Source organism: Micromonospora sp. NPDC126480, from assembly GCF_040302465.1.
Taxonomy (GTDB): domain Bacteria; phylum Actinomycetota; class Actinomycetes; order Mycobacteriales; family Micromonosporaceae; genus Micromonospora.
Genome location: NZ_JBEORU010000030.1, coordinates 1 through 55,564, shown reverse-complemented (window position 1 = coordinate 55,564; position 55,564 = coordinate 1). Strand labels below are relative to the sequence as shown.

At 73.6% G+C, this 55,564-nt stretch carries 58 protein-coding genes (1 of these 58 cut by a window edge); 28 read left to right on the top strand and 30 right to left on the bottom strand.

From position 1 onward, the window contains the following. Nucleotides 1–2,920: the 5' portion of a DNA polymerase III subunit alpha gene (gene dnaE, locus ABTW87_RS24180; protein ID WP_350653241.1), read on the bottom strand. It extends 614 nt beyond the left edge of the window; only the first 2,920 of its 3,534 coding nucleotides appear in the window; the start codon lies at nt 2,918–2,920; its stop codon lies off the left edge, out of view. 225 nt (nt 2,921–3,145) lie between these two features. Between dnaE and ABTW87_RS24175 the strand changes: the two genes are divergently transcribed. Together ABTW87_RS24175 and ABTW87_RS24170 are read left to right on the top strand one after the other, a co-directional pair. Then, nucleotides 3,146–3,685, top strand: coding sequence for an RNA polymerase sigma factor (locus ABTW87_RS24175; RefSeq protein WP_350653240.1), 540 nt, complete (start codon nt 3,146–3,148; stop codon nt 3,683–3,685). After that, on the top strand, nt 3,678–4,292 hold the full coding sequence (locus ABTW87_RS24170) for a hypothetical protein (RefSeq protein ID WP_350653239.1): 615 nt from the start codon (nt 3,678–3,680) through the stop codon (nt 4,290–4,292). The genes ABTW87_RS24175 and ABTW87_RS24170 overlap by 8 nt, the downstream gene beginning before the upstream one ends. On the opposite strand, the gene ABTW87_RS24165 is transcribed toward ABTW87_RS24170, so the two are convergent. Then, the gene (locus tag ABTW87_RS24165; protein ID WP_350653238.1) at nt 4,289–5,710 is read right to left on the bottom strand and encodes a serine/threonine-protein kinase; all 1,422 of its coding nucleotides are present in this window, start codon (nt 5,708–5,710) and stop codon (nt 4,289–4,291) included. The two genes, ABTW87_RS24170 and ABTW87_RS24165, sit on opposite strands and share 4 nt — an antisense overlap. A gap of 153 nt (nt 5,711–5,863) precedes the next feature. Between ABTW87_RS24165 and ABTW87_RS24160 the strand changes: the two genes are divergently transcribed. The 9 genes from ABTW87_RS24160 to ABTW87_RS24120 all read left to right on the top strand — a co-directional run bounded on the left by ABTW87_RS24160 (nt 5,864) and on the right by ABTW87_RS24120 (nt 14,598). After that, nucleotides 5,864–6,454 (top strand): hypothetical protein, encoded by a 591-nt coding sequence (locus ABTW87_RS24160; protein WP_350653237.1) that lies wholly within the window; start codon nt 5,864–5,866, stop codon nt 6,452–6,454. A 125-nt stretch (nt 6,455–6,579) separates the two neighbouring features. Further along, entirely contained in the window at nt 6,580–6,921 is a 342-nt protein-coding gene (locus tag ABTW87_RS24155) for a PadR family transcriptional regulator (protein WP_350653236.1), read from the top strand. Beyond that, complete coding sequence (locus tag ABTW87_RS24150; protein WP_350653235.1) at nt 6,918–7,868, top strand: permease prefix domain 1-containing protein; 951 nt, start codon at nt 6,918–6,920, stop codon at nt 7,866–7,868. The genes ABTW87_RS24155 and ABTW87_RS24150 overlap by 4 nt, the downstream gene beginning before the upstream one ends. A gap of 138 nt (nt 7,869–8,006) precedes the next feature. Continuing rightward, nucleotides 8,007–8,603 (top strand): LemA family protein, encoded by a 597-nt coding sequence (locus ABTW87_RS24145; RefSeq protein WP_350653234.1) that lies wholly within the window; start codon nt 8,007–8,009, stop codon nt 8,601–8,603. Nucleotides 8,604–8,605: 2 nt separating this feature from the next. Next, complete coding sequence (locus ABTW87_RS24140; RefSeq protein WP_350653233.1) at nt 8,606–10,594, top strand: M48 family metallopeptidase; 1,989 nt, start codon at nt 8,606–8,608, stop codon at nt 10,592–10,594. Beyond that, complete coding sequence (locus ABTW87_RS24135) at nt 10,591–11,877, top strand: sensor histidine kinase (protein WP_350653232.1); 1,287 nt, start codon at nt 10,591–10,593, stop codon at nt 11,875–11,877. Before ABTW87_RS24140 ends, ABTW87_RS24135 begins: the two co-directional genes overlap by 4 nt. Then, nucleotides 11,874–12,566 (top strand): response regulator, encoded by a 693-nt coding sequence (locus ABTW87_RS24130; RefSeq protein ID WP_350653231.1) that lies wholly within the window; start codon nt 11,874–11,876, stop codon nt 12,564–12,566. The genes ABTW87_RS24135 and ABTW87_RS24130 overlap by 4 nt, the downstream gene beginning before the upstream one ends. A gap of 80 nt (nt 12,567–12,646) precedes the next feature. Next, nucleotides 12,647–13,540, top strand: coding sequence for an ABC transporter ATP-binding protein (locus ABTW87_RS24125; RefSeq protein WP_350653230.1), 894 nt, complete (start codon nt 12,647–12,649; stop codon nt 13,538–13,540). Further along, a complete protein-coding gene (locus ABTW87_RS24120) occupies nt 13,537–14,598 on the top strand; it encodes an ABC transporter permease (RefSeq protein ID WP_350653229.1) in 1,062 nt (353 codons plus the stop codon). The genes ABTW87_RS24125 and ABTW87_RS24120 overlap by 4 nt, the downstream gene beginning before the upstream one ends. A gap of 97 nt (nt 14,599–14,695) precedes the next feature. Here ABTW87_RS24120 and ABTW87_RS24115 read toward each other — a convergent pair whose 3' ends face one another. Then, entirely contained in the window at nt 14,696–14,911 is a 216-nt protein-coding gene (locus ABTW87_RS24115; protein WP_350653228.1) for a hypothetical protein, read from the bottom strand. An 87-nt stretch (nt 14,912–14,998) separates the two neighbouring features. Between ABTW87_RS24115 and ABTW87_RS24110 the strand changes: the two genes are divergently transcribed. Then, on the top strand, nt 14,999–15,553 hold the full coding sequence (locus ABTW87_RS24110) for a hypothetical protein (protein WP_350653227.1): 555 nt from the start codon (nt 14,999–15,001) through the stop codon (nt 15,551–15,553). Nucleotides 15,554–15,607: 54 nt separating this feature from the next. Here the strand turns inward: ABTW87_RS24110 and ABTW87_RS24105 are convergent, their stop codons facing one another. The 3 genes from ABTW87_RS24105 to ABTW87_RS24095 all read right to left on the bottom strand — a co-directional run bounded on the left by ABTW87_RS24105 (nt 15,608) and on the right by ABTW87_RS24095 (nt 17,543). Next, nucleotides 15,608–16,357, bottom strand: a complete 750-nt coding sequence (locus ABTW87_RS24105; RefSeq protein WP_350653226.1) for a YebC/PmpR family DNA-binding transcriptional regulator — start codon at nt 16,355–16,357, stop codon at nt 15,608–15,610. 228 nt (nt 16,358–16,585) lie between these two features. Next, nucleotides 16,586–16,882 (bottom strand): hypothetical protein, encoded by a 297-nt coding sequence (locus ABTW87_RS24100; RefSeq protein WP_350653225.1) that lies wholly within the window; start codon nt 16,880–16,882, stop codon nt 16,586–16,588. 4 nt (nt 16,883–16,886) lie between these two features. Next, a complete protein-coding gene (locus ABTW87_RS24095; RefSeq protein WP_350653224.1) occupies nt 16,887–17,543 on the bottom strand; it encodes an NADPH-dependent FMN reductase in 657 nt (218 codons plus the stop codon). A gap of 103 nt (nt 17,544–17,646) precedes the next feature. On the opposite strand from ABTW87_RS24095, the gene ABTW87_RS24090 reads away from it, so the two are divergent. Next, nucleotides 17,647–18,498, top strand: a complete 852-nt coding sequence (locus tag ABTW87_RS24090; RefSeq protein ID WP_350653275.1) for a helix-turn-helix transcriptional regulator — start codon at nt 17,647–17,649, stop codon at nt 18,496–18,498. A gap of 123 nt (nt 18,499–18,621) precedes the next feature. Here the strand turns inward: ABTW87_RS24090 and pdxT are convergent, their stop codons facing one another. The 6 genes from pdxT to pgsA all read right to left on the bottom strand — a co-directional run bounded on the left by pdxT (nt 18,622) and on the right by pgsA (nt 23,695). Further along, nucleotides 18,622–19,227: a pyridoxal 5'-phosphate synthase glutaminase subunit PdxT gene (gene pdxT / locus ABTW87_RS24085; RefSeq protein ID WP_350653223.1), complete on the bottom strand. Its 606-nt coding sequence runs from the start codon at nt 19,225–19,227 to the stop codon at nt 18,622–18,624. Between the two features lie 75 nt (nt 19,228–19,302). Next, entirely contained in the window at nt 19,303–20,220 is a 918-nt protein-coding gene (pdxS, locus tag ABTW87_RS24080; RefSeq protein WP_350653222.1) for a pyridoxal 5'-phosphate synthase lyase subunit PdxS, read from the bottom strand. Between the two features lie 126 nt (nt 20,221–20,346). Next, nucleotides 20,347–20,841 (bottom strand): hypothetical protein, encoded by a 495-nt coding sequence (locus ABTW87_RS24075; protein WP_350653221.1) that lies wholly within the window; start codon nt 20,839–20,841, stop codon nt 20,347–20,349. Nucleotides 20,842–20,927: 86 nt separating this feature from the next. Then, complete coding sequence (locus ABTW87_RS24070) at nt 20,928–22,088, bottom strand: glycosyltransferase family 4 protein (protein ID WP_350653220.1); 1,161 nt, start codon at nt 22,086–22,088, stop codon at nt 20,928–20,930. Nucleotides 22,089–22,104: 16 nt separating this feature from the next. Next, nucleotides 22,105–23,037 (bottom strand): phosphatidylinositol mannoside acyltransferase, encoded by a 933-nt coding sequence (locus ABTW87_RS24065; protein WP_350653219.1) that lies wholly within the window; start codon nt 23,035–23,037, stop codon nt 22,105–22,107. 22 nt (nt 23,038–23,059) lie between these two features. Continuing rightward, entirely contained in the window at nt 23,060–23,695 is a 636-nt protein-coding gene (pgsA, locus tag ABTW87_RS24060; protein ID WP_350653218.1) for a phosphatidylinositol phosphate synthase, read from the bottom strand. Between the two features lie 251 nt (nt 23,696–23,946). Between pgsA and ABTW87_RS24055 the strand changes: the two genes are divergently transcribed. Further along, nucleotides 23,947–26,100, top strand: coding sequence for an elongation factor G-like protein EF-G2 (locus tag ABTW87_RS24055; protein WP_350653217.1), 2,154 nt, complete (start codon nt 23,947–23,949; stop codon nt 26,098–26,100). A gap of 47 nt (nt 26,101–26,147) precedes the next feature. Here ABTW87_RS24055 and ABTW87_RS24050 read toward each other — a convergent pair whose 3' ends face one another. The 3 genes from ABTW87_RS24050 to thrS all read right to left on the bottom strand — a co-directional run bounded on the left by ABTW87_RS24050 (nt 26,148) and on the right by thrS (nt 30,033). Then, on the bottom strand, nt 26,148–27,206 hold the full coding sequence (locus ABTW87_RS24050; protein WP_350653216.1) for an aldo/keto reductase: 1,059 nt from the start codon (nt 27,204–27,206) through the stop codon (nt 26,148–26,150). 127 nt (nt 27,207–27,333) lie between these two features. After that, nucleotides 27,334–27,846: an HIT family protein gene (locus ABTW87_RS24045; RefSeq protein WP_350653274.1), complete on the bottom strand. Its 513-nt coding sequence runs from the start codon at nt 27,844–27,846 to the stop codon at nt 27,334–27,336. Nucleotides 27,847–28,017: 171 nt separating this feature from the next. Then, complete coding sequence (thrS, locus tag ABTW87_RS24040) at nt 28,018–30,033, bottom strand: threonine--tRNA ligase (RefSeq protein WP_350653215.1); 2,016 nt, start codon at nt 30,031–30,033, stop codon at nt 28,018–28,020. Nucleotides 30,034–30,224: 191 nt separating this feature from the next. On the opposite strand from thrS, the gene ABTW87_RS24035 reads away from it, so the two are divergent. Then, nucleotides 30,225–31,040, top strand: coding sequence for a DUF1775 domain-containing protein (locus ABTW87_RS24035; protein ID WP_350653214.1), 816 nt, complete (start codon nt 30,225–30,227; stop codon nt 31,038–31,040). 103 nt (nt 31,041–31,143) lie between these two features. On the opposite strand, the gene ABTW87_RS24030 is transcribed toward ABTW87_RS24035, so the two are convergent. Then, nucleotides 31,144–32,064, bottom strand: a complete 921-nt coding sequence (locus ABTW87_RS24030) for an ADP-ribosylglycohydrolase family protein (protein WP_350653213.1) — start codon at nt 32,062–32,064, stop codon at nt 31,144–31,146. Nucleotides 32,065–32,137: 73 nt separating this feature from the next. Here ABTW87_RS24030 and ABTW87_RS24025 point away from each other — a divergent pair, with 73 nt between their 5' ends. Further along, nucleotides 32,138–32,827, top strand: coding sequence for a response regulator transcription factor (locus ABTW87_RS24025; protein ID WP_302921056.1), 690 nt, complete (start codon nt 32,138–32,140; stop codon nt 32,825–32,827). A 29-nt stretch (nt 32,828–32,856) separates the two neighbouring features. Continuing rightward, a complete protein-coding gene (locus ABTW87_RS24020; RefSeq protein WP_350653212.1) occupies nt 32,857–34,260 on the top strand; it encodes a HAMP domain-containing sensor histidine kinase in 1,404 nt (467 codons plus the stop codon). 203 nt (nt 34,261–34,463) lie between these two features. On the opposite strand, the gene ABTW87_RS24015 is transcribed toward ABTW87_RS24020, so the two are convergent. Continuing rightward, complete coding sequence (locus ABTW87_RS24015) at nt 34,464–35,489, bottom strand: adenosine deaminase (RefSeq protein ID WP_350653211.1); 1,026 nt, start codon at nt 35,487–35,489, stop codon at nt 34,464–34,466. Then, nucleotides 35,486–36,280 carry a trans-aconitate 2-methyltransferase gene (locus ABTW87_RS24010; RefSeq protein ID WP_350653210.1) on the bottom strand — a complete coding sequence of 265 codons (795 nt, stop codon included), beginning with the start codon at nt 36,278–36,280 and terminating at the stop codon, nt 35,486–35,488. Before ABTW87_RS24010 ends, ABTW87_RS24015 begins: the two co-directional genes overlap by 4 nt. A gap of 84 nt (nt 36,281–36,364) precedes the next feature. Between ABTW87_RS24010 and ABTW87_RS24005 the strand changes: the two genes are divergently transcribed. Both ABTW87_RS24005 and ABTW87_RS24000 read left to right on the top strand, forming a co-directional pair. Next, a complete protein-coding gene (locus ABTW87_RS24005) occupies nt 36,365–37,348 on the top strand; it encodes an aldo/keto reductase (RefSeq protein ID WP_350653209.1) in 984 nt (327 codons plus the stop codon). Further along, entirely contained in the window at nt 37,342–37,611 is a 270-nt protein-coding gene (locus ABTW87_RS24000) for a hypothetical protein (protein ID WP_350653208.1), read from the top strand. The genes ABTW87_RS24005 and ABTW87_RS24000 overlap by 7 nt, the downstream gene beginning before the upstream one ends. A 132-nt stretch (nt 37,612–37,743) precedes the next feature. Here ABTW87_RS24000 and ABTW87_RS23995 read toward each other — a convergent pair whose 3' ends face one another. From ABTW87_RS23995 to ABTW87_RS23965, 7 genes are all read right to left on the bottom strand, one after another. Further along, nucleotides 37,744–37,947 carry a cold-shock protein gene (locus ABTW87_RS23995; protein WP_011905669.1) on the bottom strand — a complete coding sequence of 68 codons (204 nt, stop codon included), beginning with the start codon at nt 37,945–37,947 and terminating at the stop codon, nt 37,744–37,746. A gap of 290 nt (nt 37,948–38,237) precedes the next feature. Further along, nucleotides 38,238–38,510, bottom strand: a complete 273-nt coding sequence (locus tag ABTW87_RS23990) for a DUF4235 domain-containing protein (protein WP_350653207.1) — start codon at nt 38,508–38,510, stop codon at nt 38,238–38,240. After that, complete coding sequence (locus tag ABTW87_RS23985; protein WP_350653206.1) at nt 38,507–38,821, bottom strand: DUF3618 domain-containing protein; 315 nt, start codon at nt 38,819–38,821, stop codon at nt 38,507–38,509. Before ABTW87_RS23985 ends, ABTW87_RS23990 begins: the two co-directional genes overlap by 4 nt. Then, nucleotides 38,818–39,273 (bottom strand): phage holin family protein, encoded by a 456-nt coding sequence (locus ABTW87_RS23980; RefSeq protein WP_350653205.1) that lies wholly within the window; start codon nt 39,271–39,273, stop codon nt 38,818–38,820. The genes ABTW87_RS23985 and ABTW87_RS23980 overlap by 4 nt, the downstream gene beginning before the upstream one ends. A 209-nt stretch (nt 39,274–39,482) precedes the next feature. Then, nucleotides 39,483–40,691 carry a mechanosensitive ion channel family protein gene (locus ABTW87_RS23975; RefSeq protein WP_350653204.1) on the bottom strand — a complete coding sequence of 403 codons (1,209 nt, stop codon included), beginning with the start codon at nt 40,689–40,691 and terminating at the stop codon, nt 39,483–39,485. A 74-nt stretch (nt 40,692–40,765) separates the two neighbouring features. Further along, nucleotides 40,766–41,584, bottom strand: coding sequence for a DUF1206 domain-containing protein (locus ABTW87_RS23970; RefSeq protein WP_350653203.1), 819 nt, complete (start codon nt 41,582–41,584; stop codon nt 40,766–40,768). A 58-nt stretch (nt 41,585–41,642) separates the two neighbouring features. Beyond that, nucleotides 41,643–42,008, bottom strand: a complete 366-nt coding sequence (locus ABTW87_RS23965) for a hypothetical protein (RefSeq protein ID WP_350653202.1) — start codon at nt 42,006–42,008, stop codon at nt 41,643–41,645. A 74-nt stretch (nt 42,009–42,082) separates the two neighbouring features. Between ABTW87_RS23965 and ABTW87_RS23960 the strand changes: the two genes are divergently transcribed. Together ABTW87_RS23960 and ABTW87_RS23955 are read left to right on the top strand one after the other, a co-directional pair. Then, complete coding sequence (locus ABTW87_RS23960; RefSeq protein ID WP_350653201.1) at nt 42,083–43,309, top strand: cysteine desulfurase-like protein; 1,227 nt, start codon at nt 42,083–42,085, stop codon at nt 43,307–43,309. Beyond that, complete coding sequence (locus ABTW87_RS23955) at nt 43,306–43,593, top strand: GNAT family N-acetyltransferase (protein WP_350653200.1); 288 nt, start codon at nt 43,306–43,308, stop codon at nt 43,591–43,593. The genes ABTW87_RS23960 and ABTW87_RS23955 overlap by 4 nt, the downstream gene beginning before the upstream one ends. Nucleotides 43,594–43,621: 28 nt before the next feature. Here the strand turns inward: ABTW87_RS23955 and ABTW87_RS23950 are convergent, their stop codons facing one another. Then, the gene (locus ABTW87_RS23950; RefSeq protein ID WP_350653199.1) at nt 43,622–45,121 is read right to left on the bottom strand and encodes a glycoside hydrolase family 3 protein; all 1,500 of its coding nucleotides are present in this window, start codon (nt 45,119–45,121) and stop codon (nt 43,622–43,624) included. A gap of 175 nt (nt 45,122–45,296) precedes the next feature. Between ABTW87_RS23950 and ABTW87_RS23945 the strand changes: the two genes are divergently transcribed. The 4 genes from ABTW87_RS23945 (at nt 45,297) to ABTW87_RS23930 (ending at nt 48,680) form a co-directional block, all read left to right on the top strand. After that, nucleotides 45,297–45,419, top strand: coding sequence for a hypothetical protein (locus ABTW87_RS23945; RefSeq protein WP_350653198.1), 123 nt, complete (start codon nt 45,297–45,299; stop codon nt 45,417–45,419). Between the two features lie 77 nt (nt 45,420–45,496). After that, entirely contained in the window at nt 45,497–46,447 is a 951-nt protein-coding gene (locus ABTW87_RS23940; RefSeq protein ID WP_350653197.1) for a TIGR03557 family F420-dependent LLM class oxidoreductase, read from the top strand. Between the two features lie 62 nt (nt 46,448–46,509). Continuing rightward, nucleotides 46,510–48,141 carry a RecQ family ATP-dependent DNA helicase gene (locus ABTW87_RS23935; RefSeq protein ID WP_350653196.1) on the top strand — a complete coding sequence of 544 codons (1,632 nt, stop codon included), beginning with the start codon at nt 46,510–46,512 and terminating at the stop codon, nt 48,139–48,141. A gap of 35 nt (nt 48,142–48,176) precedes the next feature. After that, nucleotides 48,177–48,680, top strand: coding sequence for a hypothetical protein (locus tag ABTW87_RS23930; protein WP_350653195.1), 504 nt, complete (start codon nt 48,177–48,179; stop codon nt 48,678–48,680). Nucleotides 48,681–48,737: 57 nt separating this feature from the next. On the opposite strand, the gene ABTW87_RS23925 is transcribed toward ABTW87_RS23930, so the two are convergent. Together ABTW87_RS23925 and ABTW87_RS23920 are read right to left on the bottom strand one after the other, a co-directional pair. After that, complete coding sequence (locus tag ABTW87_RS23925; protein WP_350653194.1) at nt 48,738–49,502, bottom strand: ABC transporter permease; 765 nt, start codon at nt 49,500–49,502, stop codon at nt 48,738–48,740. Continuing rightward, nucleotides 49,495–50,466 (bottom strand): ATP-binding cassette domain-containing protein, encoded by a 972-nt coding sequence (locus ABTW87_RS23920; protein ID WP_350653193.1) that lies wholly within the window; start codon nt 50,464–50,466, stop codon nt 49,495–49,497. Before ABTW87_RS23920 ends, ABTW87_RS23925 begins: the two co-directional genes overlap by 8 nt. Before the next feature lie 101 nt (nt 50,467–50,567). Between ABTW87_RS23920 and ABTW87_RS23915 the strand changes: the two genes are divergently transcribed. The 3 genes from ABTW87_RS23915 to ABTW87_RS23905 all read left to right on the top strand — a co-directional run bounded on the left by ABTW87_RS23915 (nt 50,568) and on the right by ABTW87_RS23905 (nt 53,708). Next, nucleotides 50,568–51,317: a TetR/AcrR family transcriptional regulator gene (locus ABTW87_RS23915; protein ID WP_350653192.1), complete on the top strand. Its 750-nt coding sequence runs from the start codon at nt 50,568–50,570 to the stop codon at nt 51,315–51,317. After that, on the top strand, nt 51,314–52,333 hold the full coding sequence (locus ABTW87_RS23910; protein ID WP_350653191.1) for an AraC-like ligand-binding domain-containing protein: 1,020 nt from the start codon (nt 51,314–51,316) through the stop codon (nt 52,331–52,333). Before ABTW87_RS23915 ends, ABTW87_RS23910 begins: the two co-directional genes overlap by 4 nt. 400 nt (nt 52,334–52,733) lie before the next feature. Next, a complete protein-coding gene (locus ABTW87_RS23905) occupies nt 52,734–53,708 on the top strand; it encodes an AraC-like ligand-binding domain-containing protein (protein ID WP_350653190.1) in 975 nt (324 codons plus the stop codon). A gap of 232 nt (nt 53,709–53,940) precedes the next feature. Here the strand turns inward: ABTW87_RS23905 and ABTW87_RS23900 are convergent, their stop codons facing one another. Both ABTW87_RS23900 and ABTW87_RS23895 read right to left on the bottom strand, forming a co-directional pair. After that, nucleotides 53,941–54,924, bottom strand: a complete 984-nt coding sequence (locus ABTW87_RS23900) for a DNA topoisomerase IB (RefSeq protein ID WP_350653189.1) — start codon at nt 54,922–54,924, stop codon at nt 53,941–53,943. Continuing rightward, nucleotides 54,908–55,564: glycosyltransferase family 9 protein (locus tag ABTW87_RS23895; protein WP_350653188.1), on the bottom strand; the 657-nt coding region annotated here is incomplete at its 5' end. The genes ABTW87_RS23900 and ABTW87_RS23895, both read right to left, overlap by 17 nt.

The following is a 55,564-nucleotide window of genomic DNA, read 5'->3' as shown; positions in this document are numbered from 1 at the left end:
CGAGCTTGTCGCGCTTGTCCCACTCCCCCTCGGCGATCACCGGCATCACGGTGGTGCTCGCCCCCGTGTCGGTGTCACCGAACCCGGCGCCGAACAGGTCGTACTGCCCGACGGCCTCCTTGCGCTTGACGTCGGCGAACGCGTCGATCGCGTCGGCGTGCACCGCGAGCAGGCCCTTGCGCGGGTGGCCGAGCGAGTCGAACGCGCCCGCCTTGATCAGCGATTCGATCGTCTTCTTGTTGCAGACCACCGCGTCCACCTTGGACAGGAAGTCGTAGAAGTCGTGGTACGCGCCCTTCTCCTCGCGGCACCGCATGATCGAGCTGACCACGTTCGCCCCGACGTTGCGGATCGCGGCGAGACCGAAACGGATGTCCCTGCCGACCGGGGTGAACGGACCGGCCGAGGTGTTCACGTCCGGCGGCAGCACCTGGATGCCCATCCGGCGGCACTCCGAGAGGTAGAGCGCCATCTTGTCCTTGTCGTCGCCCACCGACGTGAGCAGCGCGGCCATGTACTCGGCCGGGTAGTTCGCCTTGAGGTAGCCGGTCCAGTACGACACCAGGCCGTACCCGGCGGTGTGCGCCTTGTTGAACGCGTAGTCGGCGAACGGGACCAGGATGTCCCACAGCGTCTTGATGGCCTCGTCGGAGTAGCCGTTGGCGCGCATGCCGTCGCGGAACGGCACGAACTCCTTGTCGAGGACCTCCTTCTTCTTCTTGCCCATCGCCCGGCGCAGCAGGTCGGCCTGACCGAGCGAGTACCCGGCCAGCTTCTGCGCGGCGCGCTGCACCTGCTCCTGGTAGACGATCAGGCCGTAGGTGGGGCCGAGGATCTCCTCGAGCGGCTCGGCCAGCTCCGGGTGGATCGGTGTGATCTCCTGGAGCCCGTTCTTGCGCAGCGCGTAGTTGGTGTGCGAGTTGGCGCCCATCGGGCCCGGCCGGTAGAGCGCCAGGACCGCGGAGATGTCCTCGAAGTTGTCCGGCTTCATCAGCCGCAGCAGCGAGCGCATCGGCCCGCCGTCCAGCTGGAACACGCCGAGAGTGTCGCCACGGGCCAGCAGCTCGTACGTCGGCTTGTCGTCCAGCGGCAGCTTGAGCAGGTCGACCATGCGCCCGTGGTTGCTCTCGATGTTCTTCAGGGCGTCGTCGATGATGGTCAGGTTGCGCAGGCCGAGGAAGTCCATCTTCAGCAGCCCGAGCGACTCGCAGGTCGGGTAGTCGAACTGCGTGATGATCGCCCCGTCGGCGTCCCGGCGCATCAGTGGGATGTGCTCGATGATCGGCTCGGCGGACATGATGACGCCCGCCGCGTGCACGCCGGTCTGCCGGATCAGCCCCTCGATGCCGCGCGCGGTGTCGATCACCTTCTTGACGTCCGGGTCCGACTCGTAGAGGCCCCGGATCTCGCCCGCCTCCGCGTAGCGGGGGTGCTTCGGGTCGAAGATTCCGGTCAGCGGGATGTCCTTGCCCATCACCGCCGGCGGCATCGCCTTGGTGATGCGGTCGCCGACCGCGTACGGATAGCCGAGCACCCGGGCCGAGTCCTTGATCGCGGCCTTCGCCTTGATCGTGCCGAAGGTCGCGATCTGCGCGACCTTGTCCTCGCCCCACTTCTCGGTGACGTACTTGATGACCTCACCGCGCCGCCGCTCGTCGAAGTCGATGTCGACGTCCGGCATGGACACCCGCTCCGGGTTGAGGAACCGCTCGAAGATCAGACCGTGCGGCAACGGGTCCAGGTCGGTGATGCCCAGGGCGTACGCGACCAACGAGCCGGCCGCCGAGCCACGGCCCGGACCGACCGCGATGCCCTGGCTCTTCGCCCACTGGATGAAGTCGGCGACCACGAGGAAGTACGACGGGAAACCCATCTGGATGATGACGCCGAGCTCGTACTCGGCCTGCGTGACGTGGGTGTCCGGGATCCCGTCCGGGAAGCGGCGGGCCAGCCCCTTGAACGTCTCCTTGCGGAACCAGGACTCCTCGGTCTCCCCCTCCGGCACCGGGAAACGCGGCATCAGGTTGTGGAACTCGAACATGCCGGTCGGGTCGACCTTCTCGGCGACCAGCAGCGTGTTGCGGCAGCCCTCCAACCACAGGTCGGAGGAGTCGACGCCGCGCATCTCCTCGGCGGACTTGATGTAGTAGCCGCTGCCATCGAATTTGAACCGGTTGGGGTCGGCGACGTTCGCCGCGGTCTGCACGCAGAGCAGCACGTCGTGCGCCTCGGACTGCGCCTCGTGCGTGTAGTGCGAGTCGTTGGTGACCACCGGCGGGATGTCCAGCTTGCGGGAGATCTCCATCAACTCCTGGCGGACCCGGCGCTCGATGCTGATGCCGTGGTCCATGATCTCCAGGAAGTAGTTCTCCTTGCCGAAGATGTCCTGGTACTTGGCGGCGGCCTTCAGCGCCTCGTCGTACTGGCCCAGCCGCAGCCGGGTCTGCACCTCGCCGGACGGGCAGCCGGTGGTCGCCATCAACCCCTCGGCGTGCTCGGCGAGCAGTTCCGCGTCCATCCGGGGCCACTTGACGAAGAACCCCTCGGTGTACGACCGGCTGGTGAGCTTGAACAGGTTGTGCAGGCCGACCTTGTCGCGCGCCCAGATGGTCATGTGGGTGTAGCCGCCGCTGCCGGAGACGTCGTCGCTCTTCTGCTCCGGCCGGCCCCACCGCACCCGCTGCTTGTGGAACCGCGACTCCGGGGCCACGTACGCCTCGATGCCCAGGATGGGCTTCACGCCGGCCGCCGTCGCCTGCTTGTAGAAGTCGTTCGCGCCGTGCATGTTGCCGTGGTCGGTCATCGCCACCGCCGGCATCCCCTGGCGGTCGACCTCGGCGAAGAGGTCCTTGAGCCGGGCCGCCCCGTCGAGCATCGAGTACTCCGTGTGCACGTGCAGATGCGCGAACGAATCGCCCATGCGTGGGCCCCCCGGGTCGGCTACGTCGTGGCGAGAAGGTCGGACGGCTCACCCTATCCCCGCCCGACGACGGTCCTCCAGCGAGCCGCGCGGACGGATCACGGCCGGGTGGCGCGGATCTCCCTGGCGGTTGCGGGAGTCGGCTGGCGGACTGGACCGGCGCGCCGGCCGGTCGCGCACGTAGCCTGGACGGCACGGCACACCGGCGGGAACGGGGACGGCGTCATGCCCCTCGCGGACGGTATCGAGGACCTGGCCACAGCGGCCGCGCGCGGCGACCCGGGCGCGGTCGACGCGCTGCTGGCGGCCGTCCGCCCGGAGGTGCTGCGGCTCTGCGGCCGCCTGCTGCCGAACCGGGAGGACGCCGAGGAGGCGTGCCAGGACACGCTGCTCGCGGTGGCCGGCGGGATCGGCCGGTTCGAGGGCCGGTCGTCGTTCCACACCTGGCTGTACCGGCTCGCCGCCAACCGCTCCCGCTCGACGTACCGGGTGCTGCGCCGCCGGTGGCTGGTGGAGGCGGCCGGCGCGCCGCTACCGGAACCGCCCGATCCCCGACGGACCAGCGTGGTGGCCGGCACCCGGCTGGATCTGCTCGACGCGCTCGACTCGGTACGCCCCGACCTCGCCGAGGCGATCACGCTGCGTGACGTCCTCGGCCTGAGCTACCGCGAGATCGCCGCGGCGCTCGGTCTGCCCGAGGGCACCGTCAAGTCCCGCCTGCACGAGGCCCGCCAGCAGGTGCGGCAGCGGTTGTCCGATGGCTGACGGTCCGCTCCCGCCGGGACGGCCGGCCGGAACCGCCGGCCGCGCGGGGCGCCGCATCACCGCCGGCCGCGCCCTGCCGGGTCGCCGTCTGCTGGCTCTGGTGCTCGCACCGGCCCTGGTCGCCCCGCTCACGGCGTGCGGCGACGGCGGCCCGGTCGCCCCGCTGCCGGTCCGGGCACCGGTCCCGACCACCCCGGCCGTGCCGGCCCCGGTCACCACCCCGCCACCGTCGACCGCGACCACCCCGGCGACGGTCGCGCCGACGGTGCGCGTGCCGGCGGCGGCGCCGACCTCGCCGCGACCGACCCGCGGCACTCCGTCGCCGTCGCCGAGCCGGCCGCCGGACGCATGCCTCGGCCCGGTGCGGTACGACGTGGTGCTCGCCGAGACCGAGCTGGCGCTGCTGCGGTCGCTCTGCTTCGCCACCGGCGGGGTGCTGCGCCTCATCGGCATCGGGCCCGGCGAGGTCAGCGTGGACCGGGAGGACCTCGTGTCGGGCAGCTACGAGGCCGGAGTGGTGGACATCCGGTTCGTCCGGGCCGGCACGGTGGTGGTGACGATCCCGCAGAACGGCACGGACCACCGGGTCACCGTTGTGGTGGTCTAGGCGGGCGGGCCCGTCCGCACCCCGGCGAGCAGGGCGTCCACGAACGCGGCGTGGCCCCCGGCGGGCGGCACGACCTGCGCGTAGAGCAGCCCGACCGGGGCGAGCCCGGCCGCCTCGACGATCACCGGTCGTCCGGCCGGGCAGGCGTACGCCGCCACGATCCAGTCCACACCGCCCTGACGGGTACGCCGGACGGGCTCGGCGGCACAGTCGGCGTGCGGACGCTCGGCGAGGAAACCCGCCGGGCCGGTCCGCCGGGCGGTGCTGGCGGAGAGGCCGACGAACGCGCCCGGCACGGTGGGATCGACGGCCCACCGGTCGGGGTCCGGCGAGACGACAAGCGCCGGTTCGAGGTCACCGTCTGCGTCGTACTGTCCCGCCCAGCCGGTACCCGTGGCCCCCCAGCCGGGCGGCAACGCGACGGTGAGCGGCCCGCTGCCGCCGCGGCGCTCGCGTGGCGTACCGGCGTCACCGGCGGTCACCGCCAGCGGGGCGAACGCGAGCAGGCCGGCCAGCGCCAACCGCAGCCGGCGGGCGGTCCGCGCCCCGGCGGCCGTCGACCGGGGCGCGCTGGCCGGGGAGGCCGTGGCGGCGCGCCGGAGGGCGGCACCGAAGGCGGCCGCGTCCGGATAGCGGTCGTCCGGCCGGCGGGCGGTGGCCCGGCGCAGCACCGCCGGCACCCCCGCCGGAACGCCCACCCGCAACCGCGGGCCGCCCCCGGCCCGGCCGGAGCCCCCGGTGGCCGGTCCGGGCAGCTCCGGGCCTCGCGTCGGGCGCCCGGCCGTCGCCTCGCCGGGGTCGGCCAGCAGGCGTACGCCGAGCCGGCCCAGGCCGTACACGTCCGCGCGGGTGTCCACGACGCCCACCGGGTCGTCCTGCTCGGGGGCCATGTAGCCGGGCGTCCCCGCCCGAGCGGTGAGCCCGGACGCGGCGGCGAGGGCCTTGGCCAGTCCCAGGTCGGCGATGAGCACGCGTTCGCCGTCCGGACCGGAGGTGAACAGGACGTTGCCGGGCGTCAGGTCCCGGTGCACCACGCCGTGCCGGTGCAGGACCGCCACACCGTCGGCGATCTCCGCGAGCAGCGTCACGGCGGCGGGGACCGGCAGCGGGCCCCGGGCCAGCCGGTCCCGGAGGCTCCCGCCGTCCGCCCAGGCCAGCACGGCGTACGGCCGACCGTCGGGCAACTCCCCCACGCCGTGCACCCGCACCAGCCGCGGGTGGTCGAGCCGCCGCAGCAGCCGGGCCTCGTCCAGGAATCGTTCCCGGACCCGCAGGTCGTGGCTCCAGTTCTCGGCCAGCACCTTGATCGCGACCCGGGAGTCCAGGACGGCGTCGTGACCGAGCCAGACGGTCGCGAAGGAACCCGTGCCGAGCAGCCGCTCGATCCGGTACGCGCCGATCCGACCCGGAGTGCCCACGGCGTCACCCCCACCGTCGACGGTAGACGCAGGGACCGGCCGGCGGGATCCCCGTCGACGCGGCCGGCGACCGGTCGGGAACCCGACGAACCGATGTCGCCGCGGCGGAGACCAACAGGACAAGGAGACCCGACCACCGACAGGAGCACCGCCATGAACCGTCTTCCGTCCATTTTCCTCGCCGGCCTACTGGCGCTGGCCCCCGTCCTGCCGGCGTTGCACGCCGCCCCGGCCTCCGCCCGGCCGTTCGCCACCGCCGCGGCCGACACGGTCACCGCCGGCGCCGCCGTCGGCTCCGACGGCGTCGAGATCCTCAGCGTCCGGGGCGCCGGACCGTTCCGCGTCGGGGCGCGCCTGTCCCGGCTGTCCGCCGCCGGTCTCATCGACTGGGTGGTCGAGCCGTGCGACGGCGTGGTCCACGCCGGCGTCACCGGGGAGTGGGCGGGGGCGATCCTGCTGGTGTTCCGGCACGGCCGGCTGGTCGAGGTGGGCACCGCCACCGTGCCGCCGCGCTCGCCGGCCGGCGCGTCCGTCGGGATGTCCTTCGAGGAGCTGGAGGTCATCTACGGCCGGCGCGGGTCGATGATCCGCAACGACGTCGGGGACGCGTCGGCGTACCTCGTCCGGTTCGGCGACCGGGTGGAGCTCTACACCGGCCACCCGATCCGGTCTGGTGTCGGCTACTACGCCGCCGGCCGGGCCGACCACGTCGAACGGGCCTTCCGGCAGGGCGGCGCCTGCTGATTCACCGGCTGGCGGGGCGCCCGGTGCTCCGGGCGCCCCGCGAGCATGCTCAGACACAGGTGTGCCGTGGCGCACAACAACACGGCGATGGACAATAGTGTGTGGCGCACAGTATCGTGTGACACATGGCCAGCGAAGAGATCCTCCGGACCCACCTGCAGGAGCTGCGCCGGGGCACGGTCGTGGTGGCGAGCCTCATCGCGCTGCGCCGCCCCGACTACGGCTACGCGCTGCTGCAACGCCTGACCGAGCACGGCTTCCCCGTCGACGCCAACACCCTCTACCCGCTGCTGCGCCGCCTCGAGGACCAGGGGCTGCTGACCAGCGAGTGGAACACCGAGGAGAGCCGGCCGCGCAAGTTCTACCGGACCAGCCCCGACGGCGAGGCCGTGCTCGACCGGCTCCTCGCCGACCTCGCCGCCGTCCGGACCTCCATGACCGCCCTGCTCGAAGGAGCCGACCGATGACCACCCTGACCGACCGCTACGTCGCCGCGACCCTGCGCTCGGTGCCCGCCGCCCGCCGCGCGGAGATCGCCACCGAGCTGCGCGCCTCGATCGAGGACATGATCGACGGCCGGTCCGCCGCCGGGGAGGACGCCGCCACCGCCGAGCGGGCGGTCCTCACCGAGCTGGGCGACCCGGCGCAGCTCGCCGCCCGCTACGCCGACCGCCGCCTGCAGCTCATCGGCCCCACCTACTACCTGGCCTGGGAGCGCCTGCTGAAGCTGCTGCTCAGCTTCGTGCCGGCCACCGTGGGCGTCATCGTCGGCCTGCTGGCGGCGACCGACGGCGAGAACGTCGGCGGCGCCGTCGGCGAAGGGATCTCCACCGCCCTCACGGTGGCCGTCCAGATCGCGTTCTGGGTCACGCTTGTCTTCGCGGTGCTGGAGCGGACCAACACCCCGCTCGACCTGCCCGCCTGGAACGTCGACCAGTTGCCGGAGGGCCCGGTCGACCGGCAGATCACGCTGACCGACACCGCCGCCGCGATCGGCTTCCTGGCCCTCTTCATCGCCTACCTGCCGCTGCAGCACTTCCGGTCGTTCGTCCCCGCCGACGGCGAGGGGAACCTGCCGATCCTCGACCCGGCGCTGTGGAGCTTCTGGCTGCCCTCCCTGATCGCCGTGCTGGTCGCCACCGTCGGCCTGGAGATCGCCAAGTACCGGGCCGGCCGGTGGACCTGGCCGCTGGTCGCGGTGAACGGGCTGCTCAACCTGGCGTTCGCGGTGCCGGTGATCTGGCTGATGTCGACCGACCGGCTGCTCAACCCCGACCTCGTGGCCCGCTTCGACTGGCTCGGCGAGGGCCGCAACCTGGACACGGTCGCCGCCGTCGTGGTGGTCAGCACCATCCTGATCGTGCTCTGGGACACCGTCGACAGCGTCGTCAAGGCGTACCGCGCCCGCCGCTGACCCGGCGCCGCGCCGGCCCGGCACCGCACCGGTGCCGGGCCGGCCGCACGCCGCACCGTCGGGCCGAAGCGGGCAGGACCGGCACCGGCGACCGTACGATGATCAGCAGACAGGCCGACGCGACCCGAGGGAGCGGCCGTGGAACTGATCATCGGACTGGTGTGTCTCGCCCTGATCGTCGTGGCGGTGGGCGGCTACGGCGTCTCCGTCTACAACGGGTTGGTGCGCGCCCGCAACGCCTACCGCAACGCGTTCGCCCAGATCGACGTGCAGCTGATTCGCCGTCACGACCTGATTCCGAATCTGGTCGAGGTGGCCAAGGGATACCTCAAGCACGAGCGGGAGACCCTGGAGGCGGTGACCGCTGCCCGGACCGCCGCCGTGAACGCGCAGGCCGCCGCCGCGGCGACGCCCGGCGACCCGACCGCCATGCGGCAGCTCAGCGGCGCGGAGAACACGCTCACCGCCACCCTCGGCCGGCTGTTCGCGCTCTCCGAGGCGTACCCGGACCTGAAGGCCAACCAGAACATGATGCAGCTGTCGGAGGAGCTGACGTCGACGGAGAACCGGGTGGCCTTCGCCCGGCAGGCGTACAACGACGCGGTGATGGCGTACAACAACAAGCGCGAGGTCTTCCCCTCCAGCGTGGTGGCGGGGATGTTCTCGTTCGGGCCGGCCGAGCTGTTCCAGCCCGACGACCCCCAGCAACGCCAGGCCCCACAGGTCTCCTTCTGACGATGAACTTCTTCGAGCGCCAGCGCCAGGTACGGCGCCTGTCGGTCCGGCTGGTGCTGCTTTTCGTCCTCGCCGTGGTCGGCATCGTGGCGGTGGTCGACGTGGCCGCCGTGCTGGCGTTCAACGCCACCGCCGGGCGCACCGGGGACCTCATCGGGCTGGTCGCCGTGGTCACCCTCGGCACCGTCGCCGCGATCGGGCTGGCCGCCCTGGTCCGGACGCTGGCGCTGCGCGGCGGGGGCGGCAAGGTGGCCCGCGAACTGGGTGGCGTGCCGGTGCCGTCGGACACCACCGACCCGGAGCTGCGCCGGCTGCGCAACGTGGTGGAGGAGATGGCGCTGGCCTCCGGGGTGCCGGTGCCGGAGGTGTACGTCCTGCCGGACGAGGACGCCATCAACGCCTTCGCCGCCGGCTGGAGCCCGTCCGACGCCGCCGTGGCCGTCACCCGGGGAGCGCTGCGCCGGCTCAACCGCGATGAGCTCCAGGGCGTGATCGCGCACGAGTTCAGCCACGTCGTCAACGGCGACATGCGGCTCAACATCCGGCTCATGGGCCTGCTGTTCGGCATCCTGTTCCTGGCCGTGATCGGCCGTGGCCTGCTGCGCGCCGGTGTCCTCAGCGGCGGCCGCAACCGGGGCGGCGGCGGTGGCGGTGGCGGGGCGAACCCGCTGCCGCTGGTCGGGATCGCCATGCTGGCCGCCGGCTACGTCGGCGTGCTCGCCGGGCGGCTCATCCAGGCCTCGGTGTCCCGGCAGCGGGAGTACCTGGCCGACGCCTCGGCGGTGCAGTACACCCGGCAGACCCGGGGCATCGCCGGCGCGCTCAAGAAGATCGGCGGGCTGACCGAGGGCTCCGAGCTGAAGGCACCCAAGCGCGACGAGGTCGGGCACATGCTCTTCGGCGAGGCCGTACGGGCGTCCTGGTTCGCCACCCATCCCCCGCTGGTCGACCGGATCCGCGCGCTGGAACCCTCGTTCGACCCGGGCGAGCTGCGCCGGCTGTCCCAGCGCTGGGCAGCGGAGCCGCCGTCGGGCCGGCAGGAGGACGCCGCCCTCGGTCTGGTCGGACGCGCGGCAGCCGAGGCACCCCCGCCGACCGGGCCCGCCCAGGACGGTGGGTCGCCGGCGCCGCTACCGGTGGCGGGCACCCGGATCCGGGTCGCGCCGGACGAGGTGCTGGGCCGGGTGGCCGCGCCGACCGGGACCGACTACACCCACGCCGCGGCCCTCCTCGACCGGATCCCGGACCCGCTGCTCGATCGCGCCCGCGGCCGGGACACGGCCGTACCGCTGCTGTTCGGCCTGCTGCTCAGCGGCGAACCGCCGGTGCGGCGACAGCAGCACGCCGCCGTCGCCCAACGACACGGCCCGGACCTGGCCGACGCGGCCCTGCGCGAGGCCGAGGCGCTGGCCGCGCTGCACCCGATGCTGCGGCTGCCGCTGGCCGAGCTGGCCTTCCCCGCCCTGCGCGACCGCCCACCCGCGGAGCTGGAATCGCTGCTGGCGGCCGTGTTCACGCTGATCCACGCCGACGACGCGATCGACGTGTGGGAGTACTGCCTGTCCCGCCTGCTCCTGGCCGAGCTGGAGGAGTCGCTGCGGCCGGACTCCCGCTGGCGCACCGACCGGCGCCGGCTCACCGACGCCCGCTCGGCGGCCGCCTACCTGCTGTCCGTCCTCGCCCAGGTGGGGCACTCCGATCGGAGCGCCGCCGAACGGGCCTTCCAGTCCGGCGTCGACGCGCTGCGGCCCGGCGCCACCCTGCCGTACGCGCCGCCGGAGAACGGCGTGCTGGCCCTGGAGACCGCCTGGCCGGTGCTCGACGGACTGCGGCCGGAGGACAAGCAGCGGCTGGTGGCGGCCACGGTCGCGGTGATCAGCCACGACGGGACGATGACGGTGCCGGAGATCGAACTGCTCCGCACGATCTGCGGGCTGCTGCACTGCCCGCTGCCACCGCTGGTCGGCGGGATGACATCCTCAGCAGGATGACCAGCGAGATCCTCGCCGAGTGGCGGCGGCCGGGGCCCACCCCGGAGCAGCAGCGCTTCGACGTCTACGCCGGGCTGGCCGCCACGGTGCTCGCGCTGTTCAGCCTCACCCTGGCCCGCAGCACCGGGGCGTTCCTGCTCGGGCCGCCACCGTCCGGGCCGGAGCAGGTCTTCTGGACCATCGCGGTGGTCCTGCCGCTGATCTGGCGGCGGCGCTTCCCCGCCACCGTCACGGTGGTCATCTCGGCGGCGTTCATCGCGGCGCAGGCGCGCTCCGCCCCGGAGACGCAGCTGTCCGGGTGGGCGCTGTTCGCGGCCCTCTACACCCTCGGCGCCTGGGGCCGCGACCGCAGGCTGTCCCGCCGGCTGCGGATCGGCGTCATCGCCACCATGTTCGTCTGGCTCGGGGTCTACTACGCCACGACCATCGGCAGCATCCCGCCGGACGCCTTCGCCCGGGCGGTCGGGCCGGTGCCCCCGGTGCTCGCCGCGATGGTCAGCGGGGTGCTCGTCAACGGCCTGTACTTCGGGTTCGCGTACTTCTTCGGGGAGATCGCCTGGCTGGCCGCCAGCCGGCAGCACGACCTCCGGACGCAGGCCGAGCAGCTACGCCGGTCCCAGGCCGAGGTACGCGAGCACGCGGTGATCGGCGAACGGGTACGCATCGCCCGGGAACTGCACGACGTCGTCGCCCACCACGTGTCGGTGATGGGCGTGCAGGCGGCCGCCGCCCGGCGCGTCTTCGACAAGGACCCGGCCAAGGCGCGCACGGCGCTGAGCGCGATCGAGGAGACCGCCCGCACGGCGGTCGACGAGCTGCGCCGGATGCTCGGCGTGCTGCGTGCCGGCGACGCCGACCCCGGCGGCCCGGGCCCGGCCGGCCCCGCCGGCGTCGACCAGATCGCCGCCCTGGTCGACCGGGCCCGCGAGGCCGGCCTGCGGGCCACCCTCGGGGTGTACGGGGATCCGGCGCCCCTGCCCGAGTCGCTGTCCCAGGCGGCGTACCGGGTGGCGCAGGAGGCCGTGACGAACGTACTCAAGCACGCCACCGGAGCGACCGTGCTCGACGTACGGATCCGCTACCTGGCACACGACGTGGAGGTCGACGTGACCGACGACGGACGGGCCGCCGGCCCGGTGAACACCGGCGGGATGGGACTGATCGGCATGCGCGAGCGGGTCGCCACCCACGGCGGCTCGCTGGAGGTGGGCCCGCGGACCGGCGGCGGCTGGCGGGTCCGCGCCCGCTTCCCGCTGCCCTTGACCGCGGAGCGCCCGGCGTGAGCGCCGACGCCGCGGCGGGCGCGCCGATCCGGGTGCTGCTCGCCGACGACCAGCACCTGGTCCGCACCGGCTTCCGGGTCATCCTCGAGGTGGAGGACGACATCGAGGTGGTCGGTGAGGCCGCCGACGGCGAGCGGGCGGTCGGCATGACCCGGGCGCTGCGCCCCGACGTGGTGCTGATGGACGTGGAGATGCCGGGCGTCGACGGGCTGGAGGCGACCCGGCGGATCGCCGCCGACCAGGGCGGGCCGGCGGTGCTGATCCTCACCACCTTCGACCGGGACGACTACCTGTTCGCCGCGCTGCGCGCCGGAGCCAGCGGCTTCCTGCTGAAGAACGGCACCCCGGAGGCGCTGGTCGAGGCGATCCGCGTGCTGGCCCGGGGCGACGCGCTGCTCGCCCCGGAACTCACCCGGCGGGTGATCGCCACCTTCACCCGCCCCGGCGGCGCGACCACCGGCGGCGGGTCCCCCGAGGCGACGCTGCGCGAACTCACCCCCCGGGAGCGGGAGGTGCTGGCCCTGGTGGCGCGGGGAGCCAGCAACGCCGAGATCGCCGCCGACCTGCACCTCGGCGAGGCGACGGTGAAGACGCACGTCAGCCGGGTGCTGGCCAAACTCGGCCTGCGCGACCGGGTGCAGGCGGTGGTCTTCGCGTACGAGCACGGGGTGGTACGGCCCGGGGGGTGATCACCTCCGCCCGCAGGAGGACCCCTCCGTTCCACCGCCGGACGGACGTCGACCGCCCGGCGCGGATCTAGCGTGATCTTGTGACCGATCTACTCAGACTCGACGGTGTCGACCGCAGTTTCGGTGATCGACGGGTGCTCCAGAACGTGTCCTTCGACGTGCCGGCCGGGCGGATGACCGGGTTCGTGGGCGGCAACGGCGCGGGCAAGACCACCACGATGCGGATCATCCTCGGTGTGCTCGCCGCCGACGCCGGCCAGGTGAGCTGGCAGGGCAGGCCGCTGACCCGCGGGGTCCGCCGGCGGTTCGGGTACATGCCGGAGGAGCGCGGCCTCTACCCGAAGATGACCGTCCGGGAGCAGGTCGCGTACCTGGGCCAGCTGCACGCGATGACCGCGGCGGCGGCCCGGCGCGCCACCGATGCGCTGCTGGAGCGGGTCGGGCTCGCCGAACGCGGGAACGACCAACTGGAGACGCTGTCGCTGGGCAACCAGCAGCGCGCCCAGATCGCCGCCGCGCTGGTGCACGACCCCGAGGTGCTGGTGCTCGACGAGCCGTTCTCCGGCCTCGACCCGCTGGCCGTCGACACGGTGGTGGCCGTGCTGCGCGAGCGGGCCGCCGCCGGCGTACCGGTGCTCTTCTCCAGCCACCAGCTCGACGTCGTCGAGCGGCTCTGCGACGACCTGGTGATCATCTCCGACGGCGTGATCCGGGCCGCCGGCAGCCGCGAGCAGCTACGTGCGACGTACACCTCGCCCCGCTACGAGCTGACGGTGGAGACGGATGCCGGCTGGCTGCGTGACCAGCCCGGGGTGACCATGGTCGACCTGGACGGCGCCCGCGCCGTGTTCGACCTGGCGCCCGGCGCGGACGAACAGCCGGTGCTGCACGCGGCGCTGGCCCGCGGCCCGGTCCGCGCGTTCCGTCCGGTCACCCCCTCCCTCACCGAGATCTTCCGAGAGGTCGCACAGTGAACACCACGCAGGCCACCCGCCTGGTCGCCGCCCGCGAGATCCGGGTCAAGCTGCGCGACCGTACGTTCCTGTTCGGCACCCTGTTCTTCCTGCTCATCGCCGCGGCGGCGACCGTACTGCCGCCGCTGCTGTCCGGTGGCCCGGCCAGCGTCGCGGTGACCGAGGCGGCGGCCGGGCCGCTGCGCGACGCCGGCCTGGAGGTGCGGACCGTCCCCGACGACCGGGCCGCCGAGCAGGCGGTCCGCGAGGGCGACGTGGACGCCGCCGTGGTCGCCGGGCCGGCGGTGCTGGCCCTGAACGAGGCGCCGGACGACGTGGTGGCGGCGCTGAGCACCCGACCCGAGGTCCGCCTGCTCGACCCGGACGCCGTCGACCCGGTGGTGGCCTTCCTGGTGCCGTTCGCCTTCGCCTTCGTCTTCTTCGTCACCTCGCAGACCTTCGGCGTGCAGATCGCCCAGTCCGTGGTGGAGGAGAAGCAGACCCGGGTGGTGGAGATCCTGGTGGCCGCGGTGCCGGTCCGGGCGCTGCTGGCCGGCAAGCTGGTCGCCGGGACCGTGCTGGCGCTCGGGCAGATCGCGCTGATCGCCCTGGTCGCCGTGGTCGGCATGCGGTTCGCCGACAGCGGCGGGCTGCTCACGCTGCTGGGGCCGGCGATCGGCTGGTTCCTGCCGTTCTTCCTGCTGGGCTTCGTTCTGGTCGCGGCCATGTGGGCGGCGGCCGGTGCGCTGGTCAACCGGCAGGAGGACATCGCCGGGGTGTCCACGCCGGTGCAGCTCGCGGTGATGCTGCCGTTCTTCGCGGTGATCTTCCTCAACGACAACGACACCGCCATGCGGGTGCTGTCCTACCTGCCGTTCTCCGCGCCGACCGCGATGCCGCTGCGGCTGTTCACCGGGGACGCGGCCGGCTGGGAACCGCTTGTCTCGCTGGTCCTGCTGCTGGTCGCCGCGGCCGCGTTCCTGATCGCCGGGGCCCGGATCTACGAGGGCTCGCTGCTGCGTACCAACGGACGCACCTCGATCCGGGCCGCCTGGCGGTCCCGGGAGACGGTCGGCTGAGGACCGCCCGGTCCCGGCGGGGCGTTCACCCGCCGGCCCGGACCACGCCGATCCGGCCCGCCGATCTCGGCCGGCCGAGTCGGCACGTGGCCTACGGTCAGCGGACCGGCCGGGAGCTCGACGACGCTCCCCCACTCCCCCACGCCGCGTACACCGCGCGCAGCAGCACGCCGCCGACCAGCAACAGCGCACCGGTCAGCCGAAGTTCCGCGTCGAGCGCCTTGGTGGCGAGATGCAGCAGCAGGATGCCGGCTCCGACGACGGCGATCAGGGTGCCGGCACGGCCGACCCACGGTACGGGCGTCCTGTCCATCGACGCAGTGTAGCCGTCTGGGCGGCCAGCCGGATCCGGTCGCTGACGTCGAACGACTGGTTGACGGCGTTTCTACGATGAGCGGCGATGTGGCGACAACTGCTGACCAGGCTGACGAACAGATCATGGGCGGGCTGGTGCGGCCTGGTCGCCACCGTTGCCCTGCTCCTCGTCACCACCTGGTGGAACCTGTGGGAGATCCGCCGCACGTGGGACTACGCCGGTGCCGCCTTCGTCACCGCTACGCCTGGCAGCATCGAGATCGTCGCCTGCGATGCCGGCAGTGAGAGCAAGGGCAACTGGACCTGTCATGGACCCTTCACCAGTGACGACGGCACCGTACGGATCGAATCGGTCAGCCTGCGCGTCCCGGTCGGAGAAGGGCCGGGCTCGACCGGGCCAGCCGTGGTCAGCGGCATGGGTGCCGAGCGCGGATGGGTTCCGCACCTGGGGATGACGGTCGGTCGGCTGGGCGTCCACGCCATCGCCGCGTTCGCGGGCTGTCTGTCGTGGATGTTCTTCCGGATCGCGTGGATCAGCGGTAGGCGAAGGCCACGCCCGGCCGGTGGTGTCCGGACGCCACGCCTGCCGCGCAACCAGCATCGAAACCGGCGCCGCCGGAGGAAGGCCAAGCGGCAGTAGCCGGTTCCCCGCCATGAGCATCAACGGGGAACCGACCAGATACCCGGCGGCGACTCAGCCGACGGCAGCCATGATCTCGTCGCTGACGTCGAAGTTCGCGTAGACGTTCTGCACGTCGTCGCAGTCCTCCAGGACGTCGATCAGCTTGAAGACCTTCCGGGCGCCCTCCTCGTCCAGCGGCACGTTGACGCTCGGGACCAGCGAGGACTCCGCCGACTCGTACTCGATGCCGGCGTCCTGCAACGCGGTGCGGACGGCGATCAGGTCGCCCGGCTCGGAGACCACCTCGAACGCCTCGCCGAGGTCGTTGACCTCCTCGGCGCCCGCGTCCAGGACGGCCATCATCACGTCGTCCTCGGTGGTGCCGGTCTTGGGGACGATCACCACGCCCTTGCGGGAGAACAGGTACGACACGGAGCCGGCGTCGGCGAACGAACCGCCGTTGCGGGTCAGCGCGGTGCGCACCTCAGTGGCGGCACGGTTGCGGTTGTCGGTGAGGCACTCGATCAGCAGGGCGACGCCGTTCGGGCCGTACCCCTCGTACATGATCGTCTGGTAGTCGGCGCCACCGGCCTCCAGGCCGGAGCCGCGCTTGACGGCCCGGTCGATGTTGTCGTTGGGGACGGAGTTCTTCTTGGCCTTCTGGATGGCGTCGTAGAGCGTCGGGTTGCCGGCCGGGTCACCGCCACCGGTGCGCGCCGCCACCTCGACGTTCTTGATCAGCTTCGCGAACATCTTGCCGCGCTTGGCGTCGATGACCGCCTTCTTGTGCTTGGTCGTCGCCCACTTTGAGTGGCCGGACATCAGTTACCTCCGTTGCTACCCGCCGTCTGCTTCGACCGCACCGCACTCGCCTCCGCTCCCGCCGGCGCACGCGGAGAGTGCCGGTCAGCTCTGGTGGAAGCCGTGGCGGGCAGATGGCCCTGCCGAATCTCGGCAATCCTACCGGTGACCGGTGAGCGAGCGTCAGCGCCGCACGGCACCGGCCCGTCCCGAGCGGCCTGAACAGGCACAACGGGACGGGCCGGGCACTCATTCCCCAAAGCCGTACGATCCGACCTCGGTGAATCCGGAGGTGCTCCGTTCCAGACAGCGGTCCTCGAGCCCGGCGCGGTACCGGCGGAACGACTCGAGCCGCGGCAACGGGCCGGGCAGCTCCGGCGCCAGGGCGATGTCGACGAAGCTGCACCCGTCGTCCAGTTGCAGCGTCACGAAGCGCAGCCCCGCCGGCCGGGACCGGGCCAGCTCCGCGTAGACGGCCCGCAGGAGGGCCAGGTGCGTGGTGACCTGATCGGGACGGACCCGGTACTGGATCACGATCGTCTCCACCGCGTCACCCCACCGGCTCGGGACGGCGGTCGGCGGCCACCTCGGCGGTCCGCAGCGCGGTCGCCCAGGTCACGATCTCGGTCAGCATCGTCGTCAGCGCCTGCTCCCGCTCGTCACCCGGGGCGAGCCGGGCCTGGTGGGTGGGGTCGCCCGGCGGGGCGGCGGAGAAGTCGAAGTCGGTGAACAGCCCCAGTGACACCCGCGTGGGGACGACGGTCACCCGCACCTCGCCGAGAACGGACTGCAGGTGGTCGCCGGCCCGGGTGCCCCCCTGCACGCCGTACGTCAGCAACCCGGCGACCTTGTCGTTCCACTCGGCGTACAGGTAGTCGACGGCATTCTTGAGCACCGCCGGGATCGACCGGTTGTAGTCGGGGGTGACGAACAGGAAGGCGTCGTACGCGTCGACGACGGCCGCCCACCGCCGGGTGTGCGGATTGCGATAGTCGCCGAACAGGGCCGGCACCGGCTCGTCGAGCAGGGGCAGGTGCTGCTCGGCCAGGTCCACCAGCTCGACGGCGCCCGCGCCGTCGCGAACGGCCGGATGCCGGGACGCGACCTGGGTCGCCCAGCCGGCGACGGCGGTGCTGCGCCGGCCCGGTCGGGTGCTGCCCACGATCACGCCGATCCGGACCGGCCCGGAGGTCTGTGTGTTCTGCATGGTCTGAGCCTCGCGCCGGACCGGGTGGGTGGGGAGGCCGTCGTGAGGGTGGCCCCGGCAGGGACACCCTTCGTCGGATGTCCGGTGTCAGACTGGGCCGGTGATGGACGGAGAGCTCGGCGCGTTCCTGCGCAGCCGGCGGGAGGCGCTCCCGCCCGAGCGGGTGGGGCTGCCGGCGGGGCCCCGACGCCGGACACCGGGGCTGCGCCGGGCCGAGCTGGCCACGCTGGCCCAGGTGAGCGTCGAATACCTGACCCGGCTGGAGCAGGGCCGCGACATTCGACCCTCGCCGGAGATCCTCGCCGCCCTCGCCGACGCGCTGCGGTTGGACGACGCCGACCGCGAACACCTCCGCCAGCTCGCGGCCGCCCACCACAGCAGGCAGCTCTGCCCGCGCGGGAGGACCGCGCTCACGCGTACGGTTCGGCCGTCCGTCCGCGCGCTGCTCGACGCCCTCCGCGACGCGCCGGCGCACGTGGCCAACCGGCTCGGCGACGTCCTGGCGTGGAACGACACCTTCGACCGGGTCGCCCGACCGCTGGGTCTGCTCGACGGCTCCCGCCCCAACCTGACCTGGTACGTCTTCACCGACGAACGGGCCCGGGCGGCGTTCGCCGACTGGGCCGGGACGGCCGACCGCCAGGTCGCCGAGCTGCACCGGTTGCGCCAGGGCGACCCGGCGACCGACGAGTTCGCCGACCGGCTGGTCCGGACCGTGGGCGCGCCGTTCGCCGACCGGTGGCGGCGGCGTCCGGTGCCGGCGGCGCACCATGGGGTACGCGAGCTGCGCCACCCACACGTCGGGCCGCTACGGCTGGCTTACGAGACCCTGACGGTCGGCGACACGGGCGACCAGTGGTTGATCACCCACTTGCCGGCGGACCCGGCCACGGCCGCCCGGCTGGACAGGCTCCTGGGCCGCGTACCCGGCCGCCTGCGCGCCGTCGCAGGCTGAGCCCCCGCCCACCCGCCCGGTCGATCACCCACTCGGGTCGATCAAGAGGTTTGCGGGGCGGGAGAAGCTTGCCGGCACCGCAAACCTCTTGATCAACAAGCGCCGGCGCGCGGGTCGGGCGGGTCAGCGCGCGGTGCGGACGAGGTTCACGAAGTACGCGTGCAGGCGCCGGTCGCCGGTCAGCTCGGGGTGGAACGAGGTGGCCAGCAGGTTGCCCTGCCGGACCGCGACGATCCGACCGGCCGCCGGGCCCTCGGTCACCGTGCCCAGCACCTCCACCCCGGCACCGACCCGCTCGACCCACGGCGCGCGGATGAAGACCGCGTGGAACGGGCCGCCGTCCACGCCGGTCACGTCCACCGGCGCCTCGAACGAGTCGACCTGCCGGCCGAACGCGTTGCGCCGGACGGTCATGTCGATGCCGGCGAAGCCGCGCTGGTCGGGCCGGCCGTCGAGGACCTCACCGGCCAGCATGATCATGCCGGCGCACGAGCCGTAGACGGGCATGCCGCCGGCGATGCGCTTGTCGATCGGCTCGCGCAGCTCGAAGATGTCGACAAGCTTGCTGATCGTGGTCGACTCCCCGCCGGGCACGACCAGACCGTCGACCGCGTCCAGTTCCTCGCGGCGGCGTACCGGCCGGACGTCCGCGCCGGCCGCGGCCAGCGCCGCGGTGTGCTCGCGGACGTCGCCCTGAAGGGCGAGTACGCCGATCACCAGTGCGGTCACGTTCGCTCCTTCCGGAGTGTTAAGAAGGGGCCCCTGCTCTACCGGAGGCGTTAACAAGGGGCCCTTCCTTTCACCTCACCAGCCGCGCTCGGCCAGGCGGTGCGGCTGCGGGATCTCGTCGACGTTGATGCCGACCATGGCCTCGCCGAGGCCGCGGGACACCTTGGCCAGCACGTCCGGGTCGTCGTGGAACGTGGTCGCCTTGACGATCGCGGCGGCCCGCTGCGCCGGGTTGCCGGACTTGAAGATGCCCGAGCCGACGAACACGCCCTCGGCGCCGAGCTGCATCATCATCGCGGCGTCGGCCGGGGTCGCGATCCCACCGGCGGTGAACAGCACCACCGGGAGCTTGCCGGTCTCGGCGACCTCCTTGACCAGCTCGTACGGGGCCTGCAGCTCCTTCGCGGCCACGTACAGCTCGTCGGCCGGCAGCGACTGCAGCCGGCGGATCTCGGTGCGGATCCGGCGCATGTGGGTGGTGGCGTTGGAGACGTCACCGGTGCCGGCCTCGCCCTTCGACCGGATCATGGCAGCGCCCTCGTTGATCCGGCGCAGCGCCTCGCCGAGGTTGGTGGCGCCGCAGACGAAGGGGACGGTGAAGGCCCACTTGTCGATGTGGTTCTCGTAGTCCGCGGGGGTCAACACCTCGGACTCGTCGACGTAGTCCACGCCGAGGGACTGCAGGATCCGCGCCTCGACGAAGTGGCCGATCCGGGCCTTGGCCATGACCGGGATGGAGACCGCGTTGATGATCCCGTCGATCATGTCCGGGTCGCTCATCCGGGACACACCGCCCTGGGCGCGGATGTCGGCGGGCACCCGTTCCAGCGCCATCACGGCGACGGCGCCGGCGTCCTCGGCGATCTTGGCCTGCTCGGCGGTGACCACGTCCATGATCACGCCACCCTTGAGCATCTCGGCCATGCCCCGCTTGACGCGGGCGGTGCCGGTGACGGGGGTGGCCGCGGTGTTCCGGGAGGTGGTTTCGGGCACGGTTCATCGCTCCTAGAGACGTGCTCGGGGGGTGGCTGCGGAAATGCTACGACGGGCTCAACGCGGCTCCGACAGCCAATCAGACCCACGGTGGCCTGCTCTGTGGCCCACGTCACCGGGGGGCGGTCAGCCGGCCGGCACGTCGGCGGGGGCGCTCAACGTCGGGTCGTCGATGTCGAAGTAGCGCGGCCAGGGGCGGCGCCGCCCCATCCGCAACACGCGTACCAGCGGTCGACCCCGCGCCGTCCGGGCATCCCGCACCAGGTCGGTGTGCACCTGCCGGGCCAGGGCCAGTCGCCGGCTCGCGGCGACGACCGCCTCAGCGTCCGGATCGCCCGGATCGAGCTGCACCGAGCGCAGCTGCCGGGTGAGGTCGTTCTCGGCGGCCTCACGCTCGTCCGGGCGGGCGTCAAGCGCGATCCGCGCCGCCGCGTACAGCTCGACGCCGTAGCGGCGCTCGGCCAGCACCGCGGCGGCCGCCGCGCGGCGCAGCAGGTGGGCGTCGAGCGCGCGGGCCGCCAGCTCCGCCCGGGCCTGCAGGCGCTCGACCCGGCCGGCGGTCCACACCAGGTACGCCGCCAGCAGCGCGACGACAAGCGTCGCGCCCACCACCCACCACATGCCCGGCATCGTAGTGCTGCTCCGTTCCGTCTCCGCCGGCCCCGGCCGGGCCGGCCGCCGGGCCGTCCCGCACCACCGGCCGCCGGTCAGCCCAGGCCCGCCCACTCCTGGTCGATGACCCGACCGTCGGTGGCCTCGATCGCGGCTGCGTATACCTCCAGAACCCGGCGGGCAACCACGGGCCAGTCGAAATTCGCCACCACCTGGTCGCCGCAGGCGGTCAACCCGGCCCGGGCGTCCGCGTCGTCGAGCAGCTCGACGAGCGCGTCCCGCAGCGCCACGGGGTCGCCGGTGCGGAACAGCCGGCCCGCCCGGCCGCCGTCGAGCACCCGCCGGAACGCGTCGAGGTCGCTGGCGACGACGGTGGCCCCGGCGGCGAGCGCCTCGGTGAGGATCATGCCGAACGACTCGCCGCCGGTGTTCGGCGCCACGTAGAGGTGGACGCTGCGCAGCATGCGCGCCTTGTCCGCCTCGGAGACCAGCCCGAGGAAGGTGACCCGATCCCGCAGTTCGGTCGGGAACCGGTCGAACAGGTCGTCCGGGTCACCCGGGCCGGCGACCAGCAGCCGCAGCCCGGGCCGCTCGGGCGCGAGCCGCACGAACGCGTCGCGCAGCACCGGGAAGCCCTTGCGCGCCTCGGTGAACCGGCCGAGGAAACCGATCGACCCGCCCCGGCCCGGTTCGCACTCCCCGGGCCAGCCCGGCAGCGGCTCGACGCCGGTGAACTTCGCGACGGCCACCCCGTTCGGGATCTCCACCGCCCCGCCGTCCATGTGCTCGACCTGCACCTTGCGGGCCAGTGCGCTGACCGCGATCCGGGCGGTGATGCGTTCCAGCACGATCTGGAGCACGCCCTGCGCGGCGGCGAGCACCCGCGAGCGGGTCATCGCCGTGTGGAAGGTGGCCACCACCGGCCCGCGGGCGGAGAGCACGGCGAGCATCGACAGGCTCAGCGTCAGCGGCTCGTGCACGTGCAGCACGTCGAACTCGCCGCGGGTGATCCACCGGCGAACCCGGGCCGTCGAGACCGGGCCGAAGGCGATCCGGGCCACCGAGCCGTTGTACGGCAGGGGGACCGCCCGGCCGGCCGGCACCACGTACGGCGGCAGCGGCGAGTCCTCGTCGGCGGGGGCCAGGACGCTCACCTCGTGCCTCAGCCCGATCAACGCCTCGGCCAGGTCCATCACGTGGTTCTGCACGCCGCCCGGCACGTCGAAGGAGTACGGGCACACGATGCCGATCCGCACGTTGGCGCCCTTTCCCTCAGACCTGTCCGGTGGCCGGCGAGGGCTGCGCCGCGCCGTTCGGTGTGGCCTGCTGGTCCAGCCACATCCGCTGCAACATGTGCCAGTCTTCCGGATGCCGGGCGATGCCCGCCGCCAGACCGTCGGCGATCCGCTGCGCCAGTGTCCGGACCCGCTGGTCCAGCGGGCCCTCCTCAGGCCCCGGCACGGCCAGTGGTCCCTCGATCGTGGCGCACGCGGCGTCCGGCTCGTACCACATCGAGGCGACGTACAGGGGTGCGCCGGTACGGAGCGCCAGCAGCGCGGGGCCGGGGGGCATCCGGGTGCGGGAACCGAAGAAGTCCACCTCGACGCCGCGCGCCGAGAGATCCCGGTCGGCGAGCAACGGGACGACGAAGCCGGCGCGGACCCGGTCGGCCAGGACGTCGAAGGCCGGCCGCTCCCCGCCCTGGGTGGGCAGGATCTCCATGCCCAGGTTCCGCCGGAAGGCGAGGAAGCGCTGGTAGACGCCCTCGGGCTTGAGCCGCTCGGCGACCGTGGCGATCGGCCAGCCCATCGCCGCGACCCAGGCGCCCGCCGCGTCCCAGTTGCCGGCGTGCGGCAGGGCCACGACCGCGCCACGGCCGGCCGCCACGTCGGCGGCGAGCACCTCCTCGCGGTCGAGGCGGAACCCGGCAAGGATCTCGGCCCGGCTGAGCGAAGGCAGGCGGAACGCCTCCAGCCAGTACCGGGCGTACGAACGCAGGCCGGCCCGGACCAGCGCGTCCAGCTCGGGCTCGGGCACGTCGGGGCCGACCACGCGGCGCAGGTTGGCGCGGAGTCGGGCCGTACCCCCGCCGCCCCGGCGGTGTGCGCGGTCCGCGCCCGCCCGGAAGGCCGCCGCCGCGACGGGCCGGGGCAGCGCGCGGACGGCGCGCCACCCGGCGAGGTAGGCCAGCTCGGTGAGGGTCACCGCCGCCGGCCCCCCGCCGGCCTCACCCCTGCCCGCCCGGGGCGGTGGGGACCTGCCGGGCCTGCCGGTACACGTGGGCCATGCGCTGACCGACCGTGAAGATCGACACGGCCGCCAGCAGCCAGAGCGCGATCTCCAGGGCCGGATCGACGCCGAGGCCGGTGAGCAGTCCGCCGACGCCGACGATGAGCAGGCGCTCGGTGCGCTCGGCGATGCCCACGTTGCAGGTCATGCCGAGCCCTTCCGCCCGGGCCTTGACGTACGAGACGAGCCCGCCCGCGGCCAGGCAGAGCAGGGCGGCGGCAACGCCCGAGTACTGGTGCTGGGTCGCCAGCCAGTAGGCCACGGCGCCGAAGACGGCGCTGTCGGCCACCCGGTCCATGCTCGAGTCGAGAAACGCCCCGAACCGGGTGGAGCCGCCGCTCATCCGGGCCATCGTCCCGTCGAGCAGGTCGGTGAGTGCGAAGACCGTGACGATCAACGCACCGGCGACGAGGTGGCCGCGGGCGCCGAAGCCGAGCGCACCGACGAGCACCCCGAGGGTGCCCGTCACGGTGACCGCGTTGGGAGTGACGCCCGCGCGGAGCAGGCGGTGCGCGAGCGGCTCGACGACACGGGTCATGCCCGCGCGGGCCGTCACTTGGAAGATCTTCGCCATGGCGGTCCCACGATAACGGTCCCCCGCACGGCCGCGGTACGGGCTCCTCGGGCGACCCGCGGCAGAGGCTTGTGCCGCCCGGGCATCGGGTGTCTGATCGACCGTGGAAAGGTGAGGCAGCTCACCGGTCCGCCCGTCCCGTTCCCGCTTGGCAGCAGACCACCGGAGGATATCGCCGCGCACCCGCGCCGGGCCGCTCCTCATCGCGCGCGGCGGTCGCCACCAACCACCGGCTGAGGGAGGTGCGCCCCATGGCGCAGAAGAATCAGGAGAAGGGGATCACCGGCGGCCTGCCGGTGGTGACCGACCCGGGCAGGGTCCGCAACGTGGTGCTCGTCGGGCACTCCGGTGCGGGCAAGACGACGCTGGTCGAGGCGCTGCTCACGGCGAGCGGCACGATCGGCCGCGCCGGCAGCGTCACCGACGGCACCACCGTCTGTGACCACGATCCGGCCGCCGTACGCCAGCAGCGGTCGGTGAGCCTCGCCTGCGCGCCGCTCCTGCACGACGGGATCAAGGTCAACCTGCTGGACACCCCCGGGTACGCGGACTTCGTCGGCGAGCTGCGCGCCGGCCTGCGGGCCGCCGACGCCGCGCTGTTCGTCGTCTCCTCCGTCGACGGGATGGACGCCGCCACCGCCGCGCTGTGGGAGGAGTGCGCGGCCGTGGACATGCCCCGGGCGGTCGCCGTCTCCCGGCTCGACCACCCCCGCGCGGACTTCGACGAGGCGGTCGCGCTCTGCCAGCGGGTCTTCGGCGACAACGTGCTCCCGCTGTACCTGCCGATGCTCGGTGACGACGGCATCTCCACCGTCGGGCTGCTCGGGCTCATCACACGTCGCGTCTTCGACTACACCGGCGGCCTGCCGGCTGAGGTGCGCGAGCCGGACCCGGAGCACCTGCCGGCGATCGCCGAGTCCCGCAACGAGCTGATCGAGGGCATCATCGCGGAGAGCGAGGACGAGACCCTCATGGACCGGTACCTCGAGGGCGAGGAGATCGGCACCGACATCCTCGTCGAGGACCTGGAGAAGGCGGTCGCCCGCGGCCACTTCTACCCGGTGGTCCCGGTCTGCGCCGAGACCGGGGTGGGGCTCGACGCCCTGCTGGAGGTGCTCACCGCCGGTTTCCCGTCGCCGCTGGAGCACGACCTGCCCGCGGTGACCGGGGTGGACGGCGCGCCCCGCCCGCCGCTCACCTGCGACCCGGACGGGCCGCTGGTCGCCGAGGTCGTGAAGACCACCGTCGACCGGCACGTGGGACGGGTCTCCCTGGTCCGGGTCTTCTCCGGCACGCTGCGCCCGGAGCAGACCGTGCACGTCTCCGGGCACGGCATGGCCGAGCGCGGCCACCCCGACCACGACGCCGACGAGCGGGTCGGCCACCTCTACTCCCCGCTCGGCGCGACACTGCGGGAGGTCAGCGCCTGCGTCGCCGGGGACATCTGCGCGATCACCAAGTCCGGCAGCGCGGAAACCGGCGACACCATCTCCGCGAAGGACGAGCCGCTGCTGATCGCGCCGTGGGAGATGCCGGAGCCGCTGCTGCCGGTGGCGATCGTGGCACGCAGCCGCTCCGACGAGGACGCCCTCGCCCGCAACCTGGCCCGGTTGGTGGCCGGCGACCCCACCCTGCGGCTGGAACGCAACGCCGAGACGCACCAGCTGGTGCTCTGGTGCATGGGCGAGGCGCACGCGGACGTGGTGCTGGAGCGGCTGCGCAGCGGCGGCGTGGAGCTGGACACCGAGCCGGTGCGGGTGGCGCTGCGGGAGACGTTCACCGTCGGGGCCAAGGGGCACGGCCGGCACGTCAAGCAGTCCGGCGGCCACGGCCAGTACGCGGTCTGCGACGTCGAGGTGGAGCCACTGCCGCGCGGGGCCGGCTTCGAGTTCGTCGACCGGGTGGTCGGCGGCGCCGTCCCGCACAACTACATCCCCTCCGTCGAGAAGGGCGTGCGCGCCCAGATGGAGCGCGGCCTGGTGGCCGGCTTCCCGGTGGTGGACCTGCGGGTGACGCTGTTCGACGGCAAGGCGCACAGCGTCGACTCCTCGGACGCGGCGTTCCAGACGGCCGGGGCGCTGGCCCTGAAGGACGCGGCCGAGAAGGGCCAGCCGGCCCTGCTGGAGCCGGTCGACGAGGTGACCGTCCGGGTGCCCGACGCGTCGGTCGGCGCGGTGATGGGTGACCTGTCCGGCCGGCGTGGACGGGTGCTCGGCACCGAGCCGGACACGTCCACCGAGGGCCGTACCCTGGTCCGCGCCGAGGTGCCCGCGACGGAGCTGGTCCGGTACGCGGTGGAGCTGCGCTCGATGACGTCCGGCACCGGCACGTTCCAACGCCGGTTCGTCCGCTACGACCCCATGCCCACCCACCTGGCCGACCAGATCCGCAAGGAACACACCTGACCCTTGCCTGCCTCCCCTCCCCGGCCTGGGGGTGCGGGCCGGTGGGATCAGGGGCGGGCGGTGGGGAGGGTGGGGCTGGGCCAGTAGGGACGGTCGGCCTCGCGGAGGGCGGCCGCACGCACGGCCGCCAGCTGGCGTTCCACCTCGGCGAACTGGTCCGGGGTGAGCGGGCCCCACGCCAGCGCGGCCGCGTTCTCCTCGACCTGGGCGACGGTCCGGCAGCCGGGAATCGGCACCGTCCGGTCGCTGCGCGCCCAGATCCAGCCCAGCGCCCCCTGGGCGAGGGTACGGCCGTCGGCGGTCAGCGCGTCCCGTACGGCGTGCACTCGGCGCAGCCACTCCGGCGCCGGCCGGCCACCGCGGAACCACTCGAGCCAGCCCGGCGCGTGACCGCGCAGGTCATCGCGGGGAAGCGTGGAGCCGGTCGTGTACTTGCCGGTGAGCAGGCCCATGCCGAGCGGTCCCCGGGCGATGCTGGCCAGGTCGTACTTGTCGCAGACGGCGATCAGCTCGGGCGCGTCCCGCAGGACCGACAGGTTGTGCTGGACGGCGGTCGCGCACCGGGCGCCCTGGCCCCAGGCGGCGGCCCGGTCGACCCGGTCGGTGCTCCAGCCGTACGCGCGGATCAGCCCGTCGGCGACCAGGTCGTCCAGTGTGTCGATCAGGGCCGCGGCACGGGGCACCGGAAGGTCGCCCAGGTGCAGCTGGTACAGGTCGATGCGGTCGGTGTCCAGCCGGCGCAGCGAGGCCGTCACCGCCCGCCGCAGGTACGCCGGGGACGCGTCCTGCCCCGTCGCCTGCCGTGCCCGCTCGTCGAACGTGTAGCCCCACTTCGTGGCGACGACCGCCTCGTCGCGGCGGCCGCCGAGGGCCCGCCCGAGGATCCGCTCCGAGTGCCCGGCGCCGTAGGTGTCCGCCGTGTCGAAGAAGGTGACGCCCAGGTCGAGGGCGCGGCGTACCGCCAGGACGGACTCGTCGTCGTCGACGGCGCCCCAGCCCAGTGGCTGGTCGCCCTCCGCCCACGGGCCGCCGATCGCCCAGCACCCCATGCCCAGGGCGCTCACGTCGATGCCGCTGCGCCCCAGCGTCCGCCTCATGACTGCCATCGACGCATCCTGTCATCCCCGCACCGCCGGAGGGGCCCGATCCACGCGCGCGGCGCGGCCTCCTCGGTGCCGCGACCTCGGCCACCGGCGGGGTCCGATCCACCCGGCCGGCGCGGCCGGTCATGCCTCAGGAGGGCCAGGCGCTGGACAGCAGCTTCCGGGTGTCGCCGAGCAGCTGCGGCAGGACCTTGGTACGGCCGATCACCGGCATGAAGTTGGCGTCGCCGCCCCACCGCGGCACCACGTGCTGGTGCAGGTGGGCGGCGATGCCGGCGCCAGCGACGCCGCCCTGGTTCATGCCCAGGTTGAAGCCGTGCGCGCTGCTGACCTTGCGGACGACCCGCATGGCCGTCTGGGTGAACGTCGCCAGCTCGACCGTCTCCGGGCCGTCGAGGTCGGTGTAGTCGGCCACGTGCCGGTAGGGGCAGACCAGCAGGTGCCCAGGGTTGTACGGGTACAGGTTGAGCACCACGAACACGTGTTCGCCGCGTGCCACGACCAGGCTCTCCGACTCCGGCCGGCCGGGCGCGAGGCAGAACGGGCAGCCGGTGGGCTTCTCGTACCCGCCCTCGGGCCGGTCCTCGCCGGAGATGTACGTCATCCGGTGGGGCGTCCAGAGCCGGTCCAGGCCGTCGGCCATGGCGCCGCTGTCGGTGTGTCCCTCCGCCCCAGTCACAGCAGCGATCCTACGGCCCGGCCGCGGGCGCCGCCGATCGGCACCGCGCCGGCCCGTCGGCTGGGACGGACCGGTCGCGGGCGCTGTTAACAGGGGACCCCTCCACTACCGGAGGCGTTAAGAGGGGGCCCTTCCTTACACCTGGGCGGCGGTGGGGCCGACGTTGGAGCGGGAGGTCACCACGTCGAGGACGTGGGTGACCGCCTCGGCCATCGGTACGCCGTTGCGCTGCGAGCCGTCGCGGTACCGGAACGACACCGTGCCCGCCGCGACGTCGTCGTCGCCGGCGATCACCATGAACGGGATCTTCTGCTGCTGGGCGGTGCGGATCTTCTTCTGCATCCGGTCGTCGCTCGCGTCGACCTGGGCGCGGACGCCCTCTGCGCGCAGGGCGGCGACGAAGCCGTGCAGGTAGTCGGTGTGGTCCTCGCGGATCGGGATGCCGATCACCTGCACCGGCGCGAGCCAGGCCGGGAACGCCCCGGCGTAGTGCTCGGTGAGCACGCCGATGAAGCGCTCGATCGAGCCGAACTTGGCGCAGTGGATCATGACCGGCTGCTGCCGGCTGCCGTCGGCCGCCTGGTACTCCAGGCCGAAGCCCTTCGGCTGGTTGAAGTCGTACTGGATCGTCGACATCTGCCAGGTGCGACCGATGGCGTCCTTGGCCTGGACCGAGATCTTCGGGCCGTAGAAGGCCGCGCCGCCCGGGTCGGGCACCAGGTCGAGGCCGGTGTCCAGCGCGCACTGCTCGAGCACCGCCGTCGCCGTCGCCCAGTCCTCGTCGGAGCCGACGAACTTGTCCGGCTTGGAGTCGTCGCGGGTCGACAGCTCCAGGTAGAAGTCGGTGATGCCGAAGTCCTTCAGCAGGCCGAGCACGAAGGCCAGCAGGTGCTTGACCTCGGCCGGCGCCTGCTCCTTGGTGCAGTACGAGTGCGAGTCGTCCTGGGTGAAGCCGCGCACCCGGGTGAGGCCGTGGATGACGCCCGACTTCTCGTACCGGTACACCGACCCGAACTCGAACAGCCGCATCGGCAGGTCGCGGTAGGACCGCCCGCGCGAGCGGTAGATGAGGTTGTGCATCGGGCAGTTCATCGCCTTGAGGTAGTAGTCCGTGCCCTCGAACGCGATGGGCGGGAACATCCCGTCGGCGTAGTACGGCAGGTGCCCGGAGGTGTGGAAGAGACCCTCCTTCGAGATGTGCGGCGTGCCGACGTACTCGAAGCCCTCCTCGATGTGGCGGGCGCGGACGTAGTCCTCCATCACCCGCTTGAGCACGCCGCCCTTGGGGTGGAAGACCGGCAGGCCGGAGCCGATCTCGTCGGGGAAGCTGAACAGGTCCAGATCCGCGCCGAGCTTGCGGTGGTCGCGCCGGGCGGCCTCCTCGAGCAGCTTCAGGTACGCCTTCAGCTCGTCGCGGGTCGGCCAGGCCGTGCCGTACACCCGCTGCAGCTGCGGGTTCTTCTCCGAGCCCCGCCAGTACGCCGCGGCGGACCGCATCAGCTTGAACGCCCCGATCAGGCGGGTGTTCGGCAGGTGCGGACCCCGGCACAGGTCCGACCAGCAGACCTTGTCCTCGGTCGCGGCGAGGTTGTCGTAGATGGTCAGCTCGCCGCCGCCCACCTCCATCACCTGGGAGGAGTCCAGCCCGTCGCCCTTGAGGTCGATCAGCTCCAGCTTGAACGGCTCGGCGGCCAGTTCCGTCCGCGCCTCGTCCAGGTTGCGGAAGCGGCGGCGGTGGAACCGCTGGCCGGACTTGACGATCTCCTGCATGCGCTTCTCGAGCTTCGCCAGGTCGTCCGGCTGGAACGGCTTGTCCACCGCGAAGTCGTAGTAGAAGCCGTTCTCGATCGGCGGTCCGATGCCGAGCTTCGCCTCGGGGAAGACGTCCTGCACGGCCTGGGCCAGCACGTGGGCGGTGGAGTGCCGCAGCACGTCCAGCCCGTCGGGGGTGTCGATGGCCACCGGCTCGACCGCGGTGTCCTCGCTCGGGGTCCAGTCCAGGTCGCGCAGCTGCCCCTGCGGGTCACGGATGACGACGATCGCCTTCGGGCCGCTGGTCGGCAGGCCGGCCGCCGCCACCGCGTCGGCCGCCGTCGTCCCGGCGGCCACGACGACGGGGTCGGCCACGACGGGGTTACGGGGTGCGGACACGCTGGCTCCTCAGGGCAGTCGGTACGGATGCTGCCGATGCTATCGGTAAGGAAGGGCCCCTTCTTATCGCCTCCGGTAGTGGAAGGGTCCCCTGTTAACGGCAGGTCCGTTGAACCTTTCCGTCCCCGCGTCCGAACTACCGGGTGTGGCCGGAGCCGGTTCCGGCCGCGTCGACACGGATGGGGACGACCATGGCGAGGACGCGAGAGGGGCGCGTACGCCGGGCCGGGGCGGTCGCCGCCCTGGTCGCGGGGACGGTGCTGGCCTGGCCCGGCACGGCGTACGCGGTGGATGTGAGGATCGAGCCGGCGCAGGCCCGGCAGGGTGACCCGGCGAAGGTCCTTTTCGTGGTGCCGGAGGAGCGGGCCGGCACCCGCACCGAGCGGATCGAGATCCGGCTTCCCGCCGACGCGCCGATCGCCGAGGTCTACCCGATGTCGGTCACCGGCTGGGCACCGCGCATCGACACCCGGGAACTCGACGAGCCGATCCCCGGCGTCCACTCGTCAATGCTGAGCACCGTCGCCAGCGCGGTGACCTGGTTCCGCATGCCGGGCGCCCCGGCCGGTCCGGCCCGGCTCACCCTGTCGGTGGGCCCGCTGCCGAAGGTCGACCGGCTGAGCTTCGAGGTGCTCCAGACGTACGCCGACGGCACGGTCGTCCGCTGGTCGGGCCCGGCGGGCGAGAAGGCGGCGCCCGCGCTCACCCTGCTGCCGCCCGCGCCGGGCGCGGCGGCCGGGGGTGGGCACGGCCACGGCGCGGCGCCGGGCGCGCCGGGCGCGGCCGACCCGGAAGGTACGGCGGAAGCGCCGGTGGCGAAGGACGGCGGAAACGCCAACGCCCTGCTCGCCGCCGGACTGCTCGCCGGCCTGGGCGCGGGGGTGGCGGGCGGCTGGCTGCTCAGCCGGCGTCGCCGTCGACCGGAGGCCGGCGAGCGGTCCGAGCTACGGGCCGTCCTCGACGGCGAACCCACGGCCGGCGACCCGCAGCCGGTGGGCCGAATGTGATCCACTCGATGCCACCGGCATCGCGGGTTCCGGCAGGCCCGGATACCGCCGTGCCGCCGGCACGCAGTCGATCTCGCCCAGCCGGAGGCCGCTCGGCCGGCGGTCAGGGCAGCCAGTCGGGCAGCGGCTCGCGGGCGTCGATCCATCCGGTCGGCACTCCGCCCGGCGTGCCGACGCCCGTGTACGCCCCGACGATCGCCCCCACGATCGCCGCGGTGGTGTCGACGTCCCCGCCCGCCTCGACGCAGGCCCGGATCGCGGCCGGGTAGTCGTCGAGGTGCCCGGCGGCGACCCAGCAGGTGAAGGCGACGGTGTCCTGGGCGGTCACGCGGGACCCGTTGCCGAGCGCGTCCACCGCCTCGGTCAGGGGATGCCCGATCAGCCCGGCGGCGCGCCGGACGCCCCGGTGCACGTCGCTCGCCGGGTCGAGCGCGGCGGCCACCCCGGCGAGCAGCCGGTCGGGCTCCGGGCGGTGGCCGTCCAGCCGGCCGCGGGCCGCCAGGGACGCGGCCACCGCGACCGCGACCGCGCCGGCGACGCCGTCCGGGTGGGCGTGGGTCACCTCCGCCGACGCCCGGGCCTGGGCCGCCGCCCGGGCGGTGGAGTCGGCGAAGTACGCCCCGAGCGGGCCGACCCGCATGGCGGCGCCGTTGCCGCACGAGCCCTGCCCGTCGAAGGCCGACGCGGCGGCCACCGGCCACGGGGTGCCGGTGCGGACCAGCCGCAGGATGGCGACGGCGCCCGGACCGTAGCCGCGGTAGGGCTCGCAGCGCTCGGCGAACGCGAGGGCCAGCGCGTCCCGGTCGATCCGCCCGGTCCCGGCGAGAGCCGCGACGACCGAGCAGGCCATCTCGGTGTCGTCGGTCCACGCCCATGGCGGCGGGGGCAGCCGCCCGGCGGCGAGGTCGGCCGGACGCCGGCCGGGAACGAAGAACTGGGCGCCGAGCGCGTCACCGACCGAGAGGCCGGCCAGGGAATCCCGGGCGAGCGCGAGTCGGGTGTCGGCGAAGAGGGTGAAGGACATCGTTGTACCAGCTTGCCGGGTTTGCGGGGGTGCCGCAACGCGATCAACTTGCCACGACGAGTACCGTCTTGGCGTGGCCACCGTGCTCCTGGTCGAAGACGACCATGTCGTCCGCGGCGCGATGCTGCGTTCCCTCGCCGACCGGGGGCACGCGGTGCACGCCGTCGGCACCGCCCTCGACGCCCTGCGCCGGGTCGCGGCGGAGACCCCTGACCTCGTGGTGCTCGACCTCGGCCTGCCCGACCTCGACGGCTCGGACGCGCTGCGCATGCTGCGCGGCATCACCGACGTGCCGATCATCATCGCCACCGCCCGCGACGACGAGCAGTCGGTGGTCCGGCTGCTGCGGGCGGGCGCCGACGACTACATGGTCAAGCCGTTCACCGGCGCTCACCTGGACGCCCGGATCACGACGGTGCTGCGCCGCGCCGGCCGGGCCAGCCGCACGGTCCAGCCCGCCGTGCACGTGGTCGGCGGGCTGCGGGTGGACGTCGGGGAGCGCAGCGCCCACCTCGACGGGGAACCGCTGGCGCTGACCCGCAAGGAGTTCGACCTGCTGGCGTATCTAGCGGCACGGCCGGGCCGGGTAGTGTCCCGCCGGGAGCTCTTGGAGGAGGTATGGCGGCAACCGTCGGTCGGCGAGGACCAGACCATCGACGTTCACCTCTACTGGCTGCGGCGCAAAATGGGCGAGTCCGCGGCGAAGCCGCGCTACCTGCGCACCGTGCGGGGGGTGGGCTTCCGGCTGGTGGCTCCGGACTGAGGCGGACGCTGGCCCTGGTCACGGCCGGCATGTGCACCCTGGTCGCGGTCGCGCTCCTGGTGCCGCTCACCGACAGCCTCGGCGACCGGGCCCGGGAGGAGGCGATCGCCGACGCGGCCCGCCGCAGCGCGCTTGTCACCGGCGCCCTCGCCGTGAGCACCGTGCCGGAGGTCGTCGAGCGGGCGGTCGCCGCCAGCGGCGGTGATCCGGCCACCCGCCCGGTCGTTCACGGGTTGGCCGGCGAGCCGTCCGGTGGCCGGGCCGCCGCGGCGGACCTGGAGCGGGCCCGGACGGAGGGTCGGTCCCTGGTCGTCGACGTGGACGGCGGCGTCGTGCGGCTCGACCCGGTGGTGCTCGGCGAGCGGACCGCGGTGGTCGAGGTCTTCGTGCCGGAATCCGCGCTCTCCGCGGACGCCGGCAGCCGCTGGCTGCTCCTGCTGGGCGTGACTGCCGCCCTGGTGGGAGCGGCGGTGCTTGTGGTCGACCGGGTGGCGGCCCGGACGGTCGACGCGGCGCGCGGCCTGGTCAAGGGGGCGTCGGCGCTCGGCAACGGCGACCTCAACGTCCGGGTGGAGCCGAGCGGCCCGCGGGAGCTGGCCGAGGCCGGGTACGCGTTCAACCGGATGGTCGGCAGTCTCGTCGCCGCCCGGGCCGACGAGCGGGAGCTGGTCGCCGACCTGTCGCACCGGCTGCGGACCCCGCTGACCGCGCTCCGGCTCGACGCCGAGGCACTGGACCCGGACGACACGAGCATCGGGACGTTCAGCGAGGCGGAGCTGGACCGCCGGCGGGGGATCCGCCGGATCCGGCAGGCGATCGCCACCCTCGAGGGCGAGGTCGACCAGCTCATCAAGACGACCCGCAAGGCGGTCACGCAGGAGACCGCGCCCGCCACGTGCGACGTCAGCGAGGTCGTCCGGGAGCGGATGGTGTTCTGGTCCGCCCTGGCCGGCGACCAGAACCGGCCGCACCGGGTCACCGGGGCGCAGCTGCGCATCCCGGCGCCGGTGCCGCGGGCCGAGCTGGCCGCCGCGCTGGACGCGGTGATCGGCAACGTGTTCCGGTACACGCCGCAGGGCACCGCGTTCGAGGTGGCGGTCTCCCGCCGGGACGGCTACGTGGCCATCCGGATCGACGACGCGGGGCCGGGCATCGCCGACCCCGACCGGGCCCTGCGCCGGGGCGCGAGCGACCGTGGTTCGACCGGCCTCGGCCTGGACATCGCGAAGCGGGTGGCGTTGCAGGCCAACGGCTCGGTGAGCATCGACCGGGCCCGGCTGGGCGGGGCGAGCGTGGTCATGCTGCTGGCCGACCCGGAGGCGACGCCGCGCCAGGTCAGCCGGTTCGGCCTGGTGGGCCGGATGGCCCGGGACGTCCGCGACCAGAAGGGCGGGGGCCGCCGCTGGCCCCGGCCGCGCGCGTCCGACGGCTGATCGGCGCCGGCTGTGGGCCGACGCAAGTTCTCCTTAGATCCGGGTTAACACCGGCGACGTTCCGCCGGGTGCCTGTCAGGATCGAGGCACGAACCCATCAGTTCCACCGGCCACCTGCCCCGCGCACCCGCGGCCGGTGGGGCCGTGCGCGCGGCGGGAGAATCGGTCCCCCCACACCTCCTCCCGCCGCGCGCCACTCCTCGTCAGCGCTGTGCGGCCACCAGGTACGCGTCGATCTCGTCGCTGACGCGCCGTTTCGCCGCCGGGTCGAGGAACGACGCGGTCACCGCGTTGCGGGCCAGCGCGGCGACGCCCTCGGGCCCGAGACCCAGCAGCCGGGCGGCCACCGCGTACTCGTCGTTGAGGGTGGTGCCGAACATCGGCGGGTCGTCGGAGTTGATCGTGACCAGCACCCCGGCTCCGACCAGCCGGGGCAGCGGGTGGTCCTCGATCCGCGGCACGGCCCGGGTGCGCACGTTCGAGGTCGGGCAGACCTCCAGGGCGATCTGCCGCTCCGCCAGGAACGCGAGCAGCCGCGGGTCCTCGGCGGCCGCGATGCCGTGCCCGATCCGCTCGGCGCCGAGGTCGCGCAGCGCGTCCCAGACGGTCTGCGGTCCGGTGGTCTCCCCCGCGTGCGGCACCGACCGCAGCCCGGCCGCGCGGGCCTGGTCGAAGTACGGCTTGAACTGCGGCCGGGGCACTCCGATCTCCGGGCCGCCCAGCCCGAAGCTGACCAGCCCGTCGGGGCGCTCCTCCAGACAGATCCGCAGGGTCTCCTCGGCCGACGGCAGGCCGGCCTCGCCCGGGATGTCGAAGCACCAGCGCAGCTCGATGCCGAAGTCCGCCTCGGCGCGCTTGCGGGCGTCCTCGATCGCCTCGCAGAACGCCGGCGCGGGGATGCCCCGGTGCACGTGCGAGTACGGGGTGACGGTCAGCTCGGCGTAGCGGACCTGCTGGCGGGCCAGCTCGCGGGCGACCTCGTGGGTCAGGATCCAGACGTCCTCCGGATCGCGGATGAGGTCCACGACGCTCAGGTAGACCTCGATGAAGTGGGCGAAGTCGCGGAAGGCGAAGTAGTCGGCGAGGGCGGCCGGGTCGGCCGGCACCGGGCTGCGGCCCTCGTGCCGGGCGGCCAGCTCGGCGACGATCCGCGGCGAGGCGGAGCCGACGTGGTGCACGTGCAGCTCCACCTTGGGCAGGCCGGCGATGAAGGTGGGCAGGTCGGTCACGGGTTCTCCTCTGCACGGGCGCCGGTTCGGGCCACGACGAAGACGCGTCGGAATGGGAAGTACACCCGACCCTGCCGTGGCGGGTACGCCTCGGCGAGCCGTACGCCCAGCTCCGCCCGGAAGTCCGCCCAGCCGGCGGCGTCGAGTGCGGCGCGTACCGGGCGCAGCGCCGTACCCTCCATCCAGCTCAGCACGGGGTGGTCGGCGTCGGCCGGCGCCGGGAGCAGATGCACGTAGGTAGTCTCCCAGGCGTCCACCGCGCAGTCCGCGTCGGCCAGCAGCGCCGCGTAGCCGACCGGGTCGTCGACGGGCGCCTCCCGCAGCAGCGCGCCGAGCACGTCGCGCCAGGCGGGACGGGTGGCGACCGCGCGCAGCGCCCGGTGCGAGGGGGCGTCGAAGTTGCCGGGCACCTGCACCGCGAGGACGGCGCCGGCGGGCAGCTCGCGGGCCCAGCGGGTGAGCAGCTCGCGGTGGCCGGGCACCCACTGCAGCACGGCGTTGCTGACGACCACGTCGGTGTCCGGGTCGGGGTGCCACCGCCGGACGTCGGCGACGGCGAACTCCACCGAGGTCTCCAGCGCGCCGGCCCGGGCGATCATCTCCGGCGCGGAGTCGAGGCCGGTCACCCGGGCGCCGGGCCAGCGGTCGGCGAGGGTGGTGGTCAGCGTGCCGGGCCCGCAGCCGAGGTCGACCACCGCACGGGGGCGCGCGGTGGGGACGCGGGCGAGGAGGTCGTGGAATGGTCGGGACCGCTCGTCGCCGTAGCGCAGGTATGTCGCCGGATCCCACATGGCAGCCTCCCAAACCGTACGTACGTCTTGTTTACTGTACGGCCCGGCGCGCGGGCCGGCAAGCGGATCACTAGGCTCGGGGCCATGCAGGAGCGCACCTTCCCCCGGCTGGAGCGGACCGTCGGTGTCATCGGCCTGGGCGCCTGGCAGCTCGGCGCCGACTGGGGCACCGTCACCGAGGACGACGCGATGGGCGTCCTGGCCGCGGCCGTCGACGCGGGCGTCTCGTTCCTCGACACCGCCGACGTCTACGGCGACGGGCGCAGCGAGGCTCTGATCGGCCGGTTCCTACGCTCGCGGCCCGGCGCCGGCCTCACCGTGGCGACGAAGATGGGCCGCCGGGTCGAGCAGCGGCCCGAGGCGTACAACCTCGCCAACTTCCGGGCGTGGACCGACCGGTCCCGACAGAACCTCGGGGTCGACGTCCTCGACCTGGTGCAGCTGCACTGCCCGCCGACCCCGGTCTTCGCCGACGACGCGGTCTTCGACGCCCTCGACACGCTGGTCGCCGAGGAGCGGATCGCCGGGTACGGCGTGAGCGTGGAGACCTGCGACGAGGCGCTCACCGCGATCGCCCGGCCCGGGGTGGCGAGCGTCCAGATCATCCTCAACGCGCTGCGGCACAAGCCCCTGGAGCGGGTGCTGCCGACGGCGGCCGCCACCGGGGTGGGCATCATCGCGCGGGTCCCGCTGGCCAGCGGGCTCCTCTCCGGCCGGTACGACGAGCACACCACCTTCGCGCCGGACGACCACCGCACCTTCAACCGGCACGGCGAGGCGTTCGACGTCGGCGAGACCTTCGCGGGCGTCGACTTCGCCCTGGGTCTGGCGGCCGTCCGGCGGCTCGTACCGCTGGTCGGTCCGGATCGGACGATGGCGCAGTTCGCGCTGCGCTGGATCGTCGACCAGCCCGGTGTCACCGTGGTGATCCCCGGCGCCCGGGACGCGGTCCAGGCACGCGCCAACGCCGCCGTGGCCGGGCAGCCGGCAGTGTCCGACCGGGAGCGCGCGGTCGTCGACGAGGTGTACGACGAACTCATCCGGCCGCAGGTGCACGACCGGTGGTGAACGGGACGGGCGCCCCGGGCGGCCGGGGACGGGAGGGCATGTTGAGGGGCTGGCTGTCGATGACGCTGGGCCTGCTGGCCGTGGTCCTCGGTTCGCTGTGGACGGTGCAGGGGCTCGGGCACGTCGGGGGCAGCGTGATGTCCGGCGTACGGCTCTGGGCCGTCATCGGCCCGGTCGTCGCGCTCGCCGGGCTGGTCGTGCTCTGGCTCGGCCTGCGCGCCCGCAACCGCCGCCGGGCCGACACGGCTCCCGACCGGCGCTGAGTCGGCGTCCGCCACGGCGCCGAGCCGGCCCGGACAACGGGAAAGCCCCGCATCCCGGACGGGAATGCGGGGCTTCGTGTGCGATCCGTGTGGCGGGACCGCCCATGGCCGGTGGTCGCCGGCCGGCACCACTCAGAGGGGGCGGACCTGCTCGGCCTGCGGACCCTTCTGACCCTGGGCGATCTCGAACTCCACCCGCTGGTTCTCCTCCAGCGTGCGGTAGCCGCTGGTCTGGATGGCCGAGAAGTGGACGAACACGTCAGCACCCCCGCCGTCGACGGTGATGAAGCCGAAGCCCTTGTCAGCGTTGAACCACTTCACGGTTCCCTGCGCCATGTGTATCTCCTTCTAAAACTGGCGGCCGAGCACGCCGTGCGGCCGATTGGCCGTTTTCGAGCAGCGGCGCCTGAGGCGGCCCCCGGTGAAGGAGACTTCTCTCAACCCACGCCATCTCTACAACAGCGTGGAACAGCAAACCACGTACGCAAAAACTCTGCACAGCCTACCGGACGAAATTCTCCGACATGTGACCTGTCGGTTGCCGGAGATCAGTCCGGAGGGTGCCCGCGAACCGGCGGAAAGGCCCCCTCACCAGGTCGGCGAAGGGGCCCGGGTAGACCGCCGCTTCAGTCCGGCCAGCGGCCGGTCAACCGGCGTACGCCGACCGCGCCGCCCCGGTCGACGGCCGCACGGACGGCCGAGAAGATGGCTCCCTGCAAGGCCGCCGCGGCCAAAATCTCGCCCCAGCCGCGGTCCTCGTCGGTGGCGCTCGGCGCCTCGCCGTCGCCGGCGGTCACCTTCCACACCTGCCGGAAGATGGCGCCCGCGACGGCACCGGCGGCGATGCCCATCAGGACGCCGACCGGCTTGTACGCCGCCTTTCCGATGCCCCTGCTCACCGACGCCTCCCCCGTACGATCATCAGCACCACGGCCGCCGCCAGCGCACCCGCGGCCAGCGCGACGAACGGCACCGGGTTGCCCCGGACCCGATCCCCGTTCTGCCGGGCCTGCCCGCGGACCCGGGCGACCGTCATCGCGGCCTGCTCGCGCATCCGCTCCTTCGCCTGCTCGGTCGACGTCCTGAGGCGCTTCTTCACGTCCGCCTTGGCGGCCAGCGCCTCCACCGTCTCGCCCAGTTCGACCCGGGTCCGCCGGATCTCCTCGCGGAGGGCGTCGGTGTCCCCGGTGCCCCGTCCGTTACCCGTCATGCCCGTCTCCCGTCCTTCACCGCGGCTCTCCCATCCTTCACCGCGGCGGTGACGGTGTCGACGTCCGCGCGGACACTGCGCACCGTGGCCGCCGGCACCGGCGGGACCGCCTGGCTGACCTGCTTCTTGCCGACCAGGGCGAGGATGCCCGCGATCGCGAAGAGCACCACCGCGACGATCAGGGCGGCCGCCCAGGCGGGCAGAACCAGGTCGAGCAGCAGGATCGCGGTCGCCACCAGCGCGCCGAGGCCGTACAGCGCCAGCGCCCCGCCGCCGCCGAACAGGCCGATGCCGATGCCGGCGTGCTTGCCCTTCTGGGTCAGTTCCGCGCGGGCCAGCGCCAGCTCGTCGCGGACCAGGCGGGAGACCTGCTCCGTGGCCCGCTGCACCAGCTCGGCGGTGGACGGCTCGCTCTCGGCCCGCGTCGTGCGGGCGTTCGCCACGTCAGCCATGCTGTCCTCCTTTCCTCATCACCGCGCTGTATGCCCGGAGTCGCCGCCCGTCAATCCTTGCCTGCACGCGGGCCGCGCCGCCACCGCACCCGACGGCGACCGCGAAAGCGTCGGGCAGCCGTTCCCCCGGACGGCCCGCCCAAACCTCTCCGCCTGCCGCGTTCCACCTCGCCCAACGCCCCCCGCGACCCGAGGTCACGGTAACCCGCTCAACGGCGGGAGTCCGCGGTCTCGTCCGGGCCGACGAAGGCCTCGCTACGCGCGGCACCGTCGTCGCTGCCGCCGAAGACCCGCGCGTCGTCCGGCACCTCGCCGTCGGCGAGACGGCCCGCCGGCGGGCGCGCCGGACGGCGGGGCTGCACCCACTGCCACGCCAGGTCGCTACCGGAGTCGCCGACCTCGGCCCGCATCCGGGGCATGGCGGTCGGCCGCTGGTCGCGGACCCAGGCGACAAGGTGCTCGCGAACGAGGCAGCGCAGATCCCACAGGCTGCCGGCGTTCGCGGCGCTGACCAGCGCACGGACCGTGATCGTGCCGCCGGTCGCGTCGGTGACCTGGAGGACGCAGACCCGTCCGTCCCACAGTTCGCTGCCCTCCGCCAGGCGGCGCAGCTCCTCCCGCATCGCCTGGACCGGGACCGACCAGTCGACGTCGAACTCGGCGGTGCCGAGCACCGCGGCCTCGGTGCGGGTCCAGTTCTGGAACGGCTTGCTCGTGAAGTACGACGTCGGCAGGATCAGCCGCCGGTCGTCCCAGATCTGCACCACCACGTAGCTGAGGGTCAGCTCCTCGATCCGGCCCCACTCCCCCTCGACGACCACGACGTCGTCGAGGCGTACGGCGTCACTGAAGGCGAGCTGAAGGCCGGCGAAGACGTTGCCCAGCAGGCTCTGCGCGGCGAGGGCCGCCACCACACCGACCACACCCGCACTGGTGAGCACGCCGGCGCCGATCCCCCGGACGGCGGGGAAGGTCATCAGCATCACGCCGACGGTGAGGATGACGATCACCGCGATGGTCAACCGGCGCAGCATCACCACCTGGGTACGGACCCGACGGGCGTGCCGGTTGTCGGGCACGTCGACGCGGAACCGGGCGAGCGCGGTGTCCTCCGCCACCACCAGCAGCGCGGCGACCAGCCAGGCGACGGCGGCGATCACCGCGAGCACCAGGACGTGCAGCAGCACCTGCCGCCACCCGGTGCCGACCGCGTAGCCGGTGGTGAACCGGACGGCGAACTGCACGGCGAGGACCGTGGCGGCCACCTGGAACGAGCGGTGTGCGTGCTGGGTCAGCTCGGTCATCAGCAGCGAGCGCCGGCCGAGCCGTCGCGTCAGCCGGTGCACGACCTCCACCGCGAACAGGGCGATCGCCGCCGCGACGAGCACGGCGACGATCGTCCCGAGGTAGCTCTGCACTGGTTGTCCTCCTCCGGACGTCGGTACTTCGGGCAAAGGCCCCATGGTGCCGGCGACCGCTGGGATTGACCAGTTCAGACCTTCCGGTAGCGCGACTGGAGGAAGCAGTAGACGCCGAAGGCGGCGATGCCCAGGGCGACGAGGACGAGCAGGACCGGCCCGTACGACTGGTCCCGCAGGGTCCGCAGCGCCGTGTCGAGGCCGCGGGCCTTCTCCGGGTCGTAGTTCACCGCGGCCAGCACGACCAGCAGTCCGGTGATGGCGAAGGCCACACCCCGGGCGGCGTAACCGGCGACGCCGAGGCGGCGCGCCAGCCGGAGCGTGCCCGGGCTCATCTCGCCGGTCTTCAAGCGCTTCAGGAACTTCTTCTTGATGCCGTAGATCACCATGCCGACGCCGATGCCGGCCAGCGCCAGGCCGGCGAGGCCGACGAGCCACCGACCGCCGGACGACTGCATCAGCCGAGCACTCAGCTCCTCCTGCTGGCTGGCGCTGTCGGAGTTGGCGTCCGAGACGACCTTGTACGCGGTCCAGGCCAGCCACAGGTAGACGACGGTGCGCCCGGCCGAGAAGAGGCGTTCCTTGGTCCGGTCACGGCCCTCGGCGTGGTGGCCGATCAACGCCTCCAGCGCCTGCCAGATCGCCATGGCCAGCATGCCGACGGCGATGGCCCCGACGAGGAAGGCGCCCAGCGGCTGGGCGGCGAGGGTGCGGAGGGCACCGGACTGGTCCCCGTCGGCGGCCGGGTTGCCGAACGCGATCTGCAGCGCCAGCCACGCGAAGAGGAGATGCACGACCCCGTAGCCGATGAAACCGGCCCGGGCCAGGAGTTCCAGCCACCTGCTGTTCGCCGTGCGGGCGGCGGTGGCTTCGGCGTTCCGGGTGAGAGACATGGCGCCTCAATCTCCGAACGCGAGGATTTCCAAACGTGGCCACCGCGGCCGCGACGAATCAGCCGGCGTTGGCGGCCACCTGGATCTTGACCTCCTGGTCGGTCACGCTCTCCAGCGTGACCGCGAAGTCACCGACCTGGACGGCCTGCTGGCCGCTTGTCAACGTCACCTGCTCGCCGGCGACCTCCACGGTCACCCGGTCGCCCTCGGCGCCGATGAGCTTGGCCTCGACGCCGAGGATGCTGGCCGAGGCGTCGACGCCCCGGTCGAAGGTGACCGTGCAGGAACCGGCAAGCGAGCAGTCGGTGGAGGCGCCCTCGGAGCTGCAGCCGGCCAGCACGGCCACGCCGAGGGCCAGGCCGGCGAGCAGGCCGGCGGCCCGGCGAACGGGGGTCAGGGGGAGGTCAGCGCGTCGGTTCGTCACGCGGCCAAGGGTACGAGACGACCGCGACACCGGCCGCCCGCCGTGATCACGGGCGCGGGGTTAGGGTCCCCGTCATGGCGTTCGACATCGCCCGCATCCGGGCCGCGTACCCCGCCCTGACCGAGGGCCACGTCCACCTCGACGGTGCCGGCGGCACCCAGACCGCCGCGCCGGTGATCGAGGCGGTGACCGACGCGATGCGGACGGCGCTCGGCAACCGCAGCGCCGGGAACCTTCCCGGTCGCCGGTCGCTCGAGCTGGTGGACGCCGCCCGGGCCGCCGTGGCGGACCTGCTCGGCGCGGTTCCGGACGGCGTCGTGCTGGGCCCGAGCGCGACCGCACTCACGTACACGCTGGCCCGGACGCTCGGCACGACGTGGCGGCCCGGCGACGAGGTGGTGGTCTCCCGGCTGGACCACGACGCCAACGTCCGGCCGTGGGTGCAGGCCGCCGAGGCGGCCGGCGCGACCGTGCGCTGGGCCGAGTTCGACGAACGCACCGGCGAGCTGCCGGCCGGCCAGTACACCGACCTGGTCGGCGAGCGGACCCGGTTGGTGGCGGTGACCGCCGGCAGCAACGCGATCGGTACGGTGCCGGACGTCCCGGCGATCGCCAAGACCGCTCACGCCGTGGGCGCGCTGGTCTGCGTGGACGGGGTGCACTCGGTGCCGCACGGCCCGACCGACCTCGACGCGCTGGGCGCCGACTTCCTCGTCACCAGCGCCTACAAGTGGTCCGGTCCGCATCTGGCCGCGATGGCCGCCGACCCGGCGCGCTGGGAGCGGCTGCGCCCGGCGAAGCTGCGCCCCTCCTCCGACACGGTGCCCGACCGGTTCGAGTACGGCACACCGAGCTTCCCGCTGCTGGCCGGCGTCACCGCCGCCGTCGACCACCTCGCCGGGTTGGACGCGGCGGCCACCGGGAGCCGGCGGGACCGGCTGCGGGCCGGCCTGGCCGCCGCCCAGGCGTACGAGGAGGGGCTGCTGGCCCGGCTGCTCGACGGTCTGGCCGCGCTGCCCGGGGTGACCGTGCTCGGGTCGCCGGCGCGGCGCTGCCCGACGGTCTCCTTCCGGCTGGCCGGCGTGTCCCCGGCGGCCACCCAGGAGGCGCTCGGCGCGGCCGGGCTCTGCCTCTCCTCCGGCGACTACTACGCCTACGAGTACTTCGAGACGATGCGCCTGCGGGACACCGGCGGCGCGGTACGCGCGAGCATCTACCACTACAACACCGCCGACGAGGTGGACCGGTTGCTCACCGAACTGGACACCGTGGCCGCCGCCGCGGGCAGAATGGCCGGGTGAGCACCCTCGTCGAGGACAACCCCGCCAAGCACCGCTTCGAGATCCTGGTCGACGACGCGCTGGCCGGCTTCACCGCGTACCTGCCGCGGGACGGGTACCTGGTCTTCACGCACACCGAGGTGGGTGAGCGGTTCCAGAACATGGGCGTCGGCGCGGCGCTGATCCGGGGCACCCTGGACCAGCTGCGCGAGCGCGGCGCGAAGGTGGTCCCCCGCTGCCCGTTCATGGCCGCCTTCATCGAGCGCCACCCCGAGTACGCCGACCTGGTGACCGACCGGCCCTGAGCGCGGGCGCCGGGCGGGCGGGTCCGCGTCAGGCGGCTCCGGTCAGCATCTCGGCGGCGGCGCGGCCGGCGGCGCGGGTGGCCCCGTGGGTGGCGACGTGCACCGAACCGGTGACCAGCGCGGGCACGCCCAGCTCGACGACCACGGCGTCCGGGCGGGCGGCCAGGGAACGCGCCACGGCCGCCCGCATCCACGGGTGCCGGTGCAGGTCGCGCACCACGAGGACGACGCAGCGGCGGCCCGCGCCGCTGGTCGGATCGTCGGGCACGTCGGCCTCGGCGTACCGGACGGCGGTCGTGCCCGGCAGCAGTCCGGTGAGCGGGTCGGCGAGGCCCCACGGGGTCTCCACGCCGATCGCGATGTTGCGGGGCGGCTCGAACTCGACCACGTGCGCGGGCCCGGCCAGCGGCAGCACGCCCAGTCCGGCCCGGCTCGTGGTGACCTGGAGGGCACGCCGGGCGGCGGCGAGCCCGATCACTGAGCCGCCGTCCGGTACCGGGCGGCGGGCCGGCCGGGCGGCCCGTCCGGAGACCGTCCACGCCGCCAGCTGGCCGACCCGCTTCGCCGCCTCGATGAGGCGCTCCTCGGGCAGCTCCCCGGCCACGACCGCCGCGACGATCGCGTCGCGCAGGCGCCGTGCCGCGTCCTCGTCGGCGTGTTCGCCGCCGATGCAGATGGCGTCGGCGCCGGCGGCGAGCGCGCGTACCGCCGCGCCGGTGAAGCCGTACCGGTCGGCGACCGCCCGCATCTCCACCGCATCGGTCACGACGACGCCGGCGAAGCCCAGTTCGTCGCGGAGCAGCCCGGTGAGGATCCGGCGGCTCAGGGTGGCCGGCAGCCGCGGGTCCAGCGCGGGCACGAGCAGGTGGCCGGTCATCACCGCCTGCACGCCGGCGGCCACCGCGGCGCGGAACGGCGCCAGCTCCACGGCGTCCAGCCGGGTCCGGTCGCCGGTGATCCGGGGCAGGTCGTGGTGGGAGTCGACGCGGGTGTCGCCGTGCCCGGGGAAGTGTTTGGCGCAGGCGGCGACGCCGCCGGCCTGGAGGCCGCGTACCCAGGCGGCGGTGTGCCGGGCGACGAGGGCCGGGTCGGCGCCGAACGAGCGGACGCCGATCACCGGGTTGTCCGGGTTGGAGTTGACGTCGGCGTCCGGGGCGTAGTCGAGGGTCACGCCGAGGGCCGCGAGGTCCGCGCCGAGGTCGCGGGCCACCTCCTCGGTGAGCGTGGTGTCGTCGACCGCGCCGAGGGCGAGGTTGCCGGGCCGCGAACTGCCGTGCCGTGACTCGATCCGGGTCACGTCGCCGGCCTCCTCGTCGATGGCGACGATGACGTCCGGCCGCTCCGCGCGCAGGTCCGCGGTGAGCGCCGCGACCTGCTCCGGGTCGACGACGTTGCGGGCGAAGAGCACCACCGAGCCGAGTCCCTCGCCGAGCCAGCGGCGCACCCAGGGCGACGGGGTGGTACCGACGAAGCCGGGCTGCAGGACGGCGGCGGCCAGTGACGCGAGATTCCCCTCGGGCATGGTCACGCTCCCACCCCGGGCTGCTCCTCGATCAGGTCGCTCATGCGTCGCCTTCCCCCCGTCTCTGCACACGTCGGCGGCCCCGCCACCGGCGGCGGTGCTGTCATGGTCACACCGCGCGACGGAATAGTCAATAAACCTTACAGTTGCTGGGACGAGCATCGGCGGGGAGAGTGCCGGAATGGACCCCGTGCTGCTGGCCGACGCGACGAGCCCGGCCGACATCCCCGGCGTACGCCTGCTCGGCGTGGTGGTGGGCGGCCTGCTGCTGCTCGCCGCGATCCGCGCCATGTTCCGCCGCTGACCCGCCGGAGCGCGGCGGGTTCGGCGACCTCCCGCCGGGTACCGACCTCCCGACGGTTTCCGGCGAAGGGGGCGACGATGAGGATCGGCTACTTCCTGTCCAGCGAGGAGTTCCCGCCGGCCGACCTGCTGGCGCAGGCGCGCGGCGCCGAGCGGGCCGGCTTCGAGGCGCTGTGGATCTCGGACCACTACCACCCCTGGACGGACGCCCAGGGGCAGAGCCCGTTCGTCTGGTCCGTCATCGGGGCGCTCAGCCAGGTCTGCCGGCTGCCGGTCACCACCGCGGTCACCTGTCCCACCGTCCGGATCCACCCGGCCGTCGTGGCGCAGGCCGCGGCCACCAGCGCCGTGCTGCACGAGGGGCGCTTCGTGCTCGGCGTCGGCACCGGGGAGGCGCTCAACGAGCACATCCTCGGCGACGTGTGGCCGCACACCGACACCCGGCTGGAGATGCTCGAGGAAGCCGTGGCGGTGATGCGCGAGCTGTGGCAGGGCGGCTTCGTCCGGCACCGCGGCCGGCACTACACCGTCGACCACGCCCGGATCTACACGCTGCCGGACACGCCCCCGAAGGTGTACGTCTCCGGCTTCGGCCCCAAGGCCGTCGACGTCGCCGCGCGCATCGGCGACGGATACATCAACACGTCCCCCGACGCCGACCTGGTGCGCCGGTTCCGCTCCGCCGGGGGTGGCGACAAGCCCGTGCAGGCCGGCTTCAAGGCGGCGTACGCGGACAGCGCGGACGAGGGCGCGCGGATCGCGTACGAGCGCTGGCCGAACGCCGGCGTGCCGGGCGAGCTGTCCCAGGTGCTGCCGTCGCCGCGGCACTTCGAGCAGGCGGCCCAGCTGGTGCCGCAGGAGGCGATGAAGTCGGCGTTCGTCTGCGGCAACGACGCCGACGCCCACGTGGCGAAGATCGAGGAGTACGCGAAGGCGGGCTTCGACGAGGTCTACGTGGCCAACGTCGGCCCGAACTGGGACGGGCTGTTCGACCTCTACCAGCGCGAGGTGCTCCCCCGGGTCCGCTGAGCCGTGCGACGCGGGCCGGGGCCGGTTTCGGTGGTGATCGACCCGGGTACCTCCGGCCCTCGATGAAGCTGTCGACGCATTCCAGGAACCTGCGCCGCGCCGCGAAGAGCCTCTTCGGCTGGACCGCCCTGCGGCCCCACCAGCTCGCCGCCATGCGCGCGGTGATGAAGCGCCGCGACGCCCTGGTGGTGCTCCCCACCGGCGCCGGCAAGTCGGCGATCTACCAGATCCCGGCCAGCCTGATCCCCGGCCCGACGGTGGTGATCTCCCCGCTGCTGGCGCTGCAGCAGGACCAGATCGCCGCGCTCAACGAGCGGCAACGGCCCGAGCTGCGGGCGGTCCGGATCAGTTCCGACGAGTCGCCGGCCCAGCAGGCCGAGGCGATCGAGGAGATCCGCGCCGGGCGCGCCGAGTTCCTCTTCATCACGCCGGAGCAGCTCGCCAACCCGGACCGGACGGCCGAGGTCCGGTCGCTGAGGCCGGCCCTGGTCGCGATCGACGAGGCCCACTGCATCTCGGCGTGGGGCCACGACTTCCGCCCCGACTACCTGGCGCTGGGCCACCTCATCGAGGGCATCGGCCGGCCGCCGGTGGTAGCGCTGACCGCCACCGCGTCCCCGCCGGTACGCGACGACATCGTCGCCCGGCTGCGGCTGCGGGACCCGGAGATCGTCGTGTCCGGGCTGGACCGGCCGAACCTCTTCCTCGAGGTGGCCCACTGCCCGACCGAGGACTACCGGTGGCGGCGGCTGGTCACGCTGCTGAGCGAGGACGAGCGGCCGGGCATCATCTACGTCCCGACCCGGCGCGCGGCGGAGGAACTGGCCGCCCGGCTGACCGACGCGGGTTTCCCGTCGAAGTACTACCACGGCGGCATGGCGGCCGGTGCCCGTACCGAACTGCACGAGGCGTTCCTCGCCGACCGGGTGCCCATCATGGTGGCCACCTCGGCGTTCGGCATGGGCATCGACAAGCCCAACATCGCGTGGGTGGTGCACATGGCGCTGCCCGACTCGCCGGACAGCTACTTCCAGGAGATCGGCCGCGCCGGCCGGGACGGCCAGCCGGCCCGGGTGCTGCTGCTGTGGCAGGCCGAGGACGTCGGGCTGCAGCGCTACTTCACCGGCGGGCTGCCGGACGAGAGCGAGCTGCGCGACCTGTCCGCGCTGCTGCGGCGCGGGCCCGCGACCAAGAAGGACCTGCGTGAGCTGACCGGCCTCGGCGCCCGCAAGCTGGGGCAGTACCTGGCGCTGCTGGAGCAGGTCGGCGCGGCCGAACCGCGGAGCAGGCAGCGCTTCGGCGCGCCCCGCTACTCCCCGACGCCGGTCGACGCGGCGGCGGCCGCGCTGGCCGAGGCGGAGCGGCAGCAGACGGTGACCCGGTCCCGCACCGACATGATGCGGGCCTTCGCGGAGACCACCGCCTGCCGCGGCCAGACGCTGCTCGCGTACTTCGGCGAGCGGATGACGGCCGTCTGCGGGCACTGCGACAACTGCCACGCCGGCACCAGTACGGCCGACGACGGCGCGGTCGGCCCGTTCCCGGTGCACAGCCAGGTACGGCATCCGGAGTGGGGTTCCGGGCTGGTGCTGAGCTACGAGGAGGACCGCATGACGGTTCTGTTCGACGAGGTGGGGTACAAGACGCTGTCGGTCAGCGTGGTGTCCGAACAGGGCCTGCTGACGCTGGACTAACCTGGGGCGCCAGGATCGAGAGAAGGGGCGGTGCCGTGATCGAGCAGCCGGCGTACACCGGGTTCGGCTTCACCGACGGGGAGTGGGGGCTGCTTGTCGGCCTGCCGCAGTCGGTGCTCACGGCGGCGAGCGCCGCGGAGTCCGACGGCGCCCGGCGCACGATGGCCGAGAACGCGGCCGGGATGGACACCATCTCCGCCGGGCGCGAGTCGGCCAGTCCGCTGGTCGCGGCGGTGGCCGGCGAGATCATCTCGCGGGTGGGCGACCCGGAGGCCGGTGCGGAGCTGCCGGTGATCGAGCCGTCCGACCCGCGCGCCCTGATGGAGGACGTGCTGGGCCGGGCGGCGGAGGCGACGGCGCTGCTCGCCGCCAAGGTGGACGAGGGCGAGGCCGGCGCGTACAAGCACTGGCTCGTGGCGATCGCCGAGCAGGTGGTCGTCGCGGCCCCGACCGGCGGGATCCTGGGCCTCGGCGCCGACGTGGTCACCAACTCGGAGCGCCGCTTCCGGGACCGACTCGCCCAGATCCTCAACGACTGACGACCCGACGGCGGCGGTGGTCCCGACAAGGACCACCGCCGCCTCGTCGTCTGCCGGCTAAGCCACCCGGCGCCGGAACAGCACCGCGGCGAGCACCACGGACGCCACCAGCATCCCGACGCACCAGGCGACCGCCGCGGCCGGCGCGGTGCCGGCCGGCGTGCCGAGCAGCAACGCCCGCAGCGTCTCGATGACCGGGGTCACCGGCTGGTGGTCGGCGAAGCCGCGCAGCCAGGTCGGCATGGTCTCCACCGGGACGAACGCGCTGCTCGGGTACGGCAGGAACATGACCAGGAAGGTGAACCCGTTGGCCGCCTCCGGGGAACGGGCCAGCAGCCCGAACGCGGCGGACAGCCACGACACGGCGAGCAGGAACAGCAGCAGCACCCCGGCCGCGGCGAGCCAGCTCGCCGGGTCGACCATCGGGCGGAACCCGATCGCCACCGCCACCCCGAGCACGAGCACGGTCGAGACCATGTTGCGCAGCACGCTCGCCACCACATGACCGCCGAGGATCGCGGTGGCGGCGACGTCCATCGTGCGCAGCCGCTCGACGACACCCTCGGTCAGGTCGGTGGTGACGCTGATCGCGGTGCCCGCCGCGCCGAACCCGGCGCAGAGCAGCAGCACTCCGGGGACGACGTAGGTGACGTACGCCCCGCCGGTGTCGATGGCGCCGCCGAAGAGGTAGACGAAGAGCAGCATCAGGATCACCGGCAACAACAGCGAGGTGAGCAGCGCGTCGACGTTGCGGCGGGACAGCCGTACGCAGCGTCCCACCAGGACGGACAGCTCGGTACCCCGCGCGGTCAGCTCAGACACCGGCCACCTCCCGCTCGCCGGCCGGGGCGGGCTGCCCGGTCAGGGTCAGGAAGACGTCGTCGAGGGTGGCGGTGCGCAGGTGGAAGCGCTTGACGCCGCGCCGGTCGGGATCGACCTCGTCGAGCAACCGACGGACCTGCGGGGCGTCCCCGTCGATCGGGACGGCCAGCTCCCGCCGCGCGGGGTCGGCGTGGGCGACCCGGCCGCCGAGCTGCCGGACGGCTGCGGCGAAGCGGTTGTCGTCGTGCATCGTCAGCTCCAGCCGGTGGGCGCCGAAGCGCCGCTTCAGCTCGTCCGCCGTCCCCTCGGCCGCGAGCCGGCCGCCGTGCAGGACCGCCACCCGGTCGGCCAGCCGGTCGGCCTCCTCCAGGTACTGCGTGGTCAGCAGCACGGTGACCCCGCCGGCGGCCAGCTCCGCGACGACCTCCCACAGCGCCTGGCGGCTGCGCGGGTCGAGACCGGTGGTGGGCTCGTCGAGGAAGATCACCGACGGCTCGCCGACGAGGCTGGCGGCGAGGTCGAGCCGCCGGCGCATCCCGCCGGAGTAGGTCGACACCCGCCGGCCGGCCGCCGCGGCCAGGTCGAAGCGGTCCAGCAGGGTGGCGGCGCGGCGGCGTGCGGCCGGTCGGGACAGGCCGGTCAGTCGGGCCATCATCACCAGGTTCTCCCGGCCGGTCTGGGCGTCGTCGAGGGCCGCGTGCTGGCCGGCGAGGCTGATCACCCGGCGTACGCGACGCCGGTCCCGGACCACGTCGTGGCCCTGCACCCGGGCGGTGCCGCCGCCGGGCGCGGTGAGGGTCGACAGGATCCGCACGGTGGTGGTCTTGCCCGCGCCGTTGGGCCCGAGCAGGGCGTGGACGGTGCCCGGGGAGACCCGGAGGGTCAGCCCGTCGAGCACCCTGACGGTCCCGAAGGACTTGCGTAGCCCGACGGTCTCCACCGCCGGTGTCATCGGATCCCCCATGGGCTCCTCACTCTCCGTCTTCTGCGTATCGCATACGCTTTACTGCGTAGACCATACGCAGAAGATAGGATGGCGGTCAACACAGCGACCGCGAGGTGAGGATGAGCGAGCCGGCCGACGACCTGCCCGAGAGCGTGGCCATCGCCTGGGGCCTGCGGGAGCGCCCCGGCAAGGGCCCGAAGCGCAGCCTGAGCCTGGAGCAGGTGGTGACCGCCGCCGTCAAGGTGGCCGACACCGACGGGCTCGCCGCGGTCTCGATGAGTCGCGTCGCCACCGAACTCGGCGTCGCCACGATGTCGCTGTACCGGTACGTGTCGACGAAGAACGAACTGGTCGAGCTGATGGTCGACGCCGCGTTCGGCGATCCCCCGCCGCCCCGCGAGCCGGACGAGGGGTGGCGGACGGCCCTCGCCCGCTGGGCCGACGGCAACGTCGCCGCCCTCCACCACCGCCCGTGGCTGCGACACGTGCGGATCAGCGGCCCGCCGATCCACCCCAACAGCGTGCGCTGGATGGAGCAGGGGCTGGCCTGCCTGCGCGACACCGCCCTGCACCCCGCCGAACGCCTGTCGACGGTCCTGCTGGTCAGCGGGTACGCCCGCTACTGGGCCACGCTCACCGGCGACCTCACCGAGGCGGCCGCCGGATCGGGCGACGGTCCCGACGAGGCCGGCACCCGCTACTGGCAGCACCTCGAACGCCTCACCCGGGCCGGCGGCTTCCCGGCGATCCGGGACCTGCTCGCCGCCCCGGCCGGGGAGGACGAGGATGACGACTTCGAGGCGGAGTGGCGGTTCGGCCTGGACCGCCTGCTCGACGGCGTCGAGGTCCTGATCCGGAGCCGCCGATGACCGCGCTGCGCGCCGATCTCCTCGACACGACCCAGGTGCCGCCGGCCGAACGCTGGCCGTTCTTCCTGGACGTCGCCGAACGAGCCGCGGCGCGGGTGGCGCTGGCCAGCGACCACGTGGCCGACTTCCGCGCCACGTCCCGGATCATCGACCTCGGCGCCGTGCAGCTCAGCCGGTTCCGCTACCAGTCGCTGACCGGATGGCGCACTCCCCGGCTGATCCGCCAGGCGGACCCGGAGGTCTTTCAGGTCGCCATGGTGATCAGCGGTTCGAGCGAGATCAGCGCACATCGCCGCGCCACGCCGATGGGCCGCACCGACTTCACCCTGCTCGACTGGAGCCGGCCGCACCGGCTCGCACACCGCAGCACCCGGGGCGGCCGGGAACAGGCCGCCTCGGTCACCGCGACCTTTCCGCGGGCGCTGCTACCCATCTCCCCCGACCGCGTCGAGCGGATGACCGCGGCGCTGATGCCCGGCACCGAGGGGCCCGGGGCCCTGCTGGCACAGCACCTCAACCACATCACCCGGCACCCCGAGCAGTTCCGCGTCGCCGCGGCGCCCCGGCTGGCGGATCTCACCCTCAGCCTGGTCGCCGCGATGCTCGCCCATCATCTCGACGCCGAGGACGACCTACCGGTCGAGGTCCGGCAGCAGGCCACGCTGACCCAGATCAACGCCTTCATCGATCGGCATCTCGGCGACCCCGCGCTCACACCGCGCGCCGTCGCCGAAGCGCACCGGCTGTCCGTACGGACGCTGCACCGACTGTTCGAGGACGAGCCCGAGGGCGTCGCCGGCAGCATCCGGCGGCGACGGCTCGACCGCTGCCGCGCCGACCTGGCCGATCCCCTGCTGCGGCACGAGCCGGTACGCCGCGTCGGCCGGCGCTGGGGCTTCACCGATCCGACCCACTTCAGCCGTAGCTTCCGCGCGGCGTACGGCCTGAGTCCGCGCGCCTACCGGGAGTTGCACCTGTCGGGGCCCACCGGCGGATGCCAACCAGCTACTGACTGACCAGTCAGTTGGGGCGGGGACCGCGGGTGGCACGGATCGTCAACCGGATGGCGGCCGGCGTCAAGTTCCGAGCCGGAAACTGGCACCGGGAGGGCCGGCCACCACGCCCGCGCGTGCCGGACGGCCCAGCCAACGGGGGCCGTGGCGGTACGCTCTCCGCCAAGGCGGCGGGCGCTCGCCCGGTGGCACTCAGGGACACCTGGGAAGCCGGCTCCGCCGCTGCCTACCCGCCGGCGGAGCCGGTCCGGATCCTCGGCGACACCCGCCGGGGCACGGCCGTGGTCGTCGGCGACGTCGTCGCCCGGCTTCCCCGCCCAGCGACGACCCAGCAGAATGGCACTTCCCCGGCGGGTGACGGCCCGCCCGCCGGAGCCCGGGCCCTGCCGGACAGGGGAGGACGATGCTGGAGCCGACCATCATCGACACCGAGCAGGTGGCGGCCGCGGACCGCTTCGGGATGTGGCTGGAACTGGTCGCCCGCACGGCGGCACCGCTGCGCATCCATTCCGTGCACGCCGACGACTTCGCCGCCCGGGCCGAGTTCATCGACCTGGGCCCGCTGCAGGTGGTCAGTTACCGCTACCCGTCACTCGACTGCTTCCGCACGCCGAAGCTGGTGCGCCAGTCCGATCCCGACATCCACCTGCTGGCGTTGACCACCGCGGGGCGCAGCGCCGCCGAACAGGACGGCCGGCAGAGCTCCGGCCGCGCCGGCGAGTTCACCTTCTACGACGCCGCCCGCCCCCACGAGGTGCACCACCAGAGCGACGACGACGGCCCCGCCACCTCGATCGTCATGATCATCCCGCATGCCGTCCTGCCGCTCCCACCGCAGCGGCTCGCGCCACTGTTCGGCGGCCGGATGTCGGGCACGACGGGAGTGGGCGCCCTGCTGGCACAGTTCCTGGCCCAGGTCGCCACGCAACCCGAGCAGTACCACGCGGCGGACGCCGGCCGCCTCGGCGCCGTCGCCCTGGACCTGGCCAGCACGATGCTCGGCCGGCATCTGGTGTCGGAGGACGCCGTCCCGTCGGAGATGCGCCGGCGGGCCCTGCTCACCCAGGTACAGGCGTACATCCAGCGGCGCCTCGGGGACGCCGCGCTGAGCCCCCGGACCATCGCGGACTCCCACCACGTGTCGGTGCGGTCGCTGCACCGGCTGTTCGAGGCCGAGGAGACGACCGTCGCCTCGTACATCCGGGGGTTGCGGCTGGACCGGTGCCGGCAGGACCTCGCGAACCCGGCGCTGCGCAACCAGTCCGTGCAGGTCATCGCCGCGCGGTGGGGCTTTCCGGACAAGGCGCACTTCAGCCGCCTGTTCCGGACGACGTACGGCACGACGCCGCAGACCTGGCGGCGGATCAGCCATGAGTAGGCACGGAAAGTCAACCGCACGGCGTCCAGGGTCAACCCGCTCCGGGCAGACTTGAGCCCGAAGCGGCCGCCCCCTCCGGACGCCATACCGGTACGGGCGGCCCGCCGAACGGGGGCCGTGGCGGGGCGCCCGCCGCCGGTCGGCGGCGGGCGGTCGCCCGGCGGCAACCCGTGCCGACGCCGTGGATCCCCGGCTCCGCCGCTGCTTCCCCCAGGGCCGCTGGCGGAGCCGGTCACGCCTCCTGGAGCAGTTCCAGGACGACCCGCTCGGCCTCCTCGCGCGGTGTCCGCGGGTCCACCGGCGCCACCACGCCCTCGTGGTAGAGGTCGACCACGCGCGGGTCCACGTACGACGCACGCGCCACGGTGGGTGTGTTGCCAAGCAGTTCCGCGACCTCCCGCATGACCGCGGCCACCGCCCTGCGCCGCGCGGTGGCCGACCGCTGCCGGCCCACGGTGGCCAACTCGGTGGCCGCCAGGACGGTGGCGTGCCAGGTGCGGAAATCCTTCGCGGTCATCTCGCCGCCGCTGGCGTCACGGAGGTAGTCGTTGACCTCGTCGCTGCGCACGTCCCGCCAGTCCCGGCCGTCCCAGTACCCGAAGAGCCGCTCGGCCGCCCGACGGCGGCGGCGCAGGTTGACGAGCACCTGACACAGCTCCGGGTCCTCGATCCGGCGGACCTGCTCGATGCCGCCCTTGGCCGGGAACTCGAAGACCACGCACCCGCGCCGGGACCGCGCGTGCTCCGGCCGCAGCGTCGACACACCGAAGGTGGGGTCGTCGCCGGCGGCGTACTGGTCGCTGCCGACCCGGAACGCGCCCAGGTCGAGCAGCCGAGCCACGGTGGCCAGGACACGGTCCCGGTTCAGGCCACGTCCGTCGAGGTCGTGCGCGATCCGCTCGCGCAGCCGCGGCAGCCGGTGGGCCACCTCCAGCACGTGGTCGAACTTCGCCTCGTCCCGCTTGCGTCGCCACTCGGGGTGGTACAGGTACTGCTTGCGGCCGGCGGCGTCGATGCCGGTCGCCTGGATGTGCCCGTTCGGGTACGGGGAGATCCAGACGTCCTGCCAGGCCGGCGGGATCACCAGGTCCCGCAGCCGCGTCAGCTGGTCCGGATCCTGGACCGGCTCGCCCGCCGGGTCCCGGAACTCCCAGCCCTTGCCACGCCGGCGGCGCCGGTAGCCCGGCCTGCCCGGATCACTACGCCGCAACCGCACCGGTCGTCCGCACCGCCTGTTCCACCTCATGGGCGGCGGCCAGCACCTCGCCGACGTCCACGGCCGCCAACGTCGGATGGGTTCCTACCCCGTCCCACCTCGGACAATCCCGTTCGGCGGCCCACAGGGCGCGGTGGTACGGCCGGTCCGGTGGTGGTCCCCAGAGGGCCGGGGAGACCGGGCCGAAGAGGACGACCGATGGGGTGTGGTAGGCGGTGGCGAGGTGGGCGATGCCGGTGTCGCCGCTGATGAGCAGTCGGGCGTGGGCGACGAGGGCGGCGAGGTGGTGCAGGTCGGTGTGCCCGGCGAGGATCGCGTCGTCGGGCAACCCCGCCAGGTGGGCGACGTGGCGGGCGAGGCGTTGTTCGGCGGCGTCGCCGGTGATGACGACGTGGTGGCCGGCGGTGGCGAGGTGGCGGGCGACGGCCGCGAACCGCTCCGCCGGCCAGCGCTTCGCCCGGACCTTGGATCCGGGGTGCAGCACGGTGACGCCGGCCGGTGCCCGGCCGGGCTCCGGCCGCCGCAGGCTGAGGTCGCCGGGATCGGCCGGGATGCCGTACCAGGCCAGTAGGCGGCACCAGCGGTCGACTTCGTGTTCGTCGGGGCGCCAGGGTGGGCCGTCGTGGTGGTTGGCGTCGGG

Bases quoted from the DNA above. Each gene is read 5' to 3' on its own strand.
- ABTW87_RS23905 (WP_350653190.1), top strand. From the start codon at position 52,734: ATGCTGGAGCCGACCATCATCGACACCGAGCAGGTGGCGGCCGCGGAC.
- ABTW87_RS23920 (WP_350653193.1), bottom strand. From the start codon at position 50,466: ATGGGGGATCCGATGACACCGGCGGTGGAGACCGTCGGGCTACGCAAG.
- ABTW87_RS23985 (WP_350653206.1), bottom strand. From the start codon at position 38,821: ATGACGGGTAACGGACGGGGCACCGGGGACACCGACGCCCTCCGCGAG.
- ABTW87_RS23915 (WP_350653192.1), top strand. From the start codon at position 50,568: ATGAGCGAGCCGGCCGACGACCTGCCCGAGAGCGTGGCCATCGCCTGG.
- ABTW87_RS24035 (WP_350653214.1), top strand. From the start codon at position 30,225: ATGGCGAGGACGCGAGAGGGGCGCGTACGCCGGGCCGGGGCGGTCGCC.
- ABTW87_RS24155 (WP_350653236.1), top strand. From the start codon at position 6,580: ATGGCCAGCGAAGAGATCCTCCGGACCCACCTGCAGGAGCTGCGCCGG.
- ABTW87_RS24075 (WP_350653221.1), bottom strand. From the start codon at position 20,841: ATGTGGTGGGTGGTGGGCGCGACGCTTGTCGTCGCGCTGCTGGCGGCG.
- ABTW87_RS24135 (WP_350653232.1), top strand. From the start codon at position 10,591: ATGACCAGCGAGATCCTCGCCGAGTGGCGGCGGCCGGGGCCCACCCCG.
- ABTW87_RS24175 (WP_350653240.1), top strand. From the start codon at position 3,146: ATGCCCCTCGCGGACGGTATCGAGGACCTGGCCACAGCGGCCGCGCGC.
- ABTW87_RS24010 (WP_350653210.1), bottom strand. From the start codon at position 36,280: ATGTGGGATCCGGCGACATACCTGCGCTACGGCGACGAGCGGTCCCGA.
- ABTW87_RS24095 (WP_350653224.1), bottom strand. From the start codon at position 17,543: ATGCAGAACACACAGACCTCCGGGCCGGTCCGGATCGGCGTGATCGTG.
- ABTW87_RS24110 (WP_350653227.1), top strand. From the start codon at position 14,999: ATGTGGCGACAACTGCTGACCAGGCTGACGAACAGATCATGGGCGGGC.
- ABTW87_RS24105 (WP_350653226.1), bottom strand. From the start codon at position 16,357: ATGTCCGGCCACTCAAAGTGGGCGACGACCAAGCACAAGAAGGCGGTC.
- ABTW87_RS24150 (WP_350653235.1), top strand. From the start codon at position 6,918: ATGACCACCCTGACCGACCGCTACGTCGCCGCGACCCTGCGCTCGGTG.
- ABTW87_RS24090 (WP_350653275.1), top strand. From the start codon at position 17,647: ATGGACGGAGAGCTCGGCGCGTTCCTGCGCAGCCGGCGGGAGGCGCTC.
- ABTW87_RS24005 (WP_350653209.1), top strand. From the start codon at position 36,365: ATGCAGGAGCGCACCTTCCCCCGGCTGGAGCGGACCGTCGGTGTCATC.
- ABTW87_RS23960 (WP_350653201.1), top strand. From the start codon at position 42,083: ATGGCGTTCGACATCGCCCGCATCCGGGCCGCGTACCCCGCCCTGACC.
- ABTW87_RS24160 (WP_350653237.1), top strand. From the start codon at position 5,864: ATGAACCGTCTTCCGTCCATTTTCCTCGCCGGCCTACTGGCGCTGGCC.
- ABTW87_RS23940 (WP_350653197.1), top strand. From the start codon at position 45,497: ATGAGGATCGGCTACTTCCTGTCCAGCGAGGAGTTCCCGCCGGCCGAC.
- ABTW87_RS24170 (WP_350653239.1), top strand. From the start codon at position 3,678: ATGGCTGACGGTCCGCTCCCGCCGGGACGGCCGGCCGGAACCGCCGGC.
- ABTW87_RS23995 (WP_011905669.1), bottom strand. From the start codon at position 37,947: ATGGCGCAGGGAACCGTGAAGTGGTTCAACGCTGACAAGGGCTTCGGC.
- ABTW87_RS24050 (WP_350653216.1), bottom strand. From the start codon at position 27,206: ATGGCAGTCATGAGGCGGACGCTGGGGCGCAGCGGCATCGACGTGAGC.
- ABTW87_RS24020 (WP_350653212.1), top strand. From the start codon at position 32,857: ATGTGCACCCTGGTCGCGGTCGCGCTCCTGGTGCCGCTCACCGACAGC.
- ABTW87_RS23980 (WP_350653205.1), bottom strand. From the start codon at position 39,273: ATGGCTGACGTGGCGAACGCCCGCACGACGCGGGCCGAGAGCGAGCCG.
- ABTW87_RS23945 (WP_350653198.1), top strand. From the start codon at position 45,297: ATGGACCCCGTGCTGCTGGCCGACGCGACGAGCCCGGCCGACATCCCC.
- pgsA (WP_350653218.1), bottom strand. From the start codon at position 23,695: ATGGCGAAGATCTTCCAAGTGACGGCCCGCGCGGGCATGACCCGTGTC.
- ABTW87_RS24140 (WP_350653233.1), top strand. From the start codon at position 8,606: ATGAACTTCTTCGAGCGCCAGCGCCAGGTACGGCGCCTGTCGGTCCGG.
- ABTW87_RS24030 (WP_350653213.1), bottom strand. From the start codon at position 32,064: ATGTCCTTCACCCTCTTCGCCGACACCCGACTCGCGCTCGCCCGGGAT.
- ABTW87_RS24115 (WP_350653228.1), bottom strand. From the start codon at position 14,911: ATGGACAGGACGCCCGTACCGTGGGTCGGCCGTGCCGGCACCCTGATC.
- ABTW87_RS24055 (WP_350653217.1), top strand. From the start codon at position 23,947: ATGGCGCAGAAGAATCAGGAGAAGGGGATCACCGGCGGCCTGCCGGTG.
- ABTW87_RS24045 (WP_350653274.1), bottom strand. From the start codon at position 27,846: ATGGCCGACGGCCTGGACCGGCTCTGGACGCCCCACCGGATGACGTAC.
- ABTW87_RS23935 (WP_350653196.1), top strand. From the start codon at position 46,510: ATGAAGCTGTCGACGCATTCCAGGAACCTGCGCCGCGCCGCGAAGAGC.
- ABTW87_RS23970 (WP_350653203.1), bottom strand. From the start codon at position 41,584: ATGTCTCTCACCCGGAACGCCGAAGCCACCGCCGCCCGCACGGCGAAC.
- ABTW87_RS23910 (WP_350653191.1), top strand. From the start codon at position 51,314: ATGACCGCGCTGCGCGCCGATCTCCTCGACACGACCCAGGTGCCGCCG.